This is a genomic window from Streptomyces sp. DH24 (genome assembly GCF_029813775.1).
Classification (GTDB): Bacteria; Actinomycetota; Actinomycetes; order Streptomycetales; family Streptomycetaceae; genus Streptomyces.
Genome location: NZ_JARVKW010000052.1, coordinates 1 through 48,330, shown reverse-complemented (window position 1 = coordinate 48,330; position 48,330 = coordinate 1). Strand labels below are relative to the sequence as shown.

Here is a 48,330-nt window from a genome sequence, read left to right as displayed (position 1 = left end):
GCGCGCGACCGCGGCCCGGTGGCCCGTCCCAAGCGGGCGTCGGGCGACGCGCAGCGGGCGGTCGGGCGGCAACTGGCTGCCGCAACCCGCGGGCACCCGTGCCGCTGGGGCGGCACGGGCGGCACGGGCGGCAACCCGTCAGCGCCGGGCCGCGCGAACCCCCTGCCGTAACGCCAACGCCGGGCAACCGAACAACGCCGGACAGCCGAACGCCGGGCAGCGAGGCGGCGGCACGGCGCAACCCGCGGGCATGCGGGCCGCCCGGGGCGGCACGGGTGAGCGCGGGCGGCCACCCCGCAGCGCCGGGCCGCGTGACCCACCCCGCGGTCACCGCGACGCCGGGCAACCGGACGACGCCGGGCAGCTAAGCGGTGGGGCGGGCGGTGAGTCGTCGGCGCCGGGACGCTCGGCCGGTCCGTGGTCATGTCGGTGCCGGGCGACCAAGCAGCGCCGCCCGCATGCCCCACTCACACCGCATCCCCGGGTAACAAGACGCGCAGCGCGGGGCGTCGCCGCTCCCGCGCTGGGCTGGCTTACGCCGTCAGGCGGGCGATCGCCTCCTCGAGCGGCAGCTCCTCGCGCTGCCCCGTGCGGCGGTCCTTCAGTTCCACGACGCCCTCCCCCGCACGGCGGCCGACGACCAGGATCTGCGGGATGCCGATGAGTTCGGAGTCGGTGAACTTCACGCCCGGCGAGACGCCCGCCCGGTCGTCGACGAGGACGCGGACGCCCGCCGCGGCCAGCTTTCCGGAGACGTCGAGGGCCAGCTCCGTCTGGAGGGCCTTGCCGGCGGCGACCACGTGCACGTCCGCCGGGGCGACCTCCTTGGACCAGATGAGGCCCTTGTCGTCGGCGTGCTGCTCGGCCAGCGCCGCGACCGCGCGGGAGACGCCGATGCCGTAGGAGCCCATGGTGACGCGGACCGGCTTGCCGTTCTGGCCGAGGACGTCGAGCTTGAGGGCGTCGGCGTACTTGCGGCCCAGCTGGAAGATGTGGCCGATCTCGATGGCGCGGTCCAGCTTCAGGCCGGTCCCGCACTTCGGGCAGGGGTCGCCCTCCTGGACGACCACGACGTCGACGTACGCGTCGACCTCGAAGTCGCGGCCCGCGACGACGTTCTTCGCGTGCGTGTCCGCCTTGTTGGCGCCCGTGATCCAGGCCGTGCCGGGCGCGACGCGCGGGTCGGCGATGTACTTCACCTTCGGCAGGCCCTGCGGACCGACGTAGCCGCGGACCAGGTCCGGGCGGGAGGCGAAGTCCTCCTCGGTGACCATCTCGACGGCCGCCGGGGCGAAGTGCGCCTCGACCTTGTCCATGTCGACCTCGCGGTCGCCGGGCACGCCCACGGCCACGATCTCGCCGTCGACCTTCACCAGGAGGTTCTTCAGCGCCGCGGAGGCCGGGACGCCGAGCGAGGCCGCCAGGGTCTCGATGGTGGGGGTGTCGGGCGTGGGGATGTCCTCGGCGGCGGGGACGCCGGCGGCGTCGACCGGCTTCAGGTCGTAGGTGATCGCCTCGGTGTTGGCGGCGAAGTCGCAGTTCGGGCAGTCGGCGAAGGTGTCCTCGCCGGCCTCGGCGGGGGCCAGGAACTCCTCCGACTTGGAGCCGCCCATGGCGCCGGCGGTCGCGGCGCAGATGCGGTAGTCGAGGCCGAGGCGCTCGAAGATGCGCTGGTAGGCCTGGCGGTGCAGGGCGTAGGACCGGGCCAGGCCCTCGTCCTCCGTGTCGAAGGAGTACGAGTCCTTCATGAGGAACTCGCGGCCGCGCAGGATGCCCGCCCGCGGCCGGGCCTCGTCACGGTACTTGTTCTGGATCTGGTAGAGGATGACCGGCAGGTCCTTGTAGGAAGACGCCTGGTCCTTCACCAGGAGGGTGAAGATCTCCTCGTGGGTGGGGCCGAGCAGGTAGTCGCCGCCCTTGCGGTCCTTGAGGCGGAACAGCTCGGGGCCGTACTCGTCCCAGCGGCCCGTGGCCTCGTAGGGCTCCTTCGGCAGGATCGCGGGGAGCAGCACCTCCTGGGCGCCGATCGCGTCCATCTCCTCGCGGACGATCCGCTCGACGTTGGCCAGGACCTTCTTGCCGAGCGGCAGCCAGGTCCAGATGCCCGCGGCGGTACGGCGGACGTAGCCTGCGCGGACCAGCAGCTTGTGGCTGAGGACCTCGGCGTCGGCCGGGTCGTCGCGCAACGTCTTCGCCAACAACTGGGACATGCGCTGGACCGGTGCGTTCGCCATCGTTCTCGTACTCCTGCCGGATGGGTGCCCCCGCTCGGGTCGGGCTGAGCGTGGGGAGGTTGTTGGCATGGAGGTTAGCCGGGGGGTGCGGGGCTGCGGAAATCGGTTATCGGCGGCGCAGGGGCAGCGGGGCGCCCATCACGGCGTACGGCCTCGGGGCGCTCGGGAAGTGGACCTGGCGGGCCAGGTCCTCGTAGCCGAGGGAGCGGTACAGGCCGCGGGCGGGGCTCTCGGTGTCGATCGCGGAGAGGATCGAGCGGGGCTCGGCGGCCGTGTCGGTGATGCGGGTGATCAGGGCGCGGCCGATGCCGCGGTTCTGGTGGCGGGGGTGGACGTGCAGTTCGGTGATGACGAAGGAGTCGTCGAGCCACTCGTCGTGGCCCTGGGCGCGCAGGTACGGCTCGACGACGGTGGACCACCAGTGGGCCCGGTCGTTGGGCATGCCGTACACGAAGCCGACCAGTCTGCCGCCGCTGGTCGCGCCGAGGGCTCTGGCGCCCGGATACGTCATGTGGCGCAGCACGATCTGGCGGCGTACGGCGACCTCGTCGGCGCCCAGTCCGAAGGCCACGGCCTGGACGGCGAGGGCTTCGTCCACGTGGGACGAGAGGTCCAGGGGCCCGATCACGAGATCCATGGCGGGGAGCCTACAGGCGGTCAGAACAGGACACTCATGAAGGCGCCGACCTCCTGGAAGCCGACCTTCTCGTACGTCCGGCGGGCCGGGGCGTTGAAGTCGTTGACGTAGAGGCTCACCACGGGGGCGACGTCGGCGAGGGCGTAGCGCAGGACGGCCGCCATGCCGGGGGCGGCGAGGCCCCTGCCGCGGTGTTCGGGGGCGACCCAGACGCCCTGGATCTGGCAGGCGCGGTCGGTGGCGGCGCCGATCTCGGCCTTGAAGACGACCTTGCCGTCCTGGTCGAAGCGGGCGAAGGAGCGGCCGGAGCCGACGAGTTCGGCGACCCGGGCCTGGTAGAGCAGGCCGCCGTCACCGGCCAGCGGTGAGACGCCGACCTCCTCGGTGAACATGGCCACGCAGGCCGGCATGATCGTTTCCATCTCGTCCTTGCGGACGCGCCGGACGTGCGGGTCCGGGGTGATGCCGGCGGGCATGCGGTCGGTGACCATGAGCGGCTGGCGGGTGCGGACCTCGCGGGCGGGGCCCCAGGACGGTTCGAGGAGGCGCCAGAGTTCGGCGGTGGGCCCGGCGGGGCCGACGACGGAGGAGCAGCGGCGGCCGGCGCGGCGGGCGCGGTCGGCGAAGGCGCGGACGGCGCGGGGGGTGGCGCAGATGGGGACGAGGTTGGCGCCCGCGTAGCACAGGGAGGTGAGCATGCCGTCCTCGTACCAGCCCCACATCTCGCCGCCGAGCCGCCACGGGTCCAGGCCCGCGACCTGCACGCGGGAAGTCACGAAGGCGTTGGCGACCGGCTCGCGGTCCAGAACGGCCAGCGCGGCGTCCAGGTCGCTCGGTTCGAGCACGCGGGAGGTGGTCTGGGTCAACACGTGCGGGGCCTCGTCCTCAGGTCTGCTGGTTTCCGCACTGTACCTGCCGAAAATGTGCCGCGTCGCCCGGTGCGCGGCCGGGCGCCACAGTGCGGACACGCGTACGCCCCGGCACCGCTGGGGGTGACGGGGCGCCGGGGTGCGCGGGGGCCGGGGTCAGCCGGCGACGGAGACCGACGGCTCGCCGGAGGCCACGCCGTCCTGCTCCATCTGCTCGGCCAGCTTCATGGCCTCCTCGATCAGGGTCTCCACGATCTTGGACTCGGGGACGGTCTTGATGACCTCGCCCTTGACGAAGATCTGGCCCTTGCCGTTGCCGGAGGCGACGCCGAGGTCGGCCTCGCGGGCCTCGCCGGGGCCGTTGACGACGCAGCCCATGACGGCCACGCGCAGCGGGACCTCCATGCCGGTCAGGCCCGCGGTGACTTCCTCGGCCAGCTTGTAGACGTCGACCTGGGCGCGTCCGCAGGACGGGCAGGAGACGATCTCCAGGCCGCGCTGCTTGAGGTTGAGCGACTCCAGGATCTGGTTGCCGACCTTGACCTCCTCCACGGGGGGCGCGGACAGCGAGACGCGGATGGTGTCGCCGATGCCCTGGGAGAGCAGCGCGCCGAACGCGACGGCCGACTTGATGGTGCCCTGGAAGGCGGGGCCGGCCTCGGTCACGCCGAGGTGCAGCGGGTAGTCGCACTGGGCGGCGAGCTGCCGGTAGGCCTCGATCATGACGACGGGGTCGTTGTGCTTGACGGAGATCTTGATGTCCCGGAAGTCGTGCTCCTCGAACAGCGACGCCTCCCACAGCGCCGACTCGACGAGGGCCTCCGGGGTGGCCTTGCCGTACTTCTGGAGGAGCCGCCGGTCCAGCGAGCCCGCGTTCACGCCGATGCGGATCGGCGTGCCGTGGTCCTTGGCGGCGCGCGCGATCTCCTTGACCTTGTCGTCGAACTGCTTGATGTTGCCGGGGTTGACGCGCACGGCCGCGCAGCCGGCCTCGATGGCGGCGAAGACGTACTTCGGCTGGAAGTGGATGTCCGCGATCACCGGGATCTGCGACTTGCGGGCGATCGTCGCCAGCGCGTCGGCGTCGTCCTGCGTGGGGCAGGCGACGCGCACGATCTGGCAGCCGGACGCGGTGAGTTCGGCGATCTGCTGGAGGGTCGCGCCGATGTCGGACGTGCGCGTGGTGGTCATGGACTGCACGGACACGGGGGCGTCCCCGCCCACCGCCACGGAACCGACCTGGATCTGCCGGCTCTTCCGGCGCTCGGCGAGCTTGGTCGGTACGGACGGCATGCCGAGAGAAATCGCAGTCATCTGCTGTGCAACCCCAAGTCGTGGATCAAGGCCCGGTCCCGCCGGCAGCGGGCTCCCGCGCTTCGAGATTACGGCACGGGGGTCGGCCCCGGCACATCACGGCCCGCAAACCCACTCGATGGAAGTGGCCCGGCGGGAAACCCGCCGGGCCACCGGGAAACCGGGTGCGGCTAGGAGATGCGCACCGGGTTAACGACGTCCGCGATGAGCACGAGAATCGTGAAGCAGATGAAGATTCCCGCGACCACGTAGGCCACCGGCATCAGCTTCGCCACGTCGAACGGGCCGGGGTCCGGGCGGCGCAGCAGCTTGGCGACGTTGCGGCGCAGCGACTCCCAGAGCGCGCCCGCGATGTGGCCGCCGTCCAGGGGCAGCAGCGGGAGCATGTTGAAGAGGAACAGGGAGAGGTTGAAGCCGGCGACCAGCATGACGAACATGGCGAGCTGCTGGGTGGGCGGGATGTCCAGGGTGGCGATCTCGCCGCCTACCCGGGCCGCGCCGACCACGCCCATCGGGGAGTCCGGCTCGCGCGGGCCGTCGCCGAAGGCCGCGTCCCACAGGGCGGGGACCTTGCCGGGGAGTGCGGCGATGGAGTGGGCGGCCTCGCCGATGCGGTCGCCCATCCAGGTCAGGGACTCGTCGAAGTCCTGTTTGACGACGCCGGTGGCGGCGCTGAAGCCGAGGAAGCCGGCCGTGACGTACTCGCCCTCGACGATCCGGCCGCCGGCGTCCTTCTTCGCGACCTGGTTGGTGGCGATCTTCGCGTGCAGGGTGACTTCCTCGCCGCCCCGCTCGACGACGATCGGCACGTCCTTGCCGGGGTTGGCCCGGATGAGGTCGGAGAGCTGGTTCCAGGACTCCGTGCGGACGCCGTTGAAGGAGACGAAGCGGTCGCCGGCCTTGAGGCCCGCGGCGGCGGCCGGGGCGGCCGGGTCGGAGCCCTTGCAGGTGTCGCGGTTCTCGCTCTGCGAGATGACGCACTTGGAGACGGAGCCGACCGTGGTGGTCTGCTGGGTGATGCCGAAGCCCATCAGGACGATGAGGAACAGCGCCACGGCCAGGATCAGGTTCATGAAGGGGCCGGCGAACATCACGATGACGCGCTTCCAGGGCGCGCGCGTGTAGAACAGGCGGGTCTCGTCGCCCGGCCTGAGCTCCTCGAACGCGGCGGAGCGGGCGTCCTCGATCATGCCGCGCCAGGGCGAGGTGGAGCGGGCCTCCAGGCGTCCGTCGGGGCCGGGCGGGAACATGCCGATCATGCGGATGTAGCCGCCGAACGGGATGGCCTTGATGCCGTACTCCGTCTCGCCCTTCCTGCGCGAGAAGAGGGTCGGGCCGAAGCCGACCATGTACTGCGGCACGCGGATGCCGAACAGCTTGGCGGTCGACAGGTGCCCGAGCTCGTGCCACGCGATGGAGAAGAGCAGGCCTACGGCGAAGAGCACTATGCCGAGGATGAACATCAGGGTCGTCATGCACGCGCCTCCGCGCTCGCCGTCCGCGCTGTCAGTTCCCGGGCCCGGGCACGGGCCCAGGTCTCCGCTTCGAGGACGTCCGGCACGGTCAGTGAGGTTCCCGTGTCCGGGACGCCGTGCTCCTCGACCACCTTGGTGACGGTGTCCATGATCCCGTTGAACGGCAGTTCGCCGAGCCGGAACGCGTCCACGCACTCCTCGTTGGCGGCATTGAACACCGCCGGGGCGGTGCCCGCGAGCCGGCCCACGTGCCGGGCGAGGTTCACCGACGGGAAGGCCTCGTTGTCGAGCGGGAGGAACTCCCAGGTCGACGCCGTGCTCCAGTCGAAGGCGGGTGCCGCGTCCGGGACGCGCTCCGGCCAGCCCAGGCCGATGGCGATCGGCCCGCGCATGTCGGGGGGCGTCGCCTGCGCGATCGTGGATCCGTCCGTGAACTCGACCATCGAGTGGACATACGACTGCGGGTGCACCACGACCTCGATGCGGTCGAAGGGGATGTCGTAGAGGAGGTGCGCCTCGATGACCTCCAGGCCCTTGTTCACGAGGGTCGCGGAGTTGATCGTGATGACCGGGCCCATGGCCCAGGTGGGGTGCGCGAGGGCGTCCTCCACCGTGACGTTCGCCAGGTCGGCCCTGGTGCGTCCGCGGAAGGGGCCGCCGGACGCGGTGACGACCAGTTTACGGACGTCGGCGCGGGTGCCGGCGGCCAGCGCCTGGAAGAGGGCCGCGTGCTCGGAGTCGACCGGGATGATCTGTCCCGGCTTGGCGAGGGCCTTGACCAGCGGCCCGCCGACGATGAGCGACTCCTTGTTGGCGAGCGCGAGGGTGCGGCCCGCCTCCAGGGCGGCGAGGGTCGGGGCGAGGCCGATGGAGCCGGTGATGCCGTTGAGGACCGTGTGGCAGTCGGAGGCGGCGAGCTGGGTGGCCGCGTCCGGCCCGGCCAGGATTTCCGGAAGCGGCTCCCCCGTGCCGTAGCGCGCGCCGAGCGCCTCGCGCAGCGCCGGTACGACGTCCTCGCGGGCCACCGCGACGGTCCTGGCCCCGAGCCGGTGCGCCTGCTCGGCGAGCAGGGTGACGCGGCCGCCGTTGGCGGACAGGCCGGTGACGCGGAACCGGCCGGGGTTGCGCAGCACGAGGTCCACGGCCTGGGTGCCGATCGACCCGGTGGAGCCGAGGATCACCACGTCCTTCGGGCCGTCTCCCGCGACGGGGTCGTACACCAGGTGCGGGTCGGCGAGGGGGGCTGGAGAGTCGCTCATCCCTCCATTGTGGCCGCACGGGGCCGCCGGACGGACAGCGCGTCCCCCTCCGGGGTGGTGCGCCGGGGAGCCCCTGGTGACTCACCGGCGCACGCCGGGTGCGGGTGCCCTACCGGATGGGCCGGTGGACGTTCTCCTTCCGCGCGGGGCCCGGTGTCGCGTCGGCGATCCAGGGGCCCTCGCCGGAGGGGTCGACCACGCCCTGTTCCAGCCATTCGTACGTGCCGGACAGCACGCCCTTGACGACCTTGTGGTCGAGGTCGTCGGTGTTGGTCCACAGGCGGTCGAAGAGGGTGTCGACGCGGATGCGGGACTGACGGCAGAAGACGTCGGCGAGCTGGTAGGCCTCTCGGCCGTGGTCGCCGCGGCCGCGCAGGAGCTCGGCGCGGACGCAGGCGGCGCTCATCGCGAACAGTTCGGCGCCGATGTCGACGACGCGGCCGAGGAAGCCCTGCTTGGTCTCCATGCGGCCCTGCCAGCGGGACATGGCGTAGAAGGTGGAGCGGGCCAGTTTGCGGGCGGCGCGCTCGACGTACCGCAGGTGCGGCGAGAGGTCCACCTCGTGCTTGAACTCGCCGTAAGAAAGGGGGAGTTGTCCTGGTCCGGCGACGAGTTTCGGCAGCCATCCGGCGTAGAAGACGCCCGCGTTGGCGCCCGCCCTGGCCTTGTCCGCGAGGGACTTGTCGGGGTCGATGAGGTCGCCGGCGACGGACAGGTGGGCGTCCACGGCCTCGCGGGCGATCAGCAGGTGCATGATCTCGGTGGAGCCCTCGAAGATGCGGTTGATGCGCAGGTCGCGCAGGATCTGCTCGGCGGGGACCGCACGTTCGCCGCGGGCCGCGAGGGAGGCCGCGGTCTCGAAGCCGCGTCCGCCGCGGATCTGGACGAGTTCGTCGGCCATCAGCCAGGCCATCTCGGAGCCGTACAGCTTGGCGAGGGCGGCCTCGATGCGGATGTCGTTGCGGTCCTCGTCCGCCATCTGGGAGGACAGGTCGAGGACGGCCTCCAGGGCGAAGGTGGTGGCGGCGATGAAGCTGATCTTCGAGCCGACGGCCTCGTGCAGGGCGACCGGCTTGCCCCACTGTTCGCGGGCCGCCGACCACTCGCGGGCGATCTTCAGGCACCACTTGCCGGCGCCGACGCACATCGCGGGCAGCGAGAGCCGGCCGGTGTTGAGCGTGGTCAGGGCGATCTTCAGGCCCTGGCCCTCCGCGCCGATGCGGTTGGCGGCGGGCACCCGCACCCGGTGGAAGCGGGTGACGCCGTTCTCGATGCCGCGCAGGCCCATGAAGGCGTTGCGGTTCTCGACGGTGATGCCCTCGGAGCCGGCCTCGACGACGAACGCGGTGATGCCGCCCCGGTGGCCCTCGGACTTCGGCACGCGCGCCATGACGACGAGCAGGTCGGCGACGACGCCGTTGGTGGTCCACAGTTTGACCCCGTCGAGGACGTACTCGTCGCCGTCGGGGACGGCCGTGGTGGCCAGGCGTGCCGGGTCCGAGCCGACGTCGGGTTCGGTGAGCAGGAAGGCGGAGATGTCGGTGCGGGCGCAGCGCGGCAGGAAGGTGTCCTTCTGCTCCTGGGTGCCGAACTGCTTCAGCGGCTGCGGTACGCCGATGGACTGATGGGCGCTCAGGAGGGCGCCGATGGCGGGGCTGGCGGAGCCGACCAGGGCGAGGGCCTTGTTGTAGTAGACCTGTGTGAGGCCGAGGCCGCCGTACTTGGTGTCGATCTTCATGCCGAGGGCGCCGAGCTCCTTGAGCCCTTTGATCACGTCGTCGGGGATGCGCGCGTCCCGTTCGATGACGGCCGGGTCGACGCGTGTCTCGCAGAAGTCGCGCAGTTTGGCGAGGAATTCCTCGCCGCGCCGGGCGTCCTCGTCGGCCGGGAGGGGGTGCGGATGGATGAGGTCGAGGCGGAAGCGCCCGAGGAACAGCTCCTTGGCGAAGCTGGGCTTGCGCCAGTCCTGTTCGCGGGCGGCCTCCGCCACCCGGCGTGCCTCACGTTCGGTGACGGTGGGTCGGGACGCTGGTTCTGAGCTGGCGGACATGAGGCTCACCTCGCCGCGAATCGGGATCAAGGTCCATTTGGTTACCGACGGGTGCTACCCGATCGTATGTACCCGATACCGGGCCACCCCACCACCCTTCGCGCGGCCGTTCGGCCGATGCGGGCCGGGCCTGGTAGTACTGGCAGGGCCGTGGCCCACCGAAAAGGCGAGCGCCCGAAGAAAGCTGTCGAAGCGCTTCGACAGCCTATGGACACCCGCTCCCCGCTAGAGCTACTGTCGAATCACCCTCACCCGCCCCTGTACGCCCCCGCGCATTGTCGAAGCGCTTCACAAAGCTTGGAGAGCTGGATGGTCACCCTCGCCGAGGTCGCCCAGCACGCCGGAGTCTCGGCGAGCACGGTGAGCTACGTCCTCAGCGGCAAGCGGTCCATCTCCGCGACCACCCGGCAGCGGGTCGAGCAGAGCATCCGCGAACTCGGCTACCACCCGAACGCGGGCGCACGCGCCCTGGCCAGCAGCAGGTCGAACATCATCGCGCTGATGATCCCGCTGCGCACCGACATGTACGTGCCGGTGATGATGGAGATCGCCATCGCGGTGGCGACCACCGCGCGCACGCACGGGTACGACGTGCTGCTGCTGACCGGCGAGGAGGGCCCCGACGCGGTGCGCCGCGTCACGGGCAGCGGACTCGCGGACGGCATGATCGTGATGGACGTCGAACTCGACGACGACCGCCTGCCGTTGCTGCGCGGGACGCACCAGCCGTCGGTCCTGATCGGGCTGCCCGCCGACACCACGGGGCTGACCTGCGTCGACCTCGACTTCAAGGCGACGGGCGCCCTGTGTCTTGAGCATCTGGCGACGCTGGGGCACCGCGACATCGCCGTCGTCGGCGAGGCCCCGGCGGTCTACGAGCGGCACACCGGCTTCGCCGAACGCACCCTGGACGGCCTGCGCACCCGCGCGCGGGAGCTGGGCCCGCGCGTGCTGCACCGGCCGTGCGAGGGCGGGTACGACGCGATGGCCGTGACGCTCGCCCGCATCCTCGACGAGCGGCCCGGCACCACGGGCTTCGTCGTGCAGAACGAGTCGGCGGTCGAACCGCTGCTCGCCCTGCTGCGCCAGCAGGGCCGGGCCGTGCCGGAGGATGTGTCGGTGGTGGCCATCTGCCCGGACCAGGTCGCCACGCAGGCGTCGGTGCGGCTGACGTCGGTCGCCATCCCGGCGCAGGAGATGGGCCGGCACGCCGTGGAACACCTGGTCGCGAAGCTGGACGGGCGGGGCGGCGACGAGGTCGTGCTGCTCGCGCCCGAGCTGACGGTACGGGCGAGTTCGGGACCGGCGCCGACCGCGTCCTGACGCGCCCTTCTTCACTCACCGGGCGTCATCCGCCCGGCTTCACCCGAGGTGTCCCGCCGGGGCACCGCCATGCCCGCACTCCTCCAGGAGCGTGCCTCGTGAATCAGCCTGCCGAGATGCAGACCAAGGTCAGTCTCGCCCAGTCCTCGCCCACCGTCGGCACGTTCCGGGAGCGGGACGGCGCCCTGGAGTGGAGCGGCCGTCAGGAGACCGTGCGGATCGAGCCGTGGGGGCCGGACGCGGTCCGGGTCCGGGCCCGGCTCGGCGGCCCGGTGCTCCACGATCTGCCGGGCGCGCTCCTGGCCGAGGCGCCGGCCACGGAGAGCACCGTCAAGATCGAGGACGGGCGCGCCTCGCTGACCGTCGGCGCGCTGACCGCCGAGGTCGACGCCGAGGGCATGGTCCGCTTCCTGCGCACCGGGGACGGCGCCGAACTGCTCGCCGAGGAGCGCGCCCACTTCTGGTGGCCCGGCCCGCGCCTGTACACGGCGGTCGGGGGCGGCCACCACCGGCTGGAGCAGCGGTTCGCGGCGTACGAGGACGAGAAGCTGTACGGCCTCGGGCAGCACCAGCACGGGCGGCTGGACCAGAAGGGCCTGGTCGTCGATCTGGTGCAGCGCAACGCCGAGGTCGGCATTCCGGTGCTGACGTCCAGCCGCGGCTACACGCTGCTGTGGAACAACCCGGCGATCGGCCGGGTGGAGCTCGCGCACAACGGCACCCGGTGGGTGGCGGACGCGGCCCGGCAGATCGACTACTGGATCACGGCGGGCGACCCGGCGGCCGGGCAGCGCCGCTACAGCGCGGTGACCGGCCGTACGCCGATGCTGCCCGCGTGGGCGGCCGGGTTCTGGCAGTGCAAGCTGCGCTACCGCACGCAGGACGAACTCCTCGCGGTGGCACGGGAGTACAAGCGGCGAGGGCTGCCGATCGACGCGATCGTGTGCGACTTCTTCCACTGGACGCACCTGGGCGAGTGGAAGTTCGACCCGGCTCAGTGGCCGGACCCGGCGGCGATGGTGCGCGAGCTGGACGACCTCGGCATCAAGCTGGTGGTGTCGGTGTGGCCGTCGGTGTCGCCGCTGTCGGAGAACCACCCGGTGATGGAGCAGCGGGGCTATTTCATCGGCACGCAGTACGGCCCCGTGGCGCACGCGGACTGGCCGGACAAGGAGGTCGCCTCCACCGTGCAGGTGGCGTTCTACGACGCGACCAACCCGGACGCTCGGGAGTTCGTGTGGTCGCGGATCAAGGAGAACTACCTCGACCCGTACGGCATCACCGCGTTCTGGCTGGACGCCTGCGAGCCGGAGCTGAAGCCGGGCTTCTCGGAGAACCTGCGCTACTGGGCGGGTCCGGGCCTGGAGGTCGGCAACATGTATCCGGCCGAGAACTCCCGCACCTTCCACGAGGGCCTCACGGCGGCCGGCGAGACCGAGGTCATCACCCTCAACCGCTCGGCGTGGGCGGGCAGTCAGCGCTATGGCGCGGCCCTGTGGTCCGGTGACATCGGCACCGACTTCGCCACCCTGCGCCGGCAGATCGCCGCCGGCCTCAACACGGCCCTGTCCGGCATTCCGTGGTGGAACACGGACATCGGCGGCTTCCACGGCGGCGACCCGGACGACCCGGCGTACCGGGAGGTGATGGTCCGCTGGTTCCAGTTCGGCGCGCTGTCGCCGCTGATGCGGCTGCACGGGTTCCGCGACCCGGGCACGCCGCTCGGCCCGGAGATGACGGGCGGGCCCAACGAGGTGTGGTCGTACGGCGAGGAGGCCGGTGCGGTCATGGAGCGGTACCTGCGGCTGCGCGAGCGGCTCAAGCCGTACGTCCTGGACGTCATGCGGGAGGCCCACCAGGAGGGGCTGCCGGTGATGCGGCCGCTGTTCCTGGAGTTCCCCGGGGACCAGGCGGCGTGGTCGGTGGACGACGCCTACCTGCTCGGCCGGGACCTGCTGGTCGCCCCGGTGCTGACGGCGGGCGCGACGGCCCGCACGGTGTATCTCCCGGCGGGCGCGGCCTGGACGGACGCGTGGACGGGCGAGTCGTACGGGGGCGGGGCGGCCGTGACGGTCGACGCGCCGCTGGACCGCATTCCGCTGTTCCTGCGGGACGGGGCGCGGCTGCCGGTGGCCGGGTAGCGGCACGAAGGGGCGGCCGGCTTACGGGTCCGGCCGCCCCTGCTCCGCCCTCCGGCTGTGTGGTGCCGAGGTGGTGACTCCCCTGCGGCGGCTGGTCGCAGCCGGTGTTCTGCCAGGCCGGATGCGCTTCCCGGACGCCACCGGGGCGGCGAGGGTTGCCGGGCCGCCCGCCCTGTCGTGCGGCGGGCGGCCCGGTCGGGCGTGGGTCGTCAGCCGCCGGAGACGGTCAGGTTGTTGGTGGTGAAGTCCAGGCCGCCGGACGCCGAGGTGATCTCGTAGCCGAACTGCACGTCACCGATGGTCTCGTTGCCGAACCAGCCCTTGGTGTCCTTGATCCACTTCAGGATCGGCAGGATGTTCACGGTGCCGGAGGACGAGTTCGAGGTGCGGATGAAGGAGAACACCTCGTTGGCGCCGTTGCTGCCCTTGTAGACGGACCAGGTGTGGCCGCCCAGCGTCACGTTGCCCTGGGAGCTGCCGAGCGGTCCGACGGGCCCGGTCTTGTTGACCCAGAGCATGATCTCGTAGTCGTAGTCGGTGTCCCAGATGTCGTACGACGTGTTGTAGGCGCCGGACGACGGCACGGTGACGTTGTAGCTGCTGGTCAGCGAACCGATCGAGGTGATCGGCTTGTTGATGACCTTCTTGGCGTTGGGGTACGACTTGATGCCGCCGGTGTTCGGGTGGTCGGCCCGCACGCCCCAGTTGGTGCCGGAGTTGGCCCACACGCACTGGCTGCCCGCGCCGGAGCCCCAGATGTTGTTGTAGAGCGTGTAGCCGTCCAGGGTGGTGTTGCCCCACTGGTCGCAGGAGTTCCAGACGGCTGCCTGGGCGGGGGCGGCGGCGAGACCGACGGTGGCGCCGAGTGCGAGCGCGGGGGCGAGCAGGGCCTTGGTGACCTTGCCGAGGATGCTTGTTGCCATGGTGTCCTTCCATGGGTGGGGGGAATCGCAGGGGTCTACCGCGTCCCCAGGGTGAGGACGCGGTCCTCTCCGGCGACCAGGTCGAGCGGCTCGGCGCCGGAGGAAGTCCGCAGTTCGACGCGGTGGGTGCGGCCCGGGCGCAGCACGGCGGTGGCGCCGTCCGGCCCCCAGGCGAGGTCGAGTTCGGCCCCGAACCGGGTGCGCACGCCGCGCAGCCGGCCCGCCGGGTACGCGGCCGGCGGCGCGGGCAGCAGGACCAGCCGGTCCGGGGTGGACTGCACGAGCGCCTCGACCAGGACGGCGGGCAGGGTGTGCGCGGCGTCCGCGTTGTACACGTGCCGGTGGGGGTAGTGCGCGCTCATCAGCGACGCGTGGAAGAAGTCGCCGTCCAGGACCCGTCCGAGCGCGTGGGCGACGCGGTCGGCGTCGCGCAGCCGGGCCGCGATCAGGGCGTGGTGGAGGTGGCCGTGCGCGGAGTCGTTCTCGGCGCCGCGCAGTTCGAGGGCGCGGTGGGCGGCCGCCGCGAGGTCCGGGGTGTCGTAGGGGTTGATCTCGTCCAGCGGCCAGACCCCGTAGAGGTGGCTGAGGTGGCGGTGGTCGTAGGAGTCGTCCAGGCCGGGGTGGGCCCATTCGGCGAGGGCGCCGTCGGCGTTGACCCGGTGGGGCGGGAGCCGGTCGGCGAGGGCGCGCCGGCGGTCGGCGTCGGGCCCCGGGTGGTAGTCGGCGGCGGTGAGCAGGGCGTGGCGGGCCGCCGAGAGGTCCATCGCCGCGTTGATCGCTCCCCAGCCGGCGTTCGCGGGCCGGTTCTCGGGCGAGTACGACGGCACGACGACGAGACGGCCGCCGGCGTCGGTCCGGGTGAGGAAGTCCTCGTAGAACCGGGCGGTCTCGTCGAGCGCGAGCGCGGTGCGCGGGTCTCGGGCGCCGCGGATCTCGTCGTGGTCGACGAGCGGTTTGAGCAGCCAGTCGGCACCGGCGGTCCACAGGTGGAGGGGGTATTCGCGGCTGAAGTGGTACGCGTGTCCGCACTCGCCGTCGCTGTGCGCGGGCGCGACGACGCCGCGTGCGCCGAAGACCGCGCGGGCGTTGTCCCGCCAGTGGGGAAGCTGTCGGTGGATCAGGGCGGCGAGCGCCTCGGTGACCTCCGGGAGGGCGGTGGCCGCCGCGGCGGCGGTCTGGAGGTTGAGGTTGGCGTCGTTGGTGAACGCCCCGGACCAGGCCGTGTCCCAGTCGCCGGTCCACAGGCCGGTGAGCCGGGGCGGGCACAGGCCCGCGGACGACAGCAGGTGGTAGCGGCCGGCCGCGAAGAGGCGTTCCAGCAGGGCCGCGCTGCTGGGCCGCCGGAGCAGTTCCGAGCCGGGCAGGGCGCGTTCGGCCGGGTCGGCGGCGAGGTCGAGTTCGACGCGCCGGTAGGCGGTGCGGTGCAGGGCGAGGTGCCGGTCGAGCAGGTCGTCGTAGGGCCGGTCGGTGAGCAGGTCGCGCAGGGCGCGGGACTCGGCGGCCACGTCCGCGTCCCCGGTGTGCCGGCGCACCCGGGTCAGGAGCAGCACCTCGGCCGCGCCGGCGACGCGCACGCCGGGCGGGGCGATCGTCGTCGTGCCGCCGGTGACCACGGCCAGGGTGACGCCGGTGTAGCCGAGGTCGCTTCCGGGGTAGCGGGCGCGCAGGCTCAGCAGGGCGCCGTCGGCGGTGAGCACGGCGCCGTGGCCGACGGCCAGTGCGTCGGGGGCGCCGGGCAGGCGGTGGTCGAGGCTGATGCCGAGGGTGAGGTGCGGGGCGGTGACGTGCTGCACGATCACGTCGTCGGCGCGGGAGACGAAGACGCGGCTGGTCCAGCCGCCGCAGACGGCGGTGGTCTCCCCGGTGGTGAAGTCGACGGAGCGGCGGTGGCGTAGGACGGGGCCGGGCTCGCGGCGCAGGCGGACCTGGAAGGCGGGGTGGAAGGGGCGCACCCACTGGAGCGGACGCCCGTCGGTGAAGTCCTCGGCGGCGGTGAGGTCGCCGGACAACAACCGGTCCTGGAGGGCCCGGAGTCCGGCGGCCAGGCGGGGCGGCTCGCGGTGCTCTTCGCCGTTCGGGCGGACGAGGGTGTGGTGGGTGACGACGACACGGTCGTCGTCCGGATCACCGAACACGAGGGCGCCGTGGTGACCGTTGCCCGTCAGGAAGGCGTCCTCCCAACGGGCGGCGGGGCAGGACTCCCAGGTGCCGTGGACGGGGGTGGCACCGGTCACGGATACGTCCGGGGCGCCGCCGGTCACGGATGCGGAGCCCTGGCCCCGGCCCGCGGCTCCCACTCCCCGGCCCGGGGCATCGGCACCCCGGCCCGCGGTTTCCGCGCCCCGGCCCGCCCCTTCGGCGTCGCCGCCGGTGGCGCATCCGTCCGGGGCGCCGCCGGTCACGGAGACAACCCGAGCACCCCCGGTCGCGGAGTCGTCGGGGCCGCCGCCCGTCGCGGATTCCGCCTCGCCGTTCATGGCTTCAGCACCGCCACCCCGTAGCGGCCGAGGGTGACCCGGTCGGTGACGACGGTGTCGGTCAGCAGGTCGCGGTGGGTGCCGGGGACCTCGACGGTCACCTCCTCGCGGCCGTGGTGCAGCAGGAACAGCAGGTCGCCGCGGCGTACCGCCTCCACGTCGGCCGGCAGTCCGTCGAGCACCGGGCGGGCGCCCGCGTCGGCGGCCACGCGGGCCAGCAGGTCGCGCAGCGCGTCGGGCTCGGGCAGCGTGGAGACGTACCAGGCACGGCCCTTGCGCAGCACGGCGGGCAGTCCGTCCAGCTCGCCGCCCTTGTAGAGGACGGTCTCGTCGGCGGTGCCGTCGGCCTCCAGCTCCTCCGACCACAGGGTGCCGGCGAAGCCGTCGCAGTCGGCCCGCTCCCCCGGCTCCAGCGGCCACCACTCGTGCAGGGTGCGGATGCCGAACAGCTCGCGCAGCCGGGCGTCCATGCCGCCGGGGCGTATCCGGTCGTCCTCGTCGGCGACGCCGGTCAGGAAGCCGCAGACGAGGGTGCCGCCCTGTCGTACGTACGCGAGGAGGTTGGCGATCGCGGCGTCCGTGAGCAGGTAGAGCTGCGGGGCGACGACCAGGCGGTAGGCGCCGAGGTCGTGTTCGGGGTGGGCGAAGTCGGTGGTGAGGTGGGCCCGCCACAGGGCGCGGTGCCAGGCGGTGAGGAGGTCGGGGTGGGCGACCTCGCGGGACGGGCGGGCCTCCTGGTCGCCGGCCCACCAGGCGTGCCAGTCGTGCAGGACGGCGACGTCGGCGGCGCGGTGGCGGCCGGCGACCTCGGGCCCGATCCGCGCGAGGTCGGCGCCGAGCCGCTTGACCTCCTGGTACGTGCGGCCGTGCTCCCCCGCGTGGCTCACCATGCCGGAGTGGAACTTCTCCGCGCCCTGCCGGGACTGCCGCCACTGGAAGTAGCAGACGGCGTCCGCGCCGCGCGCCACGGCCTGCAGGGACCACAGCCGGTTGAGTCCGCGCGGCTTGGGATGGTTCACGCCCCGCCAGTTGACCGGCCCGGCGGCCTGTTCCATCAGCATCCACGGGCCGCGTGCCTGGGAGCGGGTCATGTCCTGGACGAGCGCGCCCGCCTGCGCCCCGGACGGGTCGCGCGGGTCGGGGTAGAGGTCGACGGAGACGACGTCCTCCTCCTCGGCCCAGCGCCAGGCGTCCAGGCCCGCCCACAGCGGCATGAAGTTGGTGGTGACCGGCAGGTGCGGGGTGTGCCGGCGCACGATGTCGCGTTCGGCGGCGTAGCACTCCAGGAGCATGTCGGACGTGAACCGCTTGAAGTCCAGCACCTGCGTGGGGTTCTTCAGGTAGTGAGCGTGCCGGGGCGGCAGGATCTCCCGCCAGTCTCCGTAGGCCTGGCTCCAGAAGGCGGTTCCCCAGGCGGTGTTGAGGGCGTCGAGCGTGCCGTACCGGGTGCGCAGCCAGCCGCGGAAGCGGGCGGCGGCCTCGTCGCCCCAGTCGTAGGTGCAGTACTCGTTGTTGATGTGCCACATGGTGAGGGCCGGGTGGCCGGCGTAGCGGGCGGCCAGGTCCTCGGTGACGACGGCGGCGTGGCGGCGGTAGGTGGCGCTGGAGTGCGAGAAGTGCTGGCGCCCGCCCCACCACTCGGTGCGGCCGTCCGCGTCGCGGGGCAGGGTGTCCGGGTGGAGGTGCCCGAGCCAGGGCGGCGGGGAGGCGGTGGGGGTGGCCAGGACGACGCCGATGCCGGCCGCGTGCATGAGGTCCATGAGCCGGTCCAGCCAGCCGAAGTCCCGTGCGCCCGGCCTGGGTTCGATGCGGGCCCAGGAGAAGACGCCCAGGGTGACGGAGTTGACGCCGGCGTCCCTCATCAGGCGGACGTCCTCGGGCCAGGTCTCCTCGGGCCACTGCTCGGGGTTGTAGTCGCCGCCGAACAGGACGCGCCCGCGGGTGACGTCGTCGAGCCCCGGCATCAGGCGGGCTCCCCGTACTGGATGCCGCGCCCGTTGGTGGCGACGTAGACGCGGCCGTACACGCGCGGGTCGCCGGCGATGGTCTCGCCGGTCCAGCCCCACTGGTGGGCGTCGTCGTTGACGCGTGTCCAGGTCCGCGCCCCGTCGTCGGAGCGGAGGATCGCGGTGATCGCGTCGACGGCGCCGACCTGGTAGATCGCCGGGTACGCGGCGCCGTCGGCGGCCTTGCCGAAGCCGACGGCGTACGAGGCCCAGCAACTGTCGGCCTTGGTGAAGGTCCCGCCGCCGTCGGTGGACCGGTACAGGCCGTTCCACTTGGCGCTCAGCCACAGGTCGCCGGTCCGGCCGGGTGCCGCGACCAGCTTGAACTGGCTGTCCCCGGACGGCAGTCCGCCCGCCCGCGCGGTGAAGGTGCGTCCGCCGTCGGTGCTGGCGTACACGGTCCCCGTGTCGGTGTCGTAGGCGTAGAAGCGTGCCGGGTCGACGGGGTCGGCGACCGGGGTGGCGCCCTTGGGGAAGGTGGCGGCCTCGGTCCAGGTGGCGCCGTTGTCCGCCGAGCGGTGGGCGGCGTACTTGGTGCCGTCCCAGTGCACGAACGTCCACAGCAGCACGCCCGCGTCGGCGCTCACGGCGATCGGTCCCGGCGCGTCCTTGGCGATCGCCGGCTGTGTGGCGAAGGGCGCCCAGGTCTTCCCGCCGTCCTGGGAGTACGCGCCGTTGCCGTGGTCGCCCCAGCCGGTGCGCACGACGTACGACGGTCTGGCCGCGGCCTGTGCGAGGCCGGTGGACGTGCCGAACACGGGGTCGGCGGCCATGCCGCGCGACGGGGACGCCGTGAGCCGCTCGTGGTACATCACGCCGATGTCGCCGAGCCCGCTGATCAGATGCGCCTCGCCGGCCGGGGGCGAGACCAGCTGCCGCACCGAGCTCTCCTCCAGGCCGCGGATCCACGGCGCCCAGTGGACGAGGTCGCGGGTGCCGTACAGGGTCGCGCCGGTGCCGAACACCACGTGCCGGGAGTCGTACGGATCGACGGCGAGCGCCTGGATCCACCAGCCGAACTTGGCCTGCTCGCCGCCCCACTCGAGGTACGGCGTCTCCGACACGTCGAGAACGGCCCCCTCCTTCAGGGACGTCCAGCTGGCGCCGCCGTCGGTGGACCGGTACAGGGTGTCGACGGCCGCCCAGCGGTTGTTGGTGGAGACGACGACGTGGCCGGGGCGGCGGGCGTCGACCGCGACACCGCCGTACCCGAAGGTGTCCGACGCCCCGTCCGGCCGGGCCGGGGTGACCTCGGTCCACCGCCCGTCGGTGGTCCGCAGCTTGTGCACACTGCCGTCGGACTGCCCGTTGGGCCCGGGAGCGTCGGCGTACGTCACGTACAGCTCACGGCTGTGCCGGTCGTGGGCCGCCCGGACCGGCACCTTGGCGGCGGCACCGGCCGGCTGCCCGGGGACGGCGGTCCAGGTGGCGCCGTCGGTGGTGCGGTACAGGGTGGGCGAATCGTCGCCCCATCCGGCGTAGACGGCCCGGCCGGCGGCGACCAGCAGGGTCACGCCCTGCCCAGTGGCGCTCGGAGCGGGCGGGAAGCCCTCGGCGGGTGCCCAGGTGGCGCCCCGGTCCGTGGACCTGAGCAGCCCGTCGTGCCGCGTCCCCAGCCACAGCACGTCGCTGTCCCGGGGGTCGACGAGCAGCCGCTCTCCGGTGCCCCGCCCGTCCTCGTTGGCGCCGAGCTTCACGGTGAGGTCGGTCCGCCGCCAGGTGGCGCCCCGGTCCTCGGACCGCAGCACGGCCCCGTCCGACGCCCAGGCCTGGGCGTAGGTGCCGACGGCGAGGTACAGCCGGTCGGGGTGGGCGGGATCGACGGCCATCGCCTCGACGCCGAGCAGGTTCCAGTCGTCCCACCCGATGTGGTCCAGCAGCGGAATCCACCGCCCCCGCCGCTCGTCCCACCGGTAGGCGCCCCCGATGTCGGTCCGCGCGTAGGCGAGCCCGCGCACGGAGGGATGGAACAGCACCCCGGTGACGAACCCGGTTCCGCCGATGACGACGTTGCGCCAGCGGTAGCCGCCGGCGGCGGGAGCGGCGTGGGCCCCGGCAGCCGGCAGGGCGGCGAAGGCGGCAGCGGCGGCGGCTCCGGCAAGCACTCCACGCCGACTCAGGTTGGACGCAAACATGACACACCTCAGCTTCTGAAGAGAGGAGAACCGGACCCGCCTCGGGGGCGCGGGGAACCGCGCGAGTCGCCACGGCGGACCAGCAGCGGAAGGACGGCGGAGAACCCCCGGGCCTCGCCCCGCCCGGGTTTCAGCCCTTCACCGCCCCGGTCAGCATCCCCTTGCGGAAATGCTTCTGCACGAACGGCGACAGCACCGCGACCGGCAGCAGCGCCATCACCATCACGGCCATCTGCACGGCCAGCCCGGACAGCTCCCCGGTCTTGATCGCCTGGCCCAGGCCCACCGGCGCCTCCTGCTTCTGCACCAGCTGGATCATGACGTTCTGCAGCGGCATCATGTCCTGGTCGTTCAGGTACAGCGAGGCGTTGAACCACGCGCTCCAGTACCCGACCGCGTAGAACAGCGTGATCACCGCGAGGACCGCCCGGGACAGCGGCATGACGATCTGCCACAGGATCCGGAAGTCGCCGGCGCCGTCGATGCGCGCGCTGTCGATCAGCTCCTGCGAGATGCCCATGAAGAACCCGCGCAGCACCAGGATGTTGAACACGCTCACCGCGCTCGGCAGGATCAGCGCGAGGTAGCTGTCGGTCAGCCCGAGGGTCTGCACCAGCAGGTACGTCGGGATGAGGCCGGCGCTGAAGAACATCGTCGCGAGCAGCATCAGCAGGAACCAGCGGTGCCCCAGTGAGCCGCTGCGGGACAGCCCGTAGGCGCACAGCACGGACACGGTCATCGAGAACAGCGTGCCGACGAGCGTGACGAGGACGCTGATGACCGCGGCCCGGGTGACCTGTCCGCCGCTCAGCAGTTCCTCGTAGGCCACGAACGTGATGTCCCGGGGCACCATGACGAGGCCGCCCGCCTCGTCGATCGTCCCGCGCGAGGACAGGCTCGTGACGACGACGATCCACAGCGGGAAGAGGATCGCGAGGCAGGCCAGCACCAGTACCAGGCCCTTGCCGGCCGCGCCCGCCGGGGTGGGTTTCTCCTCCCACACCGGCCGGGGCGGGGCGGACCACCGGCGGTCGCGGCGGGCCGGTGCGGCCCCGGGTTCGTCGAGGACGGCGGTCACTTCTTGTACACCCCCTGCTCGCCCATGAGATGGGCGACCTTGTTCGCCGCGAGGACCAGGCCGAGGCTGACCACGCCCTTGACCAGTCCGGCCGCAGCGGCGTAGCCGAAGTCCTGGTTGCGTACGCCGTTCCACCACACGAAGGTGTCGAGCACCTCCGAGGCGCCCGGCCCGACCGCGTCGCGTTGCAGCAGGATCTGCTCGAAGCCGACCGTCAGGGCGTCGCCGACGCGCAGCACCAGCAGCAGGGCGATCACCGGGCGCAGTGCGGGCAGCGTGACGTGCCACATGCGGCGCCAGCGGTTCGCGCCGTCCATCGCGGCGGCCTCGTACAGGTCGGGGCTGACCGAGGACAGCGCGGCGAGGAAGACGATGATCCCCCAGCCGGCGTCCTTCCAGACGCTCTGCGCGGTGATCAGGAAGGCGAAGGTGTTCGGGTCGGTCATGACGTCGAGTCCGTCGTACCCGTGCTCCCTGAGCAGCTGGGAGAAGATCCCGGCGCCGCCGAACAGCTGCTGGAAGACGGCGATGACCAGCACCCACGAGAAGAAGTGCGGCAGGTAGAGGACTGCCTGCGCGACCGCCCGCACCCTGGGCCTGACCACGCTGTTGATGAGCAGCGCGAGCAGGACCGGGATCGGGAAGAACAGGACGAGCTGGAGGAAGAACAGCACGAGCGTGTTCCGCACGGCGTTCCAGAACGCCGAGTCCGCGAAGATCCGCTCGAAGTTCTCCAGCCCGACGAAGGGGCTGTTCACGATGGAGACGACGCCGTTCTCGCTGATGTACGGGTCGTACTCCTGGAAGGCGACGACGTTGCCGAGGATCGGCACGTAGTTGAAGAGGAGGACCAGCGCGAGGGCCGGCAGGGTCATGAGGATCAGGACGCGGTCGCGCCGGAACCTGACGCCGATGCTCCGCTCGCCCTTCGCCCTCCGTTTTCCGCCGCCGGTGGCGTCAGCGGACGGCACCGGCGTCTTCGCCGTCGTGTCGGCCTCGGGCCTGCTCCGAGGCACCGTGCTGTGGGACACAGCCGTTCTCCTTGCCTCGGTGCGGGGTCAGTTGGCGGAGCCGTTCTCGTCGAGGATCTTGCGGTACCAGTCGCGCAGTTCGTCGCCGCCCTTCTTCTTCCAGTCGGAGACGGCCTGCTGCATGTCGCCGATCTTCTTGCGGCCCCGGACGATGTCGTCCTCCAGCTGCTCGAAGTCGTTGGACAGGTTGGCGTACCGGGCGGGTTCGGTGATCTGCATGCCGTAGAAGGAGGACTTCTTCGTGAAGGCGCCCATGCGCTGCTGCCACTCCACCTGGCCCCTGGCGACCTCGGGGAAGTCGGGGTGGGCGATGGTCGGGGCGGGGCTCGCGACCATCACGAACGCGTTCATCACGTCGATGTTGCCCTGGTCGGTCTTGACCGGGACGCCGTCCTCGACCGTGTAGTGGGTGCCCTCGACGCCGTAGTTGGTGAGCATGTACTCCTTGGTGCCGTACGGGGCGGCCGTGACGTTGGCGACGGCGAGCACGTCACGGACGACGGACTCGGAGGCCTTCTTGTTGACGAAGGCGAAGATGCCGGCGGGGTTCTTGGCCCACAGCGTCGGGTCGCCGCCGTCGTGGCCGAAGATGTCCATGCCCCAGATCTCGAACTCGGGGTTCTGGGCGGCCTGTTCGGCGGTGCGGCTCCACCACTGGGAGAGGTCCTGGTTGTAGATCAGGAACTCGCCCTTGGCGAACTTCGGGCCGGGGTCGGTGGCCTGGCTCTTGCCGAGCCTGGCGTCGGGGTGGACGACGCCCGCGGCGAACAGCTTGCGGGTCCACTCCAGCGCCTCCAGGTACTCGTCGGTCTCGATGCGGTATACGAGCTTGCCGTCGACCATGTTCCAGCCGAGGGACTTCTCCTCGCCGGACAGCACCCCGAAGGCGTTGAACGCGGTCCACTTCATGTCGAGGCACGCCCACCGCTTGGCCCGCGCGTTGGTCGCGTCCTTGGCCAGCGCCATGAACTCGTCGGCCGAGGTGGGGACTTCGTAGCCCTCCTGGTCGAAGATGTCCTTGCGGTACAGGGGCGCGATGCCCGTGACGTACGACGACGGCATGGGCAGGCCGCGCAGTTCGCCGCCGAAGATGGAGCGCTGCCAGGCGTCGGTGGGGATCGCCGCGAGGTTCGGGTACTCCTTGACGGCGTCGCCGGACAGGTAGGGGCCGAGGTCGGCGAACTTGCCGATGACGGCGCTGGGGATCTTGCCCGACATGTTCCAGCCGGGGACGACCACGACGTCCGGGATGTCGCTGGAGGCGAGGACCGCGCCGAGCTTCTGGTCGTAGGTGTTGCCGTCATGGTTCTGCCAGCGGACGTCGACGCCGATCAGGTCGTTCATCGCCCGGTAGTAGGCGTTGTCGTTCTTGGGGGGCGAGCCCCAGAACGGCGACATGACGCTGACTTTGCCGCCCTTGCCGAGCTTCTTCGGGACCGACGTCTTCAGGCCCGCCAGGTCCAGCTTGCCGGTGAAGCCGACGGCGGAGCCGTTCTTCGCGGGGATGTCCGGCGTCACCACTCCCGCGGCGACGTAGGCGGGGAGGATCTTCTTCGCGTCCTTGCCGGACGTGGTGCCCTCGCGCGACCCGCTGTCGGAGCCTCCGCAGGCGGCGAGCAGCGGCATGCCTCCGGCCACCGCTGCGGTGGCCACCGCCGTGGAGGCGAGGAAGCTTCTCCGGCTGGTTCCGGTGGAGGCGGCGTTCGGCGTCATTGCGTCAACCCTTCATGGCGCACCAGGACACCCGGCGGTAGTGCCGACGGCTGCGGTGTCTTCAGTGGAACTGGCTGAGCTGAAGCGGCTCTTGAAGGTTCCGCCCGTCCGGCTGCGGACCTACAGTCGAAGCGCTTCGATGTTGCTGCGAGGTTAAGTGAACGCCTGGGGGTGCACAAGAGTCGCTTCCAAGATTCCTGGGACCGGCCGCCGTACGCCCATGGTCTTGCGCCGCTTGAAATAACGGCCGGGAAGCGGACTTGTTGCGTCGAGGTGTCTTGACACCCACCCCGGAACCGAATGAGCATCGAAGCGCTTCGAAAGCGTCGTGCCGTTCCATCGCAAGGGGATCCCCACGTGACCGCACACCCGCCGACCACGCCGCCGTTCCGCGACCGGAGCCTGCCGTTCGCGAAGCGCGTCGACGACCTTCTGCCGCGGCTCGGCCTCGACGAGAAGATCGGCTTCCTGCACCAGTTCGTGCCGGCCGTCGAGCGCCTCGGCATCGCCGCCTTCCGCACCGGCCAGGAGGCCCTGCACGGCGTCGCCTGGATGGGCCCGGCGACGGTGTTCCCGCAGGCGGTGGGCCTCGGCGCGACCTGGAACGAGGACCTGGTCCGCCGGGTCGGCGACGCGGTGTCGAAGGAGACCCGGGCGATGCGCGCCCGGGACGAGCGGGTCGGCCTGAACGTGTGGTCCCCGACCGTGAACCTGCTGCGGCACCCGCTGTGGGGCCGGGGCGAGGAGGGCTACTCGGAGGACCCGAGGCTGACCTCGGCCATCGCCACCGCCTACACGCGCGGGCTGCGCGGCGACCACCCCGTGTACTGGCGCACCGCCCCGGTCCTCAAGCACTGGCTCGCCCACAACAACGAGACGGACCGGGACACCTCGTCCAGCTCGGTCCGCCCGCGCGTGCTGCACGAGTACGACCTGCGCGCCTTCCGGGAGACCGTCGAGGCGGGCGCGGTGGCGGGCGTCATGCCGGCGTACAACCTGGTCAACGGCCGCCCGAACCACGTCTCCCCGTACTTGCGCGAGCACCTGCGCACCTGGACCGAGGAGGAGCTGCTGGTCTGCTCGGACGCGGGCGCGCCCTCCAACCTGGTCGACTCCGAGCACTACTTCGACACCCACGAGGAGGCGACCGCCGCCGCGCTCCGGGCCGGCGTCGACAGCTTCACCGACCACGGCACGGACTCCTCGAAGATCCTCGCGCGGGTCCGCGGCGCCCTGGAGCGGGGCCTGCTGACCGAGGCGGACATCGACGCCGCCGTGCGCCGGCAGCTGTCGGTCCGCTTCCGGCTCGGCGAGTTCGACGGGTACGACGAGCCGGGCGCCTTCGACACCCCGGAGCACCGGGCGCTCGCCCGGGAGGCCGCCGAGCAGGCGATCGTGCTGCTGAGGAACGACGGCGTGCTGCCCCTGTCCCCCGGCACCCGGGTCGCCGTCGTCGGGCTGCTCGCCGACGAGTGCAAGCTCGACTGGTACAGCGGCACGCTGATCCACCGCTCCACACCGCTGGACGGCCTGTACGAGCGGTTCGGCGCGGACCACGTGGAGTTCGCGGAGGGCGTGGACCGCGTCCGGCTGAGGACGTCGTCGGGCACGTACCTGTCCGTGCCGGAGGCCGCGGACGCGCCGCCCGCCGGGGCACGCGGCGCCGAGGGTGCCCTGGACCCCGCCCTGCTCGCGGGCCGCACCGACCTGCCGCCGCTGACCACCGACGCCGAGGGCAGCGAACTCGCCCTGGTCGACTGGGGCGAGGGCGTGCTGACGCTGCGCGCCCCCGACGGCCGCTACCTCTCGGTCGCCGACGACGGCTACCTGCGCGCCTCCGCCGACCAGCCCGGCGGCTGGGTCGTACAGGAGACGTTCCGGCTGGAACCGCACGCGAACGGTCACCTCCTGAGGCACCTGGGAACGGGGGGCCACGTGCAGGTCGCCGCCGACGGCGTGAAGGTTGCCGACACCGACCCCGAGGTGTTCGCACTGGTCGTCGCCGAGCGCGGCGAGGACGCCGTGACCCGGGCCGCGGCGCGGGCCGACGTCGTGGTGGTCGTCGCGGGCAACGACCCGCACATCAACGGCCGCGAGACCGAGGACCGCACGACGCTGCGGCTGCCCGCCCACCAGGAACGGCTGCTGCGCGCGGCCCGCGCCGCGAACCCCCGCACGGTGCTGACGCTGGTCTCCGCCTACCCGTACGCGGTCGACGCGGCGCCCCTGGCGGCGGTGCTGTGGACCGCGCACGGCGGGCAGGCGGCGGGCACCGCCCTGGCCCGGGTGCTGGCCGGCGACACCTCCCCCGCCGGCCGGCTCCCGCAGACCTGGTACGCCGACGACGCCGACCTGCCCGGCCTGCTCGACTACGACGTGATCGGCGGCCGGCAGACCTACCTGTACTTCGAGGGCACCCCGCTGTTCCCGTTCGGGCACGGCCTGTCCTACGCGTCGTTCGCGTACGGCGGCCTCACGGCCCGCGTCGACGAGGACGCGGTGCGGGTGTCGTTCACGGTCACCAACACCGGTGACGTGACGGCCGACGAGGTCGCCCAGCTCTACACGCGGGCCGTCGACCCGTCGGTGCCGCGCCCGCGCCGGGAGCTGGCGGCGCACCGCCGGATCACCCTGGCGCCGGGCGCCACGGCCGATCTCGCCTTCGACGTGCCGCTGTCCGCCTTCGCGTTCTGGGACGTCGCGCACGGCCGGTGGCGGGTGGAGCCGGGCCCGTACGAACTCCTCGTGGGTGCCTCCAGCGAGGACGTCCGGCTGCGGACCACGGTCATGCTCGACGGTGAGCCCGGCGAGCCCCGCCCGGTCGTCGAACGCGGGCTGGCAGCCGCCGACTTCGACGAGCAGAGCGGCACGGAGATCACCGACCGCTCGAGGACGGCGGGCGACGCGGTGACGCCGGTCGGGGGCGGTGACGGGGGTGAACTCCTGTTTCGAGCCTGCGACTTCGGCTCCGGGGTGACGCGGGTGACGGTCGAGGTCGCGGGCGAGGGCAGCGTCGAGGTGTCCCTGGACGGCGGCACCGCGCGGGCGGTCCTGACGCTGGAGACGCCCACGCCGGGCCCGTACGACTACACGACCGTCGGCGCCGGCTTCACCGCCGCCGGGGTGCACGACGTGTCCCTGAGGCTGCGCGGCCCGCTGCGGCTCGCGCACGTCGGCTTCTCCGGCTGAGGGTCCGGACGAGGCCGGCGCACGCCAACGGCCGGAGCCCCCGCACAGACGGGCTCCGGCCGTTGGCTCGCGGGTGCCGTCAGAGAGCGATGCCCGTCAGGACCATCACGCGCTCGTACGTGTAGTCGTCCATCGCGAACCGCACGCCCTCGCGGCCCACGCCGGACTGCTTGACGCCGCCGTACGGCATCTGGTCGGCGCGGTAGGACGGCACGTCGCCGATGACGACGCCGCCGACCTCCAGGGCGCGGTGGGCGCGGAAGGCGGTCCCCAGGTCGTGCGTGAACACGCCCGCCTGGAGGCCGTACTTGGAGTCGTTGACGGCGGCGAAGGCCTCAGCCTCGCCGTCCACCCTCTGCACGGTCAGGACCGGCCCGAAGACCTCCTCGCAGGAGATCGTCACGTCGGCGGGCACCTCGGTGAGGACGGTCGGCGCGTAGGAGGCGCCGTCGCGCTTGCCGCCGGTGAGCAGCTTCGCGCCGGCGGCCACGGCCTCGTCCACCCACGTCTCGACGCGCTTGGCGGCGTCCTCGCTGACCAGCGGGCCGACGTCCGTCCTGTCGTCGGACGGGTCGCCGGTGACCTGGGCCTCGACGGCGGCGACGACGCGCGGCAGCAGCCGGTCGTACACGGAGGCGTCGGCGATCACACGCTGCACGGAGATGCAGGACTGGCCGCCCTGGTAGTTGGAGAAGGTCGCGATGCGGGTCGCGGCCCAGTCCAGGTCCTCGTCGCTGGCCCAGTCGGCCAGTACGACGGCCGCGCCGTTGCCGCCCAGCTCCAGCGTGCAGTGCTTGCGCGGCACCGAGTCCATGATCGCGTAGCCGACCTTCTCGGAGCCGGTGAAGGAGATGACCGGCAGCCGCTCGTCCTGGACCAGCGCGGGCATGGCCTCGTTCGGCACCGGGAGGATGCTCCAGGAACCGGCGGGCAGCTCGGTCTCGGCGAGCAGCTCGCCGATGACCAGGCCGGACAGCGGGGTGGCGGGCGCCGGCTTGAGGATGATCGGCGCGCCGGCGGCGATGGCCGGGGCGATCTTGTGGGCGCACAGGTTCAGCGGGAAGTTGAAGGGCGCGATGCCGAGCACGACACCCTTCGGGAAGCGCCGGGTGAAGGCGAGCCGGCCCTGGCCGCCGAGGTCGGTGTCGAGGCGCTGCGCCTCGCCGCCGTTGAACCGCCGGGCCTCCTCGGCGGCGAACCGGAACACGGAGACCGCGCGCCCGACTTCGCCCCGGGCCCACTTGATCGGCTTGCCGTTCTCGGCGGAGATCAGCCGGGCGATCTCCTCGGTGCGCTCGACGAGCCGCCGGCTGACGTGGTCGAGGGCGGCGGCGCGCACGTGGGCGGGGGTGGCGGCGAACTCGTCCCGTACGGCGTACGCGGCGGCCACGGCCTCCTCGACCTGGGCGCCGGTGGGCACGGAGACCGTGCCGACGACCCGGCCGTCCCACGGGGAGGTGACGTCGAAGGTGTCCTCGCCGGTGACCTGGCGGCCGGCGAGCCAGAAGGCGTGGGTGGAAGTCATAGTCGAGTCCCGGCCCTTCCGCGTTGGGGGTGTGCTGGTGCTGTCGGGTCCACCGTAGGTCCGGGACGGCGGGGGATCGTTTGTCCGAGTCGTAGCAGTGGGCGTTCCCGGTAGGACGGATTGGCGTACGGGGCCGCCTACTCGGTGGACGTGGCCTTCAGGGCGAGCCACAGCTCCATGCGGACGTCCGCGTCGTCGAGCGACCGGCCGAGGATCTCCTCGACGCGCCGCATGCGGTAGCGCAGGGTGTGCCGGTGCACCCCGAGGTCGGCCGCCGCCGCGTCCCACTGGCCGTGCCGGGACAGCCAGGCGCGCAGCGACTTGACGAGGTCGCCGCGGCCGGTCGCGTCGTGCTCGTACAGCGCCCGCAGCAGTCCGTCGGCGAACGCCCGCACCGCGTCGTCGGCGAGCAGCGGCAGCACCGACCCGGCCGCGAGCTGCTCGTGCTCGACCAGGACCCGGCCGCGCCGACGCGCCACCGACAGCGCCTGCTCGGCCTGCTTGTAGGCGGCCGACGCGGCGATGGGGCCGGCCGGTCCCGACATGCCGAGGACGAGTTCGTCCTCGTCGCCGGCCGCGGCCTGCTCCGGCCTGCCCGCCTCCAGCGCGGCGGCGTACTCGCCGCAGGCCGCGACGGCCGCCCCGCCGTCCCCGGCCAGCACCACCAGCCGCTCCCCGTCGGGCACGACGAGCACCGCCTCGCCCGCGCGGGCGGCGGCGGACTCCACGACCTCGGCGAGCGCGCCGAGCGGGTCCCCGCCCGTGTCGGCGGCGGCGAGCGCGGCGGCCGACGGCCTGGCGGGCGCGGGCGGGTGCGGGTCGGGGTGGACCCGCACGGAGGAGACCGACACCGACTCGGCGACGACGACCCGGAAGGGCGCGTCGAGCAGCCCGCCGTACAGGTCGCCGGCGACCGCGCGGGCGTGGTCCGGTTCCCCGGCCAGCAGCATGCGCAGCACGGCGGCGCCGATCCGCTGTTCGGCCGCGTGCAGCGAGCGCGAGCGTTCCGTGGTGAGGGTGAGCAGGGCGATCGCCGAGTGGACGGCGTAGCGCTCGGCGGTGCCGAGGGCGGCGGCCGTGCCGACGGCGAGCGCGGCGCGGGGCCGCCGGCCGGTGCCGAGGGAGTGCAGTTCGACGCGGTCCTCGTGGTCGGGGCCGCCCACGACGGAGGAGGCGGGCGCGGTCCGCTCCCGCAGCCGCCGCACGTCCTCCGTCAGCCGGGCGGCGCGCCGGACGGCCCACTCGGGTGCCGTGGCGACGACGGCCCCGGAGGCGTCGTACAGCGCCGCCCAGCCGTCGACCTGTGCGGCGAGCGCGGCGAGCAGTCCTTCGGGGCCGGAGTTGAGGGCCTGCCGGGTCAGCTCGCGCTGCGCGGCGAAGCCCGCGGTGACGGCCCGGTACTGGTCGGCGGCGATCGCGGCGGACACGGCCTTGCTGATGGCGAGGAAGGGGGTGCGGCGCGGCACCTCCAGCAGCGGCAGCCCTTCCTTTCGTGCCGCCTCGACGAGGGCCCCGGGGATCTCCTCGTAGTTGACGCCGACGGCGAAGCCGAGCCCGACGACGCCCGCCTCGACGAGCCGCTTGACGTAGCGGCGCATCGCCTCCGGGTCCTCCGCGTCGAGTTTCAGCGCGGTGATCAGCAGCAGTTCCCCGCCCTCCATGTAGGGCACGGGGTCGGCGAGCTCGCTGACGTGCGCCCAGCGCACGGGCAGGTCCAGGCGGTCCTCGCCGGCCCGCACGGTCAGCTTCAGCGCGGAGTGGTGGACGAGCGAGGCGAGCGTGGGGGGCATGAGGCCTTCGGATCTCTGGTGTCGAGTACGGAGGTGAGGGGCGACGCTGAGACGGGGAGACGGGGAGATGGGGAGATCTGATGATCATTGTGACCACTTGGCCGTCACGTATGAACGGCCCATGCAGATTCTGCCTCACCGTACGGTCGCACGCGTCCGCACACCCCCCTTTTCCGGCCGTCACCCCCGCAGGTCGACCAGCAGCGGCGGCGCGTGCTCTCCCGTCACGTCGGTCAGCGACAGCACCGCGTGCCCCGGCGGCACCGCGTGCGCCAGCTCGGAGGCGGACCACCGCTCCCGCTCGACCTGCCGCACGGTCACCGCTTCCGTGGTCACGGCCTTGCCGGTGACCATCTTGCGCAGCGCGTGCATGGCGCGGGTCATGGGCTGGTCGGCGAAAACGGTGTGCTGGGCGACCTCCTCCGTCTCGACCCACTCCTTGCCCCACGCCTCGGCGAAGGCCCGCCCGTCCCAGGTCGTGACGCCGGAGAACGCCATGCGGCAGCCCACCGCGCTGAACAGGGGCCCGTGCAGCGGCTCGGGGACGTCCGCGAGGGTCCGCAGGGTGAGGACCACGCCGGCGTTCAGGGAGCGCAGCCGCTGGATACCGCGGATGGTCTCGGTGGTCAGGGCTCCCGCCGCGTCGTCCAGGACCAGGCAGGCGAAGTGTCCGCGCTCGCCGGTCGAGCGGGCCACGGCCGCGAACTGGGCCAGCACGAGCCGCGCCAGCAGCCTCGACGCCTCCTCGTGCCCCCGCTCGGGCAGGTCGACGCGGACGCGCAGCGGGTGGTGGGCCACCGAACGCAGGGAGAAGTGCCGGGCGTCCCCCGCGCCGAAGAACCGCTCGAAGGCGGGACGGTCCAGGAGGGCGAGCCGGTCCGCCAGCGCCGGGCCGGGGTCGGCCGCGGTGCCCGCCTGCCTGATGCGCGCCTCCAGTTCACGGCGCATGGCGGGGTGCGCGACCGCGTCCAGCGCGTCCCGCAGGGCCGACAGCGCGTCCGGGTCTCCTTCGAGGAGCTCGCGCAGCACCGGCACGGCGGGAAAGCGGCCGTGCACGGCCCGGTAGGGGCCCAGCAACTGCGCCAGGGCGGTGGCGGCGCGCCGGCTGTCCACCACGTCCAGGTCTCCGACCAGGCCCTCGGCGAGGAAGGAGGCCGCCTCGTCCGGGTCGGTGGAGTCGGCGTACAGGTCCAGGTCGTGGACGGAGGCGGGGTCGCCGAGCCGGACGACGACGTCGTACGCCCCGTCGGGACCGAGGGGCGCGCCCGCGCCGCCGACCGCCACGACGGCGCAGCGTCCCGTGAGCGCCTGGAGGGCGAGGTTCTCGACGACGGGCCGGACGAGGTGGCGGGTCTTGCCGACGCCGGACGGGCCCACGGCGAGCAGTGAGGTGCCGAGCGTCGACGGGTCGAGGGCGACGCCCGCCCCGTGGCGTTCGAGCGGGTTGGTCCTGGCCGCGGCGCAGGCGCCGATCCGCACCTGGCCGACGAGCAGGTCGTGCCGCGCGGTACGGGCGGGCAGGTCCCGGTCCCCCGAGGGGTGGGTCCAGGCCGCCGCCCCCTTGCGCAGCACGGTCTCGGCGAAGTCGGCCACGCGGGTGGCGTCGCGGCGGGCCCTGGTCCAGGCGTGCCCGACGCGTGCGCAGTCGACGTCGTTCATCCGTCCCGCCAGCACTTCGGCGGAGAGCAGGTCCGCCGCCCGGTGCTGTCCGGCCTCCCTGAGCTGCGGCCACTGGGCCGGGCTGAGCGGCACCGCCGGCCGGGGCCCGTCGGCTGCCTGCGGGGAGCGCGCGCCGAGCCATCCCTTGGCGAGGGTCCACCAGGCGCCGGTCCTCGCGAAGGGCCACAGGACGGCCGCGGTGATCACGGCGTACACGCCGTAGGTGATCACCTGGGACCGGAACACGTCGGCACCGCCCGCGACGAGGCTCACGAGGGAGAGCACGGGTCCGACGACCGGCAGCGGCTCCCAGGGTTCGCCGGGAACGGCCTCCGGCCAGACGAGGCCGAGGACGGCCAGCGCGGCGAGGACCGTCACGGCCGCGCGGCCCCGGGGGGCGAAACGGTCGAGGTAGAAGCGGATCACCCGCGGCCAGCTCCCCAGCCGTCCGGCGCCCCAGAGGAGGAGCACGAAGAACACGCCGTCGTAGAGGATCCGCGCGTGCGTGGCCTGCCAGCTCCGGGGCCACACCGTGTTGGGGTACCACCAGTCGCTCGGTGTCAGCCACTGCAGGGGCACCCACTGGTAGGGCACCGCCCCCCGGTCCCACATCGACCACAGGAACAGTGCCACGGCGACCGTGATCCAGGTGCCCACCACGGCCGTCGGGTCCAGCCGCCGGCTCGTGCCCGGCGGCCTGCGCGGGGTGAAGCCGAACCGCCAGATCCCCGGCCCGGCCTCGGGGCGCGGCTCGTTGAGCCACTCCGCGACGCCGGGCGAGGCGCTGGGCGGGCCCTGCGGCATGGGCGGCACGGGCGGCGCGGGGGGAAGGGCGCCGGACGGCGGCTGCGGGGGCGAGGCCGGGCGCGGTACGCGATCGGCGTGCGTGCCGCGAGCGTCGTGCGTGCCGTCAGTGTCCATCGTGCCTGCCCCCTGGCCAACCGGTCCGTGCCTCGTTCGCGGGTCAATCTAGTGCCCTCGTACGGCGGGTTCGGCGGATACGCGGCCGGGCCCGCGCGGATCAGCCATCGCGTCACCGTGTCCAGGTCACCCGGCCGCTATGTCCACGGCGGACAACCGGGCCTTGCGACAACGCCCACATGGAGCATGCCCACCCTCCCGTCCCGCACCTAGCCTGCGAGAAAAGAAGGCAAGCGTCCGCAATACCCCCCAGGAGCCCCGCATGACCGCACTTCCGCAGGAGCGCCGCGTCGTCACCGCCATCCCCGGCCCGAAGTCGCAGGAGCTGCAGGCCCGCCGCACCGCCGCGGTCGCGCAGGGCGTGGGCTCCGTACTGCCCGTCTTCACCGCGCGCGCGGGCGGCGGGATCATCGAGGACGTCGACGGCAACCGTCTCATCGACTTCGGCTCCGGCATCGCCGTGACGTCGGTCGGCGCCTCCGCCGAGGCCGTCGTCCGCAAGGCGTCCGCGCAGCTCGCCGACTTCACCCACACCTGTTTCATGGTCACGCCGTACGAGGGCTACGTCGCCGTCGCCGAGGCGCTGGCCGAGCTCACGCCGGGTGACCACGCCAAGAAGTCGGCCCTGTTCAACAGCGGTGCCGAGGCCGTCGAGAACGCCGTCAAGATCGCCCGCGCGTACACCAGGCGCCAGGCGGTCGTGGTGTTCGACCACGGCTACCACGGCCGCACCAACCTCACGATGGCGCTGACCGCGAAGAACATGCCGTACAAGCACGGCTTCGGCCCCTTCGCGCCCGAGGTCTACCGCGTCCCGGTCGCCTACGGCTACCGCTGGCCGACCGGTGCGGAGAACGCCGGCCCCGAGGCCGCCGCGCAGGCCATCGACCAGATCACCAAGCAGGTCGGCGCCGAGAACGTCGCCGCGATCATCATCGAGCCGGTGCTCGGCGAGGGCGGCTTCATCGAGCCGGCGAAGGGCTTCCTGCCGGCGATCAGCAAGTTCGCCTCGGACAACGGCATCGTCTTCGTCGCCGACGAGATCCAGTCCGGTTTCTGCCGCACCGGCCAGTGGTTCGCCTGCGAGGACGAGGGCATCGTCCCGGACCTGATCACGACCGCGAAGGGCATCGCCGGCGGTCTGCCGCTGGCCGCCGTGACGGGCCGCGCCGAGATCATGGACGCCGCGCACGCGGGCGGCCTCGGCGGCACCTACGGCGGCAACCCGGTCGCCTGCGCGGGTGCGCTCGGCGCCATCGAGACGATGAAGGAGCTCGACCTCAACGCGAAGGCCAAGCGGATCGAGGAGGTCATGAAGGGCCGTCTGACCGCCATGGCCGAGAAGTTCGACATCATCGGTGACGTCCGCGGCCGCGGCGCGATGATCGCGATCGAGCTGGTCACGGACCGCGCCACGAAGGAGCCGGACGCGGCGGCGACGGCCGCGCTCGCCAAGGCCTGCCACCAGGAGGGCCTGCTGGTGCTGACCTGCGGCACCTACGGCAACGTGCTGCGTTTCCTGCCGCCGCTGGTGATCGGCGAGGACCTGCTGAACGAGGGCCTGGACATCATCGAGCAGGCGTTCGCGCGCATCTGAGCGAGGCCGCTCGCACCGGTGAGGTCGCTGCTGCAGAGCGTGTGAAGAAGGTGTGCGAGGTGGATGGCAGGACCCGGTTCCTCCTGTCGCGCGCGAATCCGCTGTCGTAGGTTCTACGCAGTTGAGAGATACACCCCCGCCCACAGGGGACTGTGGGTGACATCAGGCCGTGGCCTCCCCAGCTTCGACCTGGTCGTGCCTCGCGCACACCGAAGTCTCGGCTTCGGATCTCCTCACCGATCGGACGGTCGCCCGCCCCAAACCCCCCGGGGCGCGCGACGTTCCGATCAGAACGGCCGACACGGACGTTCTCCGAAGGGCCGGCACACACCCCCCCCTTGTGCCGGCCCTTCGGCCGTTTCATCTCCCCGCTGCCGCCGCCGTCGCACACGACGGCGCACGGCACCCTTCCGGGCGCCGTGCGGGCGAGCCGTCGTCCTCGGACGGTCGTCGTCCCCAGCCGGGTGTCAGCCTTCCTTCCACAGCAGCACGGTCAGGACGGCGCTGGAGATCCTCACCGGTCTGTCCGCCTGGTTCAGCAGCCGTACCCGCATGCCGCGGCCGGACCGCAGGCGCTTGGTGAGGGGAATCGTCGCGAACGCGTCGCCCGCGGTGCCGATGATCTCGTGGATGGAGTGGTCCGCGCGGTGCTCGGAGCCCTCGTACTCGCTCATCCGCGCCTGGACCACCGCGCCGACGGGCAGCCCGTCTATGCGCAGGCTGACGGAGCCGGTGAACCGGGCCGGGCCGCGCGCCCACACGGCCCCGTCCGTGGCGTGGTGACCCGGCTCGTCGGTCCACTCCTTGGTGAACTCGATGCTGTTCCAGGCGCCGGGGTTGAGCGTGTAGGCCTCGGCGAGGCCGAGGTTGACGTACTGGGGCACGGGGTCCTCTCCTTCCCACTGGCCCGCCGGGAGCGCCAGGCAGTCGGCGAGGTCGCGGCGGAAGTCCTGCATGTCGAAGCCCCTGGGGTCGGACTTCCAGTCGGACCACTCCAGGTGGCCGATCGCCGACTTCGGGCCCCAGCCGTGCGCACGGCAGATGCCCGCCGTGGCCCTGACCATGGCGATGTACTGGGCGGGCGGCCAGGGGTCCTTGCCGTCGCCGAGGTTCTCGCACTCGAAGCCGTAGAAGCGGGCGTTGCCGTCGACGGCTCCGGACGAGCCCTGGTGTTCGTTCGTGCGGGGCGGATAGTCGCCGTACGACTCGTTGATCACGGCCCTGAGGACGTCCGGGTCGCCGCCGCCCGCGTGGTTGGCGCGGCCGTTGCCCACCAGGTGGACGGTGCCGTCCTTGGTGATGCAGCCGGTCGAGAGCGGACCCGGCAGTTCGCTGTGGCCGTGGTAGATGAGGCTCACGACGTCGGTCTTGGGTCCGGTCACGGTGTGGTGGATCATCACGCCGTTGACGGGACCCCAGGCGCCCACGTGGTTGCGGTTGTTGGTGCGCCAGTCGCCGACCTCCCGCACGGTGCAGCCCTCCTCGCGCAGCGCGGCGACCAGCCGGCTCGCGGTGAGCGGTTCGGCCATGCGCAGTCCTCCGGTTCGCTGGGGGGCCCGCTCCGGTCGGCGTCGGCGGGCCCTGACGGTTGCCTCGGCTGGATCATTCCGCCTGCCGTGTCGCGCTACACCGGGTTGGGCGAATTGATCGGTCCTGTCAGGCTGTGGACGTGTCCCGCCTGTTGCTGCCGTTCCTCATGCCCCTCTGGTTGCCCGCCGTGTTCTTCGGCCTGATCACCTGGCAGGTCGTCGCCGACGGTCCACTGCTGGACGCCGACGCGCGCGTGAGCCGGGCTCTCGTCCACCCGGACCGGGGCTCCGAACTCCTCGCCGATCTGGGCAACATCGAGGTCGCGCTGCCGGTCCTGCTCGCCGTCCTGGGGTACGTGGCTCTGCGGCGGCGGGCGGCCGGCGCCGCCCGCTGGTGGCTGCCGCCCGCCCTGGCCGCCCTGTTGATGGCGGCCGTGCCGCTGCTGGTCGTGCCGGCGAAAGAACTGACGGACCGTCCGGGGACGCCCGTGCATCCGGGCTCCGGCTTCTTCCCCTCCGGGCACACGGCGACGGCCGCGGTCGCCTACGGGACCGCGGCCGTGCTCCTGCTGCCGCTGCTGCGCACCGCCCACGCGCGCCGCGCGCTGGTCGGAGCCTGTGCCGTCGTGAACGCCGGTGTGGGCTTCGGCCTGGTGCGGCGCGGCTACCACTGGCCGCTGGACGTGGTGGCCAGTTGGTGCCTGGGCGCGGTGCTGCTGACGCTGTTCGTGCTTCTCCTGCGCCGGTCGGCGCCCCCTTCGGCACCGCCCGAAGCGCCGCCCGAAGCGCCGTCCGGGGCGCCGCCCGAAGCGCCGTCCGGGGCGCCGTCCGGAACGCCGTCCGGGGCGGCCCCTCAGCCGAAGTAGCCGTCGAACGTCCGCTGGAACTCCCAGCCGCCGAACCGGTCCCAGTTGATCGACCACGTCATCAGGCCGCGCAGCGCGGGCCACGTGCCGTGGGTCGCGTACGCACCGCAGTTGGTCTTCTTGGTCAGGCAGTCCAGGGTCTTGGTGACCTCGGCGGGCGGTACGTGTCCGTTGCCCGCGTTGGCGGTGGCCGGCATGCCGATGGCGACCTGGTCGGGGCGCAGCGGCGGGAAGACGTTGTTCGCGTCGCCCGCGACCGGGAAGCCGGTGAGCAGCATGTCGGTCATGGCGATGTGGAAGTCGGCGCCGCCCATGGAGTGGTACTGGTTGTCCAGGCCCATGACCGGGCCGGAGTTGTAGTCCTGGACGTGCAGCAGGGTGAGGTCGTCGCGCAGGGCGTGGATGACCGGGAGGTAGGCGCCGGCGCGCGGGTCCTGGCCGCCCCATTTGCCGGTGCCGTAGTACTGGTAGCCGAGTTGGACGAAGAAGGTCTCCGGGGCCATCGTCAGGACGAAGTCGTCGCCGTACTTGGCCTTGAGGGTCTTCAGCGCCTGGACGAGGTGGACGATCACGGGGGTCTTCGGGTTCTTGAAGTCCGTGTCGTCGGCGTTCAGCGAGAGCGAGTGGCCCTCGAAGTCGATGTCGAGGCCGTCGAGTCCGTACTCGTCGATGATCTTCGAGACGGAGCTGACGAAGGTGTCGCGGGCGGCCGTGGTGGTCAGCCGGACCTGGCCGTTCTGGCCGCCGATGGAGATCAGCACCTTCTTGCCCGCGGCCTGCTTGGCCTTGACGGCGGCCTTGAAGTCGGCGTCGCTCTCCACGTTCGGGCACTGGGCCGCCGGGCAGCGGTCGAAGCGGATGTCGCCCGACTCGACCGAGGTGGGCTCGCCGAAGGCCAGGTCGATGACGTCCCAGCTGTCGGGGACGTCGGCCAGGCGCGTGTAGCCGGAGCCGTTGGCGAAGCTCGCGTGGAGGTAGCCGACCAGGGCGTGCGGCGGCAGGTCGGCGGAGCCGCCGCCGGTGCCGGACGCGGTGGTCGCGGTCACGGTGGCCGACTTCGCGGACTCGCCGGCGTCGTTCACGGCGGCGACCTGGAAGGCGTAGGCGGTGTCGGGGGTGAGGCCCGTGACGGTGACGGACGTGCCGGTGGCCGTGCGGACCCTCGTGCCGTCGCGGTAGACGGCGTAGCCGGTGGCGCCGGCGACCGGGGACCAGGACAGGGCGACGCTGGTGGAGGTGACGCTGCCGGTCCTGAGGCCGGTCGGCGGGGCGGGCGGCACGCCGGTGTCCGCGCCGGGTCCGGTGAGGGAGACGTCGTCGGCGAGGTAGGCGCCGGTGCCGTACCAGCCGTGGGTGTGGAGGGTGACGCGGGTGGTCGTGGGGCCGGTGCGGAAGGTCGTGGTGAGCTGTTGCCAGTCGAGGGCGGACTGGGTCCAGGCGGAGACGTCGGTGGTGCCGGTGCCGGTCGCGCCGAGGTACACGTAGGAGCCGCGGACGTGGCCCGACAGCGTGTACTGGCTGTCCGGTCGCACGGTCACGGTCTGGGTGCAGCGGGCGTTGTCGCTGCCGGACGGGGTGGCACGGAGCGCCGAAGCGCCGCTGCGCACGGGGCTTTTCACGGTCGTCGCCGAGGTGCAGGTCCAGCCGTCGAGGCCCGCTTCGAAGCCGCCGTTGCGTACCAGGTCCGCGTCGGCCGCACGGGCGGCCGACGAGATTCCGGACGCGGCCAGGGCCGCGGTGACGAGCACGGCGAGCAGGCCGTGCCGTGCGAGTGACGGTCTCGTCCGTCCGAACGGTCCGATCAGGCTGACGCGGTCCACAAGGGCCTCCGGAGTCGGGGGAGTTGGAGGGGTGGAACGCGCCCAACTTGGTCCAGACCAATTCGGTTGTCAAGACCTCTGGTGGGTCGTTACACGCCTTCCCCCTCCCCCGTGGCCCGGCCCGCCGCCGCCTCGTGCATCGCCAGCTCCAGCAGCCCCGGGTCGGTGAGGGTGCCGGAGCCGTCCGGCTGGACCAGCCAGCGGACCTGCCCGGTCGTCGCCCGGCCCGGGAACGGCACGACGATCCAGGTGCCGAGCCCGGCCGTGCGCACGCCCGTGCCGAGCCAGCGGTCCGCGGTGCCCGGCGGCACGAAGAACCCCGTGCGGGCGTCCCCGAAGTCGGCGAGCACCGGACCCGGCCGGCGCAGGACCCGGGTGAGCACGTCGAGCGTCGGACAGCCGAGGTCGGCCGGCAGGATCAGGACGTCCCAGGCCTTCCCGGCCGGCAGCAGCGTCACGCCGTGCGGGCTGCGTTCCCATTCCCAGCGGCAGGCGTCGGGGTCCGGTGCGACGGACACCAGCCATTCGACAGCGGACTTGGTCGTCCCCGCCATGACGAAACCTTCCTCTCTCTCGTGAACGCCGATCGCGTCCACGAGGGAGAGGGCCGCTCCGGGGGATCATTACGCGGGTTTCGGGCCCCAGTTGAGTGACCCGTGTCTCACTGTCCCGGTCAGCTGTCGAAACCCAGCCCGAGCCGGTCCATCGTCCGCAGCCACAGGTTGCGCCGCCCGCCGTGCGCGTCGGCGCGGGCCAGCGACCACTTGGTGAGCGCGATCCCGGTCCAGGCGAAGGGCTCCGGCGGGAACGGCAGCGGTTTCCTGCGCACCATCTCCAGCTCGGTGCGCTCCGTGCGCTCCCCGGCCAGCAGGTCGAGCATCACCTCGGCACCGAACCGGGTCGCGCCCACACCGAGCCCCGTGTACCCCGCGGCGTACGCCACCTTGCCCTGGTGGGCGGTGCCGAAGAAGGCCGAGAAGCGCGAGCAGGTGTCGATGGCGCCGCCCCACGCGTGTGTGAAGCGGACGCCCTCCAGCTGCGGGAAGCAGGTGAAGAAGTGCCCGGCGAGCTTCGCGTACGTCTCGGGCCGGTCGTCGTACTCGGCGCGCACCCGGCCGCCGTACGGGTAGATCGCGTCGTAGCCGCCCCACAGGACGCGGTTGTCGGCGGACAGCCGGAAGTAGTGGAACTGGTTCGCCGAGTCCCCGAGGCCCTGCCGGTTCTTCCAGCCGACGGCGGCGAGTTGCTCGGCGGTGAGCGGTTCCGTCATCAGCGCGTAGTCGTAGACCGGCACGGTGTACGCGCGCACCCGCCTCACCAGGCTCGGGAAGACGTTCGTACCGAGCGCCACCCGGCGGGCCCGGATCTGCCCGTAGGGGGTGCGTACGGCCATGCCGGCGCCGTACGGCTGCAGCGTGAGGGCGGGCGTGTGCTCGTACATCCGCACGCCGAGGTCCAGGCAGGCCCGCTTCAGGCCCCACGCGAGCCTGGCCGGATTCAGCATGGCCACGCCGCGGCGGTCCCACAGACCGGCCAGGAAGGTGGGTGAGGCGACCTGTTCGCGCACCGCTTCGGCGTCGAGGAAGTCGACGCCGTCGGCCAGTCCCTCGCGTTCCCTCCGCGTGTACCAGTCGCGCAGTTCGCGTGCCTGGTGGGGTTCGGTCGCGACGTCGATCTCGCCGGTGCGCTCGAAGTCGCAGTCGATGCCGTGCCGGGCTAGGGCCCGCTCGATGGCGTCCAGGTTGCGGGCGCCGAGTTCCTCCAGCTTGTGGATCTCGTCCGGCCAGCGGGTGAGGCCGTTGGGCAGGCCGTGCGTGAGGGAGGCGGCGCAGAAGCCGCCGTTGCGGCCGGAGGCGGCCCAGCCCGCCTCACGGCCTTCGACCAGGACCACGTCGCGCCGCGGATCGCGCTCCTTGGCGATGAGCGCGGACCACAGTCCGCTGTAGCCGCCGCCGACGACGAGCAGGTCGCAGGTCTCGGCGCCGGTGAGGGCGGGTTCGGGGCGGGGCCTGCCGGGGTCGTCCAGCCAGTACGGGACGGGCTGGGCCTCGGAGAGGGATTTCGTCCAGTCGTTTCTGCGACTCATGGCGCTCGGGGCCATGATTTCAACTCCCTACAGGACTTTGTGCCTTCTGTTTCTTGCGGCGGTTTCCGGCAGCCATGGACATGAGCACGAGCAGCACCGCGACGACGAACATGGCCGTGCCGACGACATTGATCTGGACCGGTGTGCCGCGCTGCGCCGAGCCCCAGACGAACATGGGGAACGTGACGGTCGAACCGGCGTTGAAATTCGTGATGATGAAGTCGTCGAAGGACAGCGCGAAGGCGAGCAGCGCGCCCGCCGCGATTCCCGGCGCGGCGATCGGCAGGGTGACCCTCAGGAATGTCTGGAAGGGCCCCGCGTAGAGGTCCTGCGCGGCCTGTTCCAGCTTCGGGTCCATCGACATCACGCGCGCCTTGACGGCCGTGACGACGAAGCTCAGGCAGAACATGACGTGGGCGATCAGGACCGTCCAGAAGCCCAGTTCGGCGCCCATGTTGAGGAACAGGGTGAGCAGCGAGGCCGCCATGACGACCTCGGGCATCGCCATCGGCAGGAAGATCAGCGAGTTCACCGCGCCGCGCGCCCGGAAGCGGTAGCGGACCAGCGCGAAGGCGATCAGCGTGCCGAGCAGGGTGGCGCCGAGCGTCGCCCAGAGGGCTATCTGGAGGCTGAGCGCGAGCGAGCCGCACAGGTCGGAGACGCCGCACGGGTCCCGCCAGGCGTCCGTGGAGAACTGCCGCCACTCGTAGTTGAAGCGGCCGCTCGGCTTGTTGAAGGAGAACACCGTCACGACGATGTTCGGCAGCAGGAGATACGCGAGCGTCAGCAGTCCCGCGATGACGACGAGACGGCGCTTGAGCCAGTTGACGAAGGCCATTTAAACCAGATCCTCCGTGCCGGACTTGCGGATGTAGAGCGTGACCATGACCAAAATCGCGGCCATCAGGATGAAGGAGAGCGCGGCGGCCGTCGGATAGTCGAGCACCCGCAGGAACTGGGTCTGGATGACGTTGCCGACCATTCTCGTGTCGGTCGACCCGAGCAGGTCCGCGTTGACGTAGTCGCCGGAGGCCGGGATGAACGTCAGCAGCGTGCCCGACACCACGCCCGGCATGGACAGCGGGAAGGTGACCTTCCGGAAGACCGTCGAGGGCCTGGCGTACAGGTCGCCGGCCGCCTCGTGCAGCCGCGGGTCGATGCGCTCCAGGGAGGTGTACAGCGGCAGGATCATGAACGGCAGGAAGTTGTACGTCAGACCGCACACCACCGCCAGCGGCGTGGCCAGCACCCGGTCGCCGGACGTCCAGCCGAGCCAGCTCGTGACGTCCAGGACGTGCAGCGCGTCCAGGGCGCCCACGACGGGCCCGCCGTCGGCGAGGATCGTCTTCCAGGCCAGCGTGCGGATCAGGAAGCTGGTGAAGAACGGCGCGATCACCAGAATCATGATCAGGTTGCGCCAGCGGCCCGCGCGGAACGCGATGAGGTACGCGAGCGGATAGCCCAGCAGCAGACACAGCACGGTCGCGGCGGCGGCGTAGGCGACCGACCGCACGAACTGCGGCCAGTACTCGGCGAGCGCGTCCCAGTACGTCGCGAAGTGCCAGGTGACCTTGTAGCCCTCCTCCAGGGAGCCCGTCTGCACGGACGTGGAGGCCTGGTAGACCAACGGCAGCGCGAAGAACACCAGCAGCCACAGGATGCCGGGCAGCAGCAGGAGGTACGGCGTCCAGCGGCCCCGCCTGCGCGGGGGTTTGCGCTCGGGCGCGGGCGCCAGGGGCGGCGCTTCGGTGACGGTCGCCATCAGGCCGCGTCCTCCTTGCCCGGCTCCACCGTCTCCACACCGGCGTCGATGGCCTGCGCCGCGTCGAGGCCGAAGGTGTGTGCCGGGTTCCAGTGCAGGACGACCTCGGCGCCGGGCACCAGACGCGGGTCCCGGTCGATGTTCTGGGCGTACACCTCGAAGTCGGGGCAGACCGGGCTGTCGACGACGTACTGCGTGGAGACGCCGATGAAGCTGGAGTCGGCGATGCGGCCGGTGATGCGGTTGCGGCCCTCGGGGATCTCGCCCGCGTCGTCGGCGTGCGTGAGCGAGATCTTCTCCGGGCGGACGCCGACCAGCACCTTGCCGCCGGTGGAGGCGGGCGCGGAGCAGCGCGCCCCGGGCAGCACCAGCTTGCCGCCGCCCGCCTTCAGCACGATCTCGTCGCCGCCGCGGGTGTCGACCTCGGCCTCGATGAAGTTGGAGGTGCCGAGGAAGTTCGCGACGAACGTGGTCCGCGGGTTCTCGTACAGGTCGGCGGGCGAGCCGAGCTGTTCGACGCGGCCCGCGTTCATCACGGCGACCGTGTCGGCCATGGTCATGGCCTCCTCCTGGTCGTGCGTGACGTGGACGAAGGTGATGCCGACCTCGGTCTGGATGCGCTTGAGCTCCAGCTGCATCTGGCGGCGCAGCTTCAGGTCGAGGGCGCCGAGCGGCTCGTCGAGCAGCAGCACCCTGGGGTGGTTGATCAGGGCGCGGGCCACGGCGACGCGCTGCTGCTGGCCGCCGGAGAGCTGGTGCGGCTTCTTGCGGGCCTGCTCGCCGAGCTGGACGAGCTCCAGCATCTCCTCGACCTGCTTCTTCACGCTTCTGATGCCGCGCCGGCGCAGGCCGAAGGCGACGTTCTCGAAGATGTCGAGGTGCGGGAAGAGGGCGTAGGACTGGAACACCGTGTTCACCGGCCGCTTGTACGGGGGCAGCCGGGTGACGTCCTGGTCGCCGAGGTGGACGGTGCCCGAGGTGGGCTCCTCCAGGCCGGCGATCATGCGCAGGGTGGTGGTCTTGCCGCAGCCGGACGCGCCGAGCAGGGCGAAGAAGGAGCCCTGCGGCACGGTCAGGTCGAGCGGGTGCACGGCGGTGAACGAGCCGTAGGTCTTGCCGATCCCGGTGAGGCGGACGTCGCCGCCGTTGGTGGTCGTCGTCTTCATCTCGTCACGCCCCAGTGAGCTTCGCGAACTTGGCTTCGTATGCCGTCTCTTCCTTCGAGCTCAGCGAGCGGAAGGCACGGGACTTGGCCTGCATGGTCTTGTCGGGGAGGATCAGCGGGTTGTTCGCCGCGTCCTCGTCGATCTTCGCGAGCTCGTCCCGCACGCCGTCGACGGGACACACGTAGTTGATGTACGCGGCGAGTTGGGCGGCGGCCCGCGGCTCGAAGTAGTAGTCGATGAGCCGTTCGGCGTTCGTCTTGTGACGGGCCTTGTTGGGGACCAGCAGGTTGTCGCTGGAGGTCAGGTAGCCGCTGTCCGGGATGAGGAAGTCGACGTCCGGGCTGTCCGCCTTGAGCTGCACGACGTCGCCGGCCCAGGCGAGACAGGCCGCGAAGTCGCCCTTGGTGAGGTCGGAGGTGTAGTCGTTGCCGGTGAAGCGGCGGATCTGGCCCCGGTCGACGGCCTTCTGCAGGCGGGCGATCGCCGCGTCGTAGTCGTCGTCGGTGAACTTCCCCGGGTCCTTGCCCATGTCGAGCAGGGTCATGCCGACGGTGTCGCGCATCTCGGTGAGGAAGCCGACGCGGCCCTTGAGCTTCGGGTGGTCGAGCAGGTCGGAGACGGACGTCACCTCGACGCCGTCGAGCGCCTTCCTGTTGTAGGCGATGACCGTGGAAATGCCCTGCCAGGGGTAGGAGTAGGCGCGCCCCGGGTCCCAGTCGGGGGTGCGGAACTGCGACGACAGGTTCGCGAAGGCGTGCGGCAGGTTCGACGGGTCGAGTTTCTGGACCCACCCGAGGCGGATGAGGCGGGCGGCCAGCCAGTCGGTCACGCAGATGAGGTCGCGGCCGGTCTCCTGGCCCGCGGCGAGCTGCGGCTTGATCTTGCCGAAGAACTCGTTGTTGTCGTTGATGTCCTCGGTGTACCTGACCTTGATGCCGGTGCGCGCGGTGAACGCGTCGAGGGTCGGATGGCGTTTGCCGGAGTCGTCGACGTCCATGTACTCGGTCCAGTTGGAGAAGCTCACCGTCTTCTCCTTCGCCGAGTGGTCCTCCGCCGAGACCCCGCCCCGGGTCTTGCCGGCCGCGGGGATGCCGCAGCCGCTCAGCGCGCCGAGTCCGCCGACCGCGAGCGCGCCGCCCGCGGAGGCGCGGAGAAGCGAGCGCCGGGTGAGGGCGGCCCGGCCGTTTCGGAAACTGCGCCGCAGGGCGGCCACTTGGGCCGCTGACAGGCGGTCGGGCTCGTACTGCTCCATGCGCGTGGTGCCCTTTCGGGAGGTCGGTCGGCCGTGGTCGGGCGGCCTGGTGGTCAGCGGTCCCCGAAGACGGTGCGGTGCCAGTCCTTGCGGACCACCGCCGTGTTGTCGAACATGACGTGCTTGATCTGCGTGTACTCCTCGAAGGAGTACGCGGACATGTCCTTGCCGAAGCCGGACGCCTTGTAGCCGCCGTGCGGCATCTCGCTGATGATCGGGATGTGGTCGTTGACCCACACACAGCCCGCCTTGATCTCGCGGGTGGCGCGGTTCGCCCGGTAGACGTCCCGGCTCCAGGCGGAGGCCGCGAGTCCGTACGGGGTGTCGTTGGCGAGCGCGATCCCCTCGTCGTCGCTGTCGAAGGGCAGCACGACGAGGACGGGCCCGAAGATCTCGGACTGCACGATCTCGCTGTCCTGGGCCGCGTCGGCGATCAGCGTGGGCCGGTAGTAGGCACCGTCCTTCAGCTCCCCCTGCGGTGCCTCGCCACCGGTCACCACGCGCGCGTGGGCGCGCGCCCGCTCGACGAAGGAGGCGACGCGGTCGCGCTGGGCGTGCGAGATCAGCGGACCGAGGTCGGTGCCGGCCGCGAAGGGGTCCCCGAGCCGGACGGTCTCCATGAGCGCGGCCGTGCGCTCCACGAAGGCCTCGTACAGCGGCCGTTGCACGTACGCGCGCGTGGCGGCCGTGCAGTCCTGCCCGCTGTTGATGAGCGCGCCGGCGACGGCGCCGTTGGCGGCGGCCTCCAGGTCGGCGTCGTCGAAGACCACGAAGGGTGCCTTGCCGCCGAGTTCCAGGTGGATGCGCTTGACGGTGGCGGTGGCCAGCTCGGCGACGCGCCTGCCGACGGGGGTGGAGCCGGTGAAGGACGTCATCGCCACGCCGGGATGCGCGACGAGGTGCTCACCGGCCTCCTGGCCCGTGCCGGTGACGATGTTGACGACACCGTCCGGGACGCCGGCGTCGGTGGCGGCCTGCGCGAACAGCAGCGAGGTCAGCGGGGTGAGCTCGGCGGGCTTCAGGACGACGGTGTTGCCCGCGGCGATCGCCGGGAGGATCTTCCAGGCGGCCATCTGGAGCGGGTAGTTCCACGGGGCGACGGAACCGACGACGCCGATGGGCTCGCGCCGGACGTACGAGGTGTGGTCGCCGGAGTACTCACCGGCGGACTGCCCCTGCAGATGCCGGGCGGCCCCCGCGAAGAACGCGATGTTGTCGATGGTGCCCGGCACGTCGAACTCGCGGGTCAGCTTCAGCGGCTTGCCGCACTGGAGGGCCTCGGCGCGGGCGAAGTCCTCGGCGCGCTCGGCGACGACGGCGGCGAAACGGTGCAGCGCGTCGGACCGCTCGCCGGGGGTCGCGCCGGCCCACCCCGGGAAGGCCGCGCGGGCCGCCGCCACGGCGGCGTCGACGTCGTCGGTGCCGGCGAGTTCGTAGCGGTACACGGCCGCGCCGCTCGCCGGATCGACGACCGCGTGCGTGCGGCCGGACGTGCCCCGCGCGAGCCGGCCGCCGATGTACTGCGCCCCGACCGCGAAGCGTTCCCGCGCCGGGAACCGGTCCGCGGTGGCGGCGGCTTCCGAGGTGTCCGGGGTGGCATTGCCCGGGTTGTACATGTCGCTCTCCCCTGGTCCCCGAGAGGGGCCGACGTGGCTCCGGCTCGATTTGAGTGCCGATCCTGACAGAGCAATGGCACTCCAACAAGTGATTCCGTTGTTGCCTTTTGGTTACGCGACGGAATCTGTCGACCCGGTGTCGAGTGGCGACGGAAAGGACCGGACGTGTTGTCAGTGGTTCCTGCCAGACTCGCGTGCATGGCGGAACCGACAGGGACGATCACTTCCCGGGAGACCCTGATCAGACAGGCGCGTGCGGGGGCGCGGATCAAGTATCTGCACTTCTGGGGTCACCGGCCACGCCCGGACGGCCGGGTCGGCCCTAGCTGCCTGAGCCAGTGGTGGCCGTCGCCGTTCACGGTGGACGGCGTGACGTACGGGACGGCCGAGCACTGGATGATGGCCGGCAAGGCTCGCCTGTTCGGCGACGCGGAGGCACAGCGGCGCGTGCTGGCGGCACAGCACCCGGCGGAGGCGAAGAAGGCCGGCCGCCTGGTCCGCGACTTCGACGAGGCGACGTGGGAGCGCGAGCGGTTCGGCCTGGTGGTCGAGGGCAGCGTCCACAAGTTCACGGCCCACGCCGACCTGCGCGCGTTCCTCCTGAGCACGGGGGACCGGGTCCTGGTGGAGGCGAGCCCGGTGGACCGCGTGTGGGGCATCGGCCTGGCGGCGGACGACGAGGCGGCGACGGACCCGGAGCGCTGGAAGGGCCCGAACCTCCTGGGCTTCGCACTGATGGAGGCACGGACCCGGCTGAGAGAGGCCGAGCCACTCGGCCCGTCGGCGCGTGCAGTCGGCCCGTCGGGCGTGTGACACCGGCCCACCGGCGCTCCCGCCCGGCCCGTCCGGCGGTCGTCTGCGGCGCGTCCGGCGGTCCCACCCGCCCC

The 48,330-nt window shown here is 72.1% G+C and carries 32 protein-coding genes; 6 read left to right on the top strand and 26 right to left on the bottom strand.

What is annotated here, in order from left to right:
- Window positions 1-533 precede the first annotated feature (533 nt).
- The 7 genes from QC282_RS28740 to QC282_RS28710 all read right to left on the bottom strand — a co-directional run bounded on the left by QC282_RS28740 (window position 534) and on the right by QC282_RS28710 (window position 9,838).
- The gene (locus QC282_RS28740) at window positions 534-2,234 is read right to left on the bottom strand and encodes a proline--tRNA ligase (RefSeq protein WP_279552503.1); all 1,701 of its coding nucleotides are present in this window, start codon (window positions 2,232-2,234) and stop codon (window positions 534-536) included.
- Window positions 2,235-2,340: 106 nt separating this feature from the next.
- Window positions 2,341-2,871, bottom strand: coding sequence for a GNAT family N-acetyltransferase (locus tag QC282_RS28735; RefSeq protein ID WP_279552502.1), 531 nt, complete (start codon window positions 2,869-2,871; stop codon window positions 2,341-2,343).
- 20 nt (window positions 2,872-2,891) lie between these two features.
- Window positions 2,892-3,740, bottom strand: coding sequence for a GNAT family N-acetyltransferase (locus QC282_RS28730; RefSeq protein ID WP_279552501.1), 849 nt, complete (start codon window positions 3,738-3,740; stop codon window positions 2,892-2,894).
- 156 nt (window positions 3,741-3,896) lie between these two features.
- Window positions 3,897-5,054, bottom strand: coding sequence for a flavodoxin-dependent (E)-4-hydroxy-3-methylbut-2-enyl-diphosphate synthase (ispG, locus tag QC282_RS28725; RefSeq protein ID WP_279552500.1), 1,158 nt, complete (start codon window positions 5,052-5,054; stop codon window positions 3,897-3,899).
- Window positions 5,055-5,224: 170 nt separating this feature from the next.
- Complete coding sequence (locus QC282_RS28720; protein ID WP_279552506.1) at window positions 5,225-6,517, bottom strand: site-2 protease family protein; 1,293 nt, start codon at window positions 6,515-6,517, stop codon at window positions 5,225-5,227.
- 8 nt (window positions 6,518-6,525) lie between these two features.
- Window positions 6,526-7,788 carry a 1-deoxy-D-xylulose-5-phosphate reductoisomerase gene (dxr, locus tag QC282_RS28715; protein ID WP_279552499.1) on the bottom strand — a complete coding sequence of 421 codons (1,263 nt, stop codon included), beginning with the start codon at window positions 7,786-7,788 and terminating at the stop codon, window positions 6,526-6,528.
- A gap of 109 nt (window positions 7,789-7,897) precedes the next feature.
- Window positions 7,898-9,838 (bottom strand): acyl-CoA dehydrogenase family protein, encoded by a 1,941-nt coding sequence (locus tag QC282_RS28710; protein WP_279552498.1) that lies wholly within the window; start codon window positions 9,836-9,838, stop codon window positions 7,898-7,900.
- Window positions 9,839-10,147: 309 nt separating this feature from the next.
- Between QC282_RS28710 and QC282_RS28705 the strand changes: the two genes are divergently transcribed.
- A complete protein-coding gene (locus tag QC282_RS28705; RefSeq protein WP_279552497.1) occupies window positions 10,148-11,161 on the top strand; it encodes a LacI family DNA-binding transcriptional regulator in 1,014 nt (337 codons plus the stop codon).
- A 98-nt stretch (window positions 11,162-11,259) separates the two neighbouring features.
- Window positions 11,260-13,302, top strand: coding sequence for a glycoside hydrolase family 31 protein (locus QC282_RS28700; RefSeq protein WP_279552496.1), 2,043 nt, complete (start codon window positions 11,260-11,262; stop codon window positions 13,300-13,302).
- Window positions 13,303-13,511: 209 nt separating this feature from the next.
- Here QC282_RS28700 and QC282_RS28695 read toward each other — a convergent pair whose 3' ends face one another.
- The 7 genes from QC282_RS28695 to QC282_RS28665 all read right to left on the bottom strand — a co-directional run bounded on the left by QC282_RS28695 (window position 13,512) and on the right by QC282_RS28665 (window position 24,665).
- Window positions 13,512-14,225 carry a hypothetical protein gene (locus QC282_RS28695; RefSeq protein ID WP_279552495.1) on the bottom strand — a complete coding sequence of 238 codons (714 nt, stop codon included), beginning with the start codon at window positions 14,223-14,225 and terminating at the stop codon, window positions 13,512-13,514.
- A gap of 35 nt (window positions 14,226-14,260) precedes the next feature.
- Window positions 14,261-16,459 carry a glycoside hydrolase N-terminal domain-containing protein gene (locus QC282_RS28690; RefSeq protein WP_279552494.1) on the bottom strand — a complete coding sequence of 733 codons (2,199 nt, stop codon included), beginning with the start codon at window positions 16,457-16,459 and terminating at the stop codon, window positions 14,261-14,263.
- A 239-nt stretch (window positions 16,460-16,698) separates the two neighbouring features.
- Window positions 16,699-18,666, bottom strand: a complete 1,968-nt coding sequence (locus QC282_RS28685; protein ID WP_279552493.1) for a beta-galactosidase — start codon at window positions 18,664-18,666, stop codon at window positions 16,699-16,701.
- A complete protein-coding gene (locus QC282_RS28680) occupies window positions 18,666-20,843 on the bottom strand; it encodes a 1,4-beta-glucanase (RefSeq protein WP_279552492.1) in 2,178 nt (725 codons plus the stop codon). Before QC282_RS28680 ends, QC282_RS28685 begins: the two co-directional genes overlap by 1 nt.
- A 130-nt stretch (window positions 20,844-20,973) precedes the next feature.
- Complete coding sequence (locus QC282_RS28675; RefSeq protein ID WP_279552491.1) at window positions 20,974-21,921, bottom strand: carbohydrate ABC transporter permease; 948 nt, start codon at window positions 21,919-21,921, stop codon at window positions 20,974-20,976.
- The gene (locus tag QC282_RS28670; RefSeq protein ID WP_279552490.1) at window positions 21,918-22,952 is read right to left on the bottom strand and encodes a sugar ABC transporter permease; all 1,035 of its coding nucleotides are present in this window, start codon (window positions 22,950-22,952) and stop codon (window positions 21,918-21,920) included. Before QC282_RS28670 ends, QC282_RS28675 begins: the two co-directional genes overlap by 4 nt.
- Before the next feature lie 27 nt (window positions 22,953-22,979).
- Entirely contained in the window at window positions 22,980-24,665 is a 1,686-nt protein-coding gene (locus QC282_RS28665; protein ID WP_279552489.1) for an extracellular solute-binding protein, read from the bottom strand.
- Between the two features lie 357 nt (window positions 24,666-25,022).
- Between QC282_RS28665 and QC282_RS28660 the strand changes: the two genes are divergently transcribed.
- Complete coding sequence (locus QC282_RS28660) at window positions 25,023-27,854, top strand: glycoside hydrolase family 3 C-terminal domain-containing protein (protein WP_279552488.1); 2,832 nt, start codon at window positions 25,023-25,025, stop codon at window positions 27,852-27,854.
- Window positions 27,855-27,933: 79 nt separating this feature from the next.
- Here the strand turns inward: QC282_RS28660 and QC282_RS28655 are convergent, their stop codons facing one another.
- The 3 genes from QC282_RS28655 to QC282_RS28645 form a co-directional block, all read right to left on the bottom strand.
- A complete protein-coding gene (locus QC282_RS28655; protein ID WP_279552487.1) occupies window positions 27,934-29,379 on the bottom strand; it encodes an aldehyde dehydrogenase family protein in 1,446 nt (481 codons plus the stop codon).
- A gap of 137 nt (window positions 29,380-29,516) precedes the next feature.
- A complete protein-coding gene (locus QC282_RS28650; protein ID WP_279552486.1) occupies window positions 29,517-31,169 on the bottom strand; it encodes a PucR family transcriptional regulator in 1,653 nt (550 codons plus the stop codon).
- 180 nt (window positions 31,170-31,349) lie between these two features.
- Entirely contained in the window at window positions 31,350-33,749 is a 2,400-nt protein-coding gene (locus QC282_RS28645) for an ATP/GTP-binding protein (RefSeq protein ID WP_279552485.1), read from the bottom strand.
- A gap of 262 nt (window positions 33,750-34,011) precedes the next feature.
- Here QC282_RS28645 and gabT point away from each other — a divergent pair, with 262 nt between their 5' ends.
- On the top strand, window positions 34,012-35,346 hold the full coding sequence (gabT, locus tag QC282_RS28640; RefSeq protein WP_279552484.1) for a 4-aminobutyrate--2-oxoglutarate transaminase: 1,335 nt from the start codon (window positions 34,012-34,014) through the stop codon (window positions 35,344-35,346).
- A gap of 467 nt (window positions 35,347-35,813) precedes the next feature.
- On the opposite strand, the gene QC282_RS28635 is transcribed toward gabT, so the two are convergent.
- Window positions 35,814-36,875, bottom strand: coding sequence for an N-acetylmuramoyl-L-alanine amidase (locus tag QC282_RS28635; protein ID WP_279552483.1), 1,062 nt, complete (start codon window positions 36,873-36,875; stop codon window positions 35,814-35,816).
- Window positions 36,876-37,042: 167 nt separating this feature from the next.
- Between QC282_RS28635 and QC282_RS28630 the strand changes: the two genes are divergently transcribed.
- A complete protein-coding gene (locus QC282_RS28630; RefSeq protein WP_279552505.1) occupies window positions 37,043-37,741 on the top strand; it encodes a phosphatase PAP2 family protein in 699 nt (232 codons plus the stop codon).
- Here the strand turns inward: QC282_RS28630 and QC282_RS28625 are convergent.
- The 8 genes from QC282_RS28625 to QC282_RS28590 form a co-directional block, all read right to left on the bottom strand.
- Window positions 37,729-39,543: a glycosyl hydrolase family 18 protein gene (locus tag QC282_RS28625; protein ID WP_336621094.1), complete on the bottom strand. Its 1,815-nt coding sequence runs from the start codon at window positions 39,541-39,543 to the stop codon at window positions 37,729-37,731. The two genes, QC282_RS28630 and QC282_RS28625, sit on opposite strands and share 13 nt — an antisense overlap.
- 107 nt (window positions 39,544-39,650) lie before the next feature.
- Window positions 39,651-40,115: a hypothetical protein gene (locus tag QC282_RS28620; RefSeq protein WP_279552482.1), complete on the bottom strand. Its 465-nt coding sequence runs from the start codon at window positions 40,113-40,115 to the stop codon at window positions 39,651-39,653.
- Between the two features lie 119 nt (window positions 40,116-40,234).
- A complete protein-coding gene (locus tag QC282_RS28615; RefSeq protein WP_279552481.1) occupies window positions 40,235-41,662 on the bottom strand; it encodes an FAD-dependent oxidoreductase in 1,428 nt (475 codons plus the stop codon).
- A 4-nt stretch (window positions 41,663-41,666) separates the two neighbouring features.
- On the bottom strand, window positions 41,667-42,485 hold the full coding sequence (locus QC282_RS28610) for an ABC transporter permease (protein WP_279552480.1): 819 nt from the start codon (window positions 42,483-42,485) through the stop codon (window positions 41,667-41,669).
- Window positions 42,486-43,409 (bottom strand): ABC transporter permease, encoded by a 924-nt coding sequence (locus QC282_RS28605; protein WP_279552479.1) that lies wholly within the window; start codon window positions 43,407-43,409, stop codon window positions 42,486-42,488.
- Window positions 43,409-44,575: an ABC transporter ATP-binding protein gene (locus tag QC282_RS28600; protein ID WP_279552478.1), complete on the bottom strand. Its 1,167-nt coding sequence runs from the start codon at window positions 44,573-44,575 to the stop codon at window positions 43,409-43,411. Before QC282_RS28600 ends, QC282_RS28605 begins: the two co-directional genes overlap by 1 nt.
- 4 nt (window positions 44,576-44,579) lie before the next feature.
- Window positions 44,580-45,827 carry a spermidine/putrescine ABC transporter substrate-binding protein gene (locus tag QC282_RS28595; protein ID WP_279552477.1) on the bottom strand — a complete coding sequence of 416 codons (1,248 nt, stop codon included), beginning with the start codon at window positions 45,825-45,827 and terminating at the stop codon, window positions 44,580-44,582.
- A gap of 53 nt (window positions 45,828-45,880) precedes the next feature.
- Complete coding sequence (locus tag QC282_RS28590; RefSeq protein ID WP_279552476.1) at window positions 45,881-47,443, bottom strand: gamma-aminobutyraldehyde dehydrogenase; 1,563 nt, start codon at window positions 47,441-47,443, stop codon at window positions 45,881-45,883.
- A gap of 198 nt (window positions 47,444-47,641) precedes the next feature.
- Here QC282_RS28590 and QC282_RS28585 point away from each other — a divergent pair, with 198 nt between their 5' ends.
- Window positions 47,642-48,256: an NADAR family protein gene (locus QC282_RS28585; RefSeq protein ID WP_279552475.1), complete on the top strand. Its 615-nt coding sequence runs from the start codon at window positions 47,642-47,644 to the stop codon at window positions 48,254-48,256.
- Window positions 48,257-48,330: the final 74 nt, after the last annotated feature.

Excerpts from the sequence above, each read along its gene's own strand:
- QC282_RS28695 (WP_279552495.1), bottom strand. The coding sequence starts at position 14,225 with ATGGCAACAAGCATCCTCGGCAAGGTCACCAAGGCCCTGCTCGCCCCC.
- ispG (WP_279552500.1), bottom strand. The coding sequence starts at position 5,054 with ATGACTGCGATTTCTCTCGGCATGCCGTCCGTACCGACCAAGCTCGCC.
- QC282_RS28585 (WP_279552475.1), top strand. The coding sequence starts at position 47,642 with ATGGCGGAACCGACAGGGACGATCACTTCCCGGGAGACCCTGATCAGA.
- QC282_RS28680 (WP_279552492.1), bottom strand. The coding sequence starts at position 20,843 with ATGTTTGCGTCCAACCTGAGTCGGCGTGGAGTGCTTGCCGGAGCCGCC.
- gabT (WP_279552484.1), top strand. The coding sequence starts at position 34,012 with ATGACCGCACTTCCGCAGGAGCGCCGCGTCGTCACCGCCATCCCCGGC.
- QC282_RS28645 (WP_279552485.1), bottom strand. The coding sequence starts at position 33,749 with ATGGACACTGACGGCACGCACGACGCTCGCGGCACGCACGCCGATCGC.
- QC282_RS28600 (WP_279552478.1), bottom strand. The coding sequence starts at position 44,575 with ATGAAGACGACGACCACCAACGGCGGCGACGTCCGCCTCACCGGGATC.
- QC282_RS28635 (WP_279552483.1), bottom strand. The coding sequence starts at position 36,875 with ATGGCCGAACCGCTCACCGCGAGCCGGCTGGTCGCCGCGCTGCGCGAG.
- QC282_RS28710 (WP_279552498.1), bottom strand. The coding sequence starts at position 9,838 with ATGTCCGCCAGCTCAGAACCAGCGTCCCGACCCACCGTCACCGAACGT.
- QC282_RS28595 (WP_279552477.1), bottom strand. The coding sequence starts at position 45,827 with ATGGAGCAGTACGAGCCCGACCGCCTGTCAGCGGCCCAAGTGGCCGCC.
- QC282_RS28590 (WP_279552476.1), bottom strand. The coding sequence starts at position 47,443 with ATGTACAACCCGGGCAATGCCACCCCGGACACCTCGGAAGCCGCCGCC.
- QC282_RS28705 (WP_279552497.1), top strand. The coding sequence starts at position 10,148 with ATGGTCACCCTCGCCGAGGTCGCCCAGCACGCCGGAGTCTCGGCGAGC.
- QC282_RS28650 (WP_279552486.1), bottom strand. The coding sequence starts at position 31,169 with ATGCCCCCCACGCTCGCCTCGCTCGTCCACCACTCCGCGCTGAAGCTG.
- QC282_RS28655 (WP_279552487.1), bottom strand. The coding sequence starts at position 29,379 with ATGACTTCCACCCACGCCTTCTGGCTCGCCGGCCGCCAGGTCACCGGC.
- QC282_RS28740 (WP_279552503.1), bottom strand. The coding sequence starts at position 2,234 with ATGGCGAACGCACCGGTCCAGCGCATGTCCCAGTTGTTGGCGAAGACG.
- dxr (WP_279552499.1), bottom strand. The coding sequence starts at position 7,788 with ATGAGCGACTCTCCAGCCCCCCTCGCCGACCCGCACCTGGTGTACGAC.
- QC282_RS28630 (WP_279552505.1), top strand. The coding sequence starts at position 37,043 with ATGCCCCTCTGGTTGCCCGCCGTGTTCTTCGGCCTGATCACCTGGCAG.
- QC282_RS28685 (WP_279552493.1), bottom strand. The coding sequence starts at position 18,666 with ATGCCGGGGCTCGACGACGTCACCCGCGGGCGCGTCCTGTTCGGCGGC.
- QC282_RS28610 (WP_279552480.1), bottom strand. The coding sequence starts at position 42,485 with ATGGCCTTCGTCAACTGGCTCAAGCGCCGTCTCGTCGTCATCGCGGGA.
- QC282_RS28605 (WP_279552479.1), bottom strand. The coding sequence starts at position 43,409 with ATGGCGACCGTCACCGAAGCGCCGCCCCTGGCGCCCGCGCCCGAGCGC.
- QC282_RS28620 (WP_279552482.1), bottom strand. The coding sequence starts at position 40,115 with ATGGCGGGGACGACCAAGTCCGCTGTCGAATGGCTGGTGTCCGTCGCA.
- QC282_RS28720 (WP_279552506.1), bottom strand. The coding sequence starts at position 6,517 with ATGTTCATCCTCGGCATAGTGCTCTTCGCCGTAGGCCTGCTCTTCTCC.
- QC282_RS28735 (WP_279552502.1), bottom strand. The coding sequence starts at position 2,871 with ATGGATCTCGTGATCGGGCCCCTGGACCTCTCGTCCCACGTGGACGAA.
- QC282_RS28615 (WP_279552481.1), bottom strand. The coding sequence starts at position 41,662 with ATGGCCCCGAGCGCCATGAGTCGCAGAAACGACTGGACGAAATCCCTC.
- QC282_RS28665 (WP_279552489.1), bottom strand. The coding sequence starts at position 24,665 with ATGACGCCGAACGCCGCCTCCACCGGAACCAGCCGGAGAAGCTTCCTC.